The following is a 57,671-nucleotide window of genomic DNA, read 5'->3' as shown; positions in this document are numbered from 1 at the left end:
ATGATGGAATCGAAGTCGCCAAAATCGGATCCGATGGTGGGATCAACGAGCGCGCTGCCGGTCGCGAAGACCTCGGTCGGTTCGTCGTTCAACATGAAACGCGCCACATCAAAATCGTGGATCGTCATGTCACGGAATATACCGCCCGAGACCGCAGTGTAACCTCGCGGTGGCATCCCGGGATCGCGCGACGTGATGACGACTTGCTCAAGTTTCCCGATCTTGCCCGCTGCGCGGGCGTCGTGCGCGGCCCGGTGCCCGGGGTCGAAGCGGCGATTGAAGCCGATCTGAATTGGTACCTTGTAACCTTCAATGGCCTTGCGGCATGCTCGTACCCGATCGAGACTGAGATCAATCGGCTTCTCGCACAAGATCGCCTTGCCGGCCTTTGCAGCGAGCTCTATCAGATCGGCATGCGTGGCAGTCGACGTCGCGATCAGAACCGCGTCGGCCTTATCAACCGCATCTTCCGCACTTGTGCTTACCGTGCAGCCATTCGCTCTGGCGACCGCCTCGGCAGCAGCTCCGTTCGGATCGAATACCGTCTCCAGGCGAGCGCCGTTCGCCTGGGCTAGATTCTGAGCATGCAGGACGCCGATGCGCCCGCATCCGAGCAATGCAAATTTGATCGCCACCGTTCCTCCCGCCGACACATGTTCGATTTACTTGCAAGAGTTATTGCAGATGTGCAAAACTGTCAATAATTGTTCTTTGGCGTCGTCGATGATTCTGCGCCACCACGATGTTAGTGCGAGGCCACGTGAGTCCCTTGGGTCTTAGTCCGTCGTCAACGGTCAGGCTCCGAACGGGAACGACGTTGTCGGCATTCGCGATGAAACCAATAGTGAGAGCACCTTAAATGCAGGACGTGAAGACACCGGAAGACTATGAGGAATTGATCCGTGTCATCCACGATCGCCATGATGACATGAGCAAGTCTTATCAAAAGATTGCCGTTTATCTGACCCAGAACCCGAACGATGTCGCGGTCCTATCGGTAAACGCTATCGCCGATCGCTGCGGCATCCACGCCTCAAGCTTCGTGCGCTTCGCCCAGTCACTCGGCTATGAAGGTTTCAAGGAGCTTCAGGCCTTATTTCAACGGCGCCTGTCAACCGCCGCTCCGGGTTTCGAGGCACGCATCAAAGCTCTCGACATCGAGTTGGGCGCCCGCGCTGATCGCAGCGAAGTTGGTTTCCTGCGCGACCTGGTGGTCCGTGACATCGCCTCCCTTCAGGACATGCTCGCGGACATTTCGCCGAAAGCTCTCTCGGACGCGGTGACCCTCCTTGAAAAGGCCGATTCCGTTTTTCTGATCGGCCAATTGCGTTCGGCGCCCGTCGTCGAATTCCTTCGCTACATATTGACCATGCTGAACAAGCGTTGTGTTTTGCTCGACGCAGGCGGCGGACTCGCGACACATATCGCGCGCACGATCCGCAAGAAGGACGTGCTCTTGGCCGTATCGTTCCGGTTCTACGCAAACGAGGTCGTCAATGTCGTGGACGAAGCCGGGCGCAATGGGATTCCCATCATCGCGATATCGGACAGCACACTGTCTCCGTTGGGAAAGAGCGCCCGCGTCCTGTTCGCGGTCCCAGAGCATGAGTACACGTTTTCGCGTTCCCTTGCCGCTCCGATGTGCCTTGCTCAGGCCTTGACGGTCGCGCTGGCAGCAAGACTGCAGAAGAACGACATCAATCCGCGGATTCCAACAGTTACTGGTCAATAGAACAACGCGAGCCGGCTTGCGGTAGCCCGTCGCGTTCTCGACTTTCGTCATCCGGCAGGGCGCACGCGGCCACGCAGCGCCTCATAAGACCAGTCGTCGATCGGTTGCAGAGATCATTCGCACCATGTCGGGCGTTGGATGGCGGCCACGTGGAGGAGAGGTAACGGATTGTGGCTGTCCGGTCAGGGCGGCTTTTTCAATTGCGACCAGCGCGCGCAAGTCCGCCAGGCCCTCCTCACCATCAGCCTCGGGCGGCGTTCCAGCCTTGATACAATCCGAGAAGTATTCTACCTGCGCACCAAAGTGGTCGATCTGCGGAAAGCTGGTTTCTCGGACATCGCCGTCGCGGCGCAGGCGCAGCTTTGTTGCAGTCTCGAGCCTGAAGCCGGGGTCGAGTTCGAGATCGCCCGACGTTCCGACGACCCGATAAGTGTCGACGGGGGCGGCCCCGAAGCTGGCGACGAATTGCGCCAAACCGCCTGAAGGAAAACGCAGCAAGGCTGCGACAGACGCTTCCACTTCGCGAAAGCGCGGGTCATCGATCGGCCGGTTCACCATCGCCATTGCCTCGATCGGCTCTTCAGCAAAGATGTGACGAGCCGCATTGACGCAATAAACGCCGACGTCCTGGAGCGGGCCACCCCAACTCGCAGCTTTCAGTCTGTGGTTGCCTGCCGCCGCCTGGAAGCTGAACATCGATTGAAAGAACAGCGGTTGGCCGATCGCGCCGCTGCGGATGTGCTCGAGAACCGCGACGGTTCCTGGTTCGTTGTGGAGCCTGTACGCCGTCATCAGAAACACGCCGGCTTCACGCGCAGCGGTGATCATGGCGAGAGCATCATGTTCGCTTGTCGCCAACGGCTTCTCGACCAAGACGTGCTTGCCGGCCCGAGCGGCGCGAATTGCGTAGTCTGCATGCAAGTCGTTGGGCAGAGCAATATACACCGCGTCGATCTCAGAGCTTCTTAGAAGGGCATCGTATCCGTCATAGTCGACGATCCGGCCGACACCATAGAAATCCGCCAACCGGGCGGCCTTGTCCCGATCGCCCGTCACGATCGCGCTGACCTTTGAGTTTCCGGACTGCGCGACCCCTGGCAGAAAGGCTTGTTGCGAGATCCAGCCCGCGCCGACAACTGCATACTTGATCATCGTTTCCTCTCCCGGGTCTCGCGTGCAACGGCGTTCGCTTGCTATCGGTCAGTCATACAAGGGAGGACGCGGTCCATATTTCAGGGTTGCCACACCCCCTCCGGCGAGTGCCCCAGCGATTTGCTCCGCGATGGCCGAGGCGACATAGCCATCCCATGCGCTCGCTCCGACCGAGCCTCCGGCTTTCACTGCACTGACCCAATCAGCCATCTGCCTGCGGTATGCCTCTTCGAACCTGGGGACCCAATTGTCCGGATACGAAAGACCACCAGCTCGGTCTCTGTTCAGCAGCGTCAGCGATGCCGGAGCCAGAGATATCGTGCCTTGCCGACCTACCAACTCGACGTGGACGTGATAGCCGTAGCTGGCGTTTACGAAAACCTCAGTCGAAACAAGCTCGTCCTTGTCGGTTTTCATCGTGATCATGAGGGGTTCGCCGCCCGGCCCCGCCTCCACGTGCGCGGAAACCATCTCCGATCCCAGGAGCCAACGGCTAGCGTCGATCTCGTGGACGAACGAATTCGTGATGGCCATCGGACCGTTGAACCAATCCGGCGCGCGAACGTTGCGGTGCACGTTGTGCAATAGCACGGACCCGCCCAAGGAACCGGCGTCTTTGACGCGCTTGATCTCCCGATAGCCGGGGTCAAACCGGCGCATGTATCCGACCTGAATGAGCTTACGACCCACACCAACTTCCGCCTTCACCACGTCCAGGGCATCAGCTGCCGAAGACGCCAACGGCTTTTCGCAGAGAACCGGCTTGCCCGCCGCGATGCAGGCGCGTGTCAGCGACGCATGTGTCGAATCGGGAGATGCAATCACGATCGCGTCGATCTGATCCGACGCGATCAACGATTGAGGATTTGAAAAGACGGTTGCTCCAGAGGCAACTGCCTGCGCCCGGGCCGCGTCCGCATCAAAAATCCCCGCAAGATGAACACCAGGGGTCTCGTGTCGGAGTATCCGAGCATGCTCGGCGCCCATCACACCTGTTCCAATAACTCCTATCCCGATGCTCATTTCACCTCCACCCCCAACCTCGCGCCAATATTGACCCGCCGATCCACGGCAAGACCTGAGGGGCTCCTGGAATGCGGCGACACCCGATCCGTACGGTTCATGGCACGACCTCATAACCGGCCGACGCCATCAAGCGGATCAGTTCCGCGTGCCCTTTCCTGGCCATTTCCAACGGCGGATTGATCTTCGGATCCTGCTCCGCTTCGACGACGAACCACCCCTCGTACCCATAGGACGCGAGGCGGGCGATGATCGCGACAAAGTCGAGCGAACCGTCGCCTGGTACGGTGAACGCTCCTTTCACCACCGCGTCGAGGAAACTCTCTCGCTTCCGATCGAGCTTTTCGATGACGCTGCCGCGGACGTCCTTGGTATGCACATGGCTGATGCGGGAGTGATGGTTGTCGATGACACGCAAGACGTTGCCGCCGGCAAAAGCCATGTGGCCGGCATCGAACAACAGCGGTAACGCTTCTCCCGAATTGGCCATGAGCAGGTCGAGTTCAGCTTCGGTCTCGATCGCCGCAGCCATGTGGTGATGGTAGGCGATCGGCATTCCCTGCCCCGCACACCATTCCGCGAAATCCGTCATCTTGCGTCCATATACCCTGACTTCCTCCTCAGAAAGCCTGGGTTTGGTATCGAGCGGCGCGGAGCGAACCCCCTGGATCGAACGCGCAGTTTCGCCGTAGACAATGCAGGGCGCCTTCGCCGCAATGAAGAAGTCCATCTGGGCACGAATTCGGTCTTTTTCCCGTTCAATATCGCCGTCGAGCAGAAGACCGGAGAACCAGCCGCCGCATACGGAAATGCCAAATCGGGCGAGTATCGGCCCGAGTTCCTCCATGTTCATGGGGAAGCGCCGACCGGTTTCCATTCCGGTAAAACCGGCGACACTCGCCTGGCGTAGGCACTCCTCCAGACTCACGTCATCGGACAGCTCGGCAAGATCGTCGTTCCACCAGGCAATGGGGGCAATTCCAAGTTTCGCTTTCATGCTCATCACACTCCGATGCGCTGCTTCGCGCGGATAGCTTCTTGCTGCCTGCGCGCACTTCGAACCGCCTCGCGCGAGGATACTTCGGGCACACCGACGTCCCAGTCGGCGTCGCCAGGAACCCACGAATACGCGTCCGAGCCGATCGAAAGCACCGTGGTGCGATCGTTGCCTTTGGCCCATTCAAGTGCTGCGACAAGGTCGGCGAGGCTCTCGCAACGCCGTGCAGCCGCCCCCATGGACTCAGCGTGCTTGGCAAAATCAACGTGAGGAGGATTGTCGCGATTCTGAACTCGACAATCGGTCAACAGATTGTTGAAGCCTGGCACGCCTTTGAATTGTTGTAACCGGTTGATCACCGCAAATCCGCCGTTGTCACAGACCACAACGATCATCTTGTGACCGCTCAGAACCGTCGAGTAGATGTCGGAGTTCATCATCAAATAGGTACCGTCGCCGACCATCACGATGGGCGTGCCGCCGAGCCCGCCGGGCCCGGAATTGGCCATCGCATGGCCCCAACCAGCGGCGATCTCGTAGCCCATGCAAGAGAAGCCGAACTCGAGATCGAAGGTATTCGGCGCCTTGACGCGCCAGCCCTTTGCCACTTCGCCCGGGAGGCCGCCGGCGGCTGAAATCAAGGTATCTTTCTCGCCGGCGGACGCATTCACGGCCTGGACTATCTGCGCGTAGGTCGGCACCGGAGCATTGCTGGCGGTCTGCAATGACTCGAGCAGCGCGTCCCATTCCCTGAAGAGCATCTGGGCACGCGTCATGTGGGCTGGGTCGACGCGCCACGCGCCGAGCTCCGCGTCCAGCTCTGCAACCGTCTCGCGCGCGTCGCCCACCACCGCCAGCGCGCGATGCTTTACCGCATCGAACCTGGCCGCGTTGATCGAGATGAAGCGCGCGTCCGGGCCGAAAGCGGTCCATGAGCCCGTCGTGAAATCCTGAAGACGCGTTCCGATCGCAAGGATCACGTCGGCTTCGGCTGCGAGCGCGTTCGCTGAGGTTGAGCCGATAATTCCGATCGGGCCCGCATGGGCCGGGTGATAGTGGGTCACGGCGCCCTTGCCGGCGACGGTCTCCACAATAGGAATTCCACGGTTAACCGCGAAATCCGCGACGACATCTCCCGCCAGCGAGTAGCGCACGCCGCCGCCGGAGATGATGATGGGCTTCTTCGCGGTCTTGAGCAGCGCGGCTGCTTCCGCGAGCTTCTGACGGTCGGGACGCGCACGCGGAATGGTCCAGGTTCGAGACTCGAAGAAGACCTCGGGGTAGTCGAATGCCACCTCCTGGGTGTCCTGAGGCAGAGCGAGAAAGGCCGGGCCACAGTCGGCCGGATCGAGCATCGCGGCCACGGCCTGCGGAAGCGAAGACATGATCTGCGCGGGATGTGTGATCCGATCCCAGTAGCGTGTAACCGCCTTGAAAGCGTCGTTCACCGTAACGGTCGGGTCACCAAAATGCTCCACCTGCTGCAGAACCGGATCCGGCAGCCGGTTGGTGAACGTATCGCCAGCTATGAGAAGAAGCGGCAAGCGATTGGCGTGAGCTGTTCCCGCCGCCGTCACCATGTTCAGAGCGCCGGGGCCAATGGACGACGTCGCTACCATGATTTGCCGCCGAAGCTTGGCCTTGGCAAAACCAACGGCCGCCAACGCCATCGACTGCTCGTTCTGCCCGCGCCATGTGGGCAGACGATCCTGCACCGCCTCCAGCGCCTCGGACAGGCAGGTTACGTTCCCATGACCAAAAATACCGAACACGCCGGTGAACAGGGGCGCGCGAACACCTTCGATCTCGGTGTACTGCTGAGTCAGCCATCGCACCACGGCCTGGGCCATGGTGAGTCGGATTGTGGCGCCGGTCATGTGGTCTCCTCCCTCGACGATTTTGTGAGGAACATAACCTCTTGCATTGAATATTGACAATCATATTTTTTCGCAACAATTATTGCCAATAGCGGCAACGTCAACGACATTCGCGCTGGACTTTTGCGCTGGTCGCCTCAACTCCGGCCTCATCATGAACAGGGATTTCCGACATGACCAAACCGAAGCTTCGCATCGGTCTTATCGGTAGCGGCTTCATGGGCAAGGCGCACGCTTTCGCTTACTCCATAGCCGCGCGCGTCTTCGACCTGCCTTTCGAGCTGGAACTGCATACGATCGCTGACATCAGCGACGAGGCGGCCGCGAAAGCAGCCTCGGCCCTGGGCTTCGCGTGCGCAACCTCCGACTGGCGCTCGCTCGTGGCGGACCCAGCCATCGACGTCGTGAACATCACCACGCCCAACGTGCTCCACAAGGAAATGGCCCTGGCTGCGATTGCCGGTGGCAAACATGTCTACTGCGAGAAGCCACTGGCTCCGCTTGCGACAGACTCCCGCGAAATGGCCGAGGCCGCTGAAGCGGCCGGTGTAAAGACACAAGTCGGTTTCAATTACCTTTGTAACCCGATGCTGCAACTCGCGCGCGACATGATCGTGGCCGGAGAACTCGGCGAATTACGCGGCTACCGCGGAGTCCACGCCGAAGATTACATGGCAGACAGCGCCGGGCCGTTCACCTTCCGACATGATCCGGCTGGTGGCGGCGCGCTGGCCGACATTGGCAGCCACGCTTTGGCAACGGCCGAGTTCTTGGTGGGTCCGGCCGCTGGACCGATCACCCGGGTCATGGGAGACTGCGTGACGATGATCAAGGAGCGTTCCGACAGCAAAGGCGGCAGAAGGCGCGTCGAAGTCGACGATGTCGGGCGAGCCTTCCTCCGTTTCGCGAACGGCGCCTCCGGCTCGATCGAGGGGAATTGGATTGCGACCGGGCGGAAGATGCAACACGACTTCGAAGTCTATGGAACCAGAGGCGCCCTCGCCTTCAGCCAGGAACGATTCAACGAGTTGCATTTCTTCTCGACCGATGACCGCCGAGGCCGTCAGGGATTCCGCCGGATCGAGGCGAGCCCGGACCATCGGCCATACGGCCTGTTCTGCGTTGCGCCGGGCCACCAGCTTGGCTTCAATGACCTGAAAGCGATCGAAGCTGCAGGGTACCTTGACGCTATCGCTGGGCGTCAGCCGGAGCCATTCAACTTCCGCGCCGGCCTGCGCATCCAAACGCTCGTCGAGACCATTCAGGCCTCGAGCCGCGCGGGAACATGGAAGGACGTTCCTCGACAAATTCCTTATTGAAGGGGAGCGACGCGTAACCCAACTGCAGGCTCCAGAGCAGGGGCGTCAAGGGCCTGTGGCGTCAGTGCTTCAGGTCATCGAATTCATCGTCGGCGTCCCTATGCTGCCCATGTAAGATGACAAACATCTCCCTCTCGAATTCAAATGTCTCATCTACTGCGCAAGCATTTGCCAACGGTGGCGATGGAGGCAGAAGATGATCTACCCGGCTCTGGCAAGAGATCCGAAGAGCCGGCCCGAAAGGCTGCTTTGTCCATGTTCCGGTTCCTCCTGGGGAATGACGGCCCGCGCATGCGATACCGTCCCGAAGCTCACTACATGCGGGGGCCGGGCCCGAAATGGCGGCAGAAGCACGGCCTGGATCGATCCATGAAATCGTGAGCGCTTCATCGCAAATCGTGTTTGCAAACTCTGCCCCGCGACGCTCAGCCTGCCGCCACGACGGCCGGCTTGGCCTTCGGCGCCTTGTCGACGCGCTTCGACCAGGAGCGGTAGTACGCCAGCGCGGTCATCATCAGGATCCCGACAATGCTGACCACGATCTGCATCCAGATCGTGCCGGAGACCTCGACCAGCACGACATGTGCGGCAAAGGACAGGAATATCCCGGCGCAAAACACTTCGAGCGACTGCTGACCGCATTTGATTGCGGGCCGAAAGATCGCCCATTCCAGCGCCGGCCAATCGCGTGGCAGCAGACGAACGACGAAGAACGCGAACACGACGAAGTGCAGCAGGCGATAAGGCGCGAGGTTGGTCTTGTCGTTCGGATTGAAGGCGCCGTAGATCTCCGGCGGGATCAGTGCCCGTAGTCCGTCAAACCGGGCCGCCATCGTCATCACCAGAGCGAACAGAAGATAGCCGATGCCGAGCACCAACGCAGTCCGCGACCGGATGAACGGCATCGCCTGCCCCGATCCGCCAAGCGCAAACCAGGCTCCGAACGTGAACAGAAACTGCCATGCGAATGGATTGAAGTACCAGAGGCCGGTCGGATAGGCCGAAACGTTCCAGCCGAAGTGCCTGGCCGCTAAATAGAGCACCCCCGAAGCGGCCAGGGTCATATTGGGCCTGCGCAGCATCAGCCAGAGTATCGGCGGGAAAACGCCCATCAGCACGATGTAAAGTGGGAGTACATCCATGTTCACCGGCTTGAAGCGAAGGATCAGTCCCTCGAACAGGAACTGTGCGGGATTTGCCAGGAAGCCCCGGATGTTGAAATCGTCGGTGAAACCGGAGTTGCCAGATCTCTGCGCGATATATCCGATTTCGGCGAGATAGAGCACGAAGAGGAAAACGTGGGCGACATAGATCTGCCAGACGCGCTTCAGAAGCCTCGTCGCGCCGATGACAAACCCGCGTTCGAGCATCATCCGCGCGAAGACGAAGGCAACCGTGTAGCCGGAAATGAAGATGAAGAGATCCGCCGCATCGCTGAAACCGTAGTTGCGCGTTGTCACCCAGTTCACGATGTTATTGGGGATATGGTCGAGGAAGATTCCCCAATTTGCCACACCTCGGAACAGGTCGAGCCGGAGATCCCGGCCTTTCGTCGGCAGCGTCGCAAGAATCCTCATCGTCAACGCACCGAAGCTCTGCCCATCTCTTCCACCGACGATTGCCTGCGTGGCGCCCGGATTACGTCATCTAGAGCGTGCCCCCAAAGCATTGCGACTGGTCGCCGTGAGCGTAGCTTCCCTATGACTGCCCGTATTGGACAATCATGCGCATGTGGGATGTGAGGTCGGCAGAACGACAAGGACGAGGCTGGCAGAGCAGCCCGACTTTCAATTTGTCTCTGGAAAATGCCATTCGGTCCATGAGTCACGACGCGCGAGGCGATTGCGCGAGGCAGGTCTCGATGGTGCGCGCCTGTCCATCGGTTCAAACCAGCAGCACGCCTCGGTCGATCCCCGGAGCTCATTGGGACTGCGAACTCTTGCCGCACGAACCAATGGAATTGCCCTGGACCTCCTGTGCCTGGCTCGCACGGGTGGATGCTCGGCAACGACCGGTCGAACATCCGGCTTCGCCGCCGCGTCGACCTGTGGGGCGAGGACAGGTTGATCCGTCCTGTCATCGGGCAGACGCTCGACCAAGTCGCGGACCGGCGCCACATCGATGGATGGGGAAAAAAATGTCGGCTGGCTGGTATCCAGGACGACCTTCTCCGGCCATTTGCGCTCGGATGCAATCCGGATGGCGGCCGCGCCGGTGCTGTTCGGCCGATCGGAAAACCTGTCCGGCAGCTCCGGCAAAGACCAGCCGGCTATCAGCAGAAGAACGGCGAGTGCGCCGCCGACGACCGCAAGATATTTTGCCATGGGCAAAGCCGATGGCTGCGGCGGTTTCGGCAATCTCGATCGACCCATGACGGCAATGCTTGGCCGCTCTCAGCGTCGTGCGGCGAAGCCACACCGCTGCTGAGGGACGGCGACCTCGACTAGAGGAAATTCTCCGTCACCATTTCCCAGACGTCGCCTCCGCGACCGTGCAGGACGGCGCGAGCGGAATAGGCGCCATCCCGATTGCAGGCTCGACCTGCATGAATGGCGGCATGACGAGCTGCATCGGGTTGACGTGCACGTGCAGAAGCGCAGGTCCCGGTTGCGCCAGCCAGTCCTTGACCGCGGTCTCCAGCTCGCTCGCGTTCGAAACGGTCTGGCCCCAGAGCCCCAGCGCACGCGCAACGCCGGCGAAATTCGGATTCTTCAACTTCGTGAAGGTATCGAGCATGCCTTCCGCCTTTTGCTCGATCTCGACAAAGCCAAGCTTACCGTTGTCATAGACGGCGATCTTGATGGGCAATTCCTGTGAGACGACCGTCATCAGGTCTCCGAACAGCACCGAAATTCCACCGTCGCCTGCCATGCATATGACCTGGCGGCCGGGTTCTGCCTTCTGGAGCCCGATGGACGACGGCATGCCGTTGGCCATCGTTCAATGAAGCAGGCTCGCGAACATGCGGCGCTGCCCGTTCGCCTCGATATGGCGATAGGCCCAGGCGGCCGGGGTGCCGTCATCGGCGGTGAACAACGCATCCTTTGCCGCATGGCGACTGATCACCTGAGTCAGATAGCTTCCGGGAATACTGCCATCGTGACCGGCAGCAACCTTGGCCCGTTCGGCTTCCCGATATTTCGCATAGCGCTTCACATACGCGCTTCGGAACGAGGCGTCGCTGCGCTCGACCAGCTTCGGCAGCAAAGCCTCCAGTGTCGCCTTCACATCGCCCACGACGCCCTTCGTGATCGGATGACGCCGTCCCAGATGGGTCGGGTCGATATCGACCTGCACGATCTTGGCCTTGTCCGGGTAGAATTGCCGCCAGGCAAAGTCCGCGCCCAGCATCAGCAACGCGTCGCAGTCCAGCAAGGCGTGGTAGCCGGCCTCGTTGCCGAGCATCCCGGTCATTCCAATGTTATAGGGATTGTCAAACTCGAGAAAATCCTTGGCCCGCGACGTATGCGCAATCGGCGCCTTCAGCCTGTTGGCAACCGCGAGAATCTCCTGATGCGCCCCCTGGCAGCCTGAACCACCGTACAGGACGACGTTTTCGCTCGTGTTGAGGATCTCTGCGATCTCATCAAGATCGGTATCGTTCGGCCTGGTGACGGGCCTGCTACGTGCACCGCATAGGGGATCTTGTCATCAACGCTCGAGGCGGAGATATCCGCCGGCACGATCAGCACGGCAACACCGCGTTTCGCCAGAGCCGTCTGGCAGGCGATCACCGTCTTCCGGCGCGCCTGTTCCGGGGTATGGATCATGTCGCAGAGGACGCTGCAATCCCTGTAGACCTGCTTGAAGTCGACCTCCTGGATGAAATCGAAGCCCAGTTCATCGCGAATGATCTGACTTGCGATCAGGATGACGGGCGCACGATTGCGATTGGCCTCGAAGATCCCGTTGATGAAATGCAGGCTTCCGGGTCCGCAGCTGCCGGCAACTGCCGTCAGGCGATCGGCGAGTTGCGCCTCCGCCTGCGCGGCGAACGCTCCCGCCTCCTCGTGCCTCATCGAGATCCACTCGATCTGGCTTTTCTCGAGTGAGCGGGCGATCAGATTGAGGGTGTCGCCGACGACGCCGTAACAATGCTTGACGCCTGCGCTTTGCAGGTCTCGACAATGATATCCGCGACCAGCTTGCCCATGATATAACCCATGCTGTGACCGTTCCTGCCACAGCGTGCACCCAACTGCGCTGTCGGGGCTTGGATCGGAATGCGAGGACTTGAACCCGCCTGCGCAGACGGCGCATGGCTGCGGTCAGCGCACCGTTCAGCCGACGTCCTCGGTTCCGGATTGGAGCTGGCCGAGCATCTGCACGGCGCGGGTCCGGGCAGGAAAAGAAATTCCGGCCGGCATTCGATCAAGACTCGCGCGGAGACATTCGTAAGCTTCCGGCAAGCGCCCCTGTTTGCGCAACAGCCCGGCGAGGTCTGTCGCGGCCTTCAATTCGAACAGGGTGGCGGACTGGCGTTTGGCCCAGTCGATTGCCGACAGCAGGCTTGCTTCGGCGCGGGAATGATCCTCCGCGGATCGAGACGCCAGGATGAGACCTTTCATCCTGAACAGGGCGGGCATGTGCAAGAATTTGGCGGCGCGCTGCTGTTGCGCGATTGCATCCACCACGAGGGTCAACGCTTCGTCATGCTCACCGAGGTCCACGAGAGCCGCGGCCAGATCGCAGGTGAAATCCATACTCAGCATCTCGTGACGCTGGACGTGGAGGTCTTCCAGGGCTCGCTTCAGCAGTTGGATCGCTTCGATGCGGTTGTCCTGAAGGAGCAGCCATTGCCCCTTCAGGCCGGCCGCTATGGCGCGATACGGCATCAGGGAATGCGCTGCGGAGAGCTCACTCAGCTCACCGATGTACTGGTCCGATTGCCTCAGGTCCGCCATGGCCAGAAACACAGGAAGCACCAACGCCACCGATCGGCAAAACGTGGCGGGGTTGCCTGATCTTTGGCCTTCCTCTCTGGCGCGCCTTGCATAGTCCAGCGATTGGTCGAGCAAGCCCCTGTACAGGAGAGAACGTGCCATGCCGACGAGCAGGAAGCTCGTATAGTGAAAAAGATACAGTTCCGTTCGAGAGCGCGGTCTGGCCGCCAGGTGACGGAGGCCCGATTCGCAATGCAGTTGCGCGGCGAGGTGATTGCCGAGCAGATGTTCGGAGGCCGCCAACATGGCTTCCGCCAGTGCCATGTTGTCGTGATCTCCTGTCTGTAGCGCCAGTGTCTTGCTTCGGACGGCGATGTCGGTCGCGCCCCGAATGTCCATGGTCCAGTGCGAATAGGTGAAAAGCCCGCTCAGAATCCTCAGCTCGTAGCGAAGATCTCCCTGCTCGATTGCGATCTCCAGCGCATTCACAAAGGCGGTCCGGACCCGTTGGTCGTTACCTTCCGTGTGCATCATCGCCAGCGGGATCGATGCAGAGATTTCCATTGCGCGGCGGGAGTCGCGATACGGATGTCCCAGGCTTGCCATCGCGCGCTCCGCCCAAGCCTGGCATTCGATCAGCAGTGACAACTCCAGAAACACCTGTGTGGAAACGGCGGCCAGTCGCGTTGCGATCTCGGCATCGCCCTGCGGCCCAAAGCTCCATTCGAGCGCAGCGCGGACGTTGCTCAATTGGTCGGAATAGGCCGCAACTCTTTCAGAGCCTGGCAGGCCTGACAGCGCCTCCCTCAGCGTTTCGAGATGCCCGGCGAGGAATTCTGCATGCCGGCCGAAGACCATATCGACTTCGCCATGCTCCTCCAGCTTTGCCAGCGCGTAGGCCCGGGTCGTGTTCGACAACCGGTACTGTGCCTGCGCGGCATCGATCCGGGTCGCTATCAATGACTTCTCGACCAACCCCGCGACCGCGTCAAAAATGTCCTCGGCGCCCACACCGGGCTCGCCCGTGACAGACCGCGCGCCATCCAGGGAGAAATGCCCGACGAAGGGAGCGATGCGTCGAAAGACGATTCTCTCCGCGTCGGACAGCAGATCGTAACTCCAATCCAAGGTCGCCCTGAGCGTCCGATGTCTGGCAACTGCCGTCCGGTGGCTCAGCTTCAGCAATTCCAGCCGGGACACCAGAAGATCGGCCGTGTTCTTGAGGCCAAGGGCGGTCACCTGCCCCGCGGCCAGCTCGATCGCCAACGGAATCCCGTCCAGCCTTCGGCATATCTCCGCGACGAATGGCGCCTCCTTGTTGGTGAGAACGACGCGACCTGCTCGCGTGGCCACACGCCGCACGAACAGCTGCACTGCCGGATATCGCAGGACGGCATTTGCCGTTTGCCCCGAGCCGTCCGGCGGAAAATCGAGCGGGGGGACCCGGCAGCAATGCTCACCCTCGACCTTCAACAATTCCCGGCTCGTGGTCAGAACATGGATCGCTTCGGCTTGCTGGTAGAGTTGTTCGGCAAGCGAGGCGACCGCCTCGATCACATGCTCGCAGCTGTCGAGGATGACGAGAAGCTTCCGCGACCGGATCAGATCGAGCAGTTCCAGGCCCGGATCTTTCGATTTGAGTGCAAGCCCCAGCGCGGCCGCAACGGCCGCAGCGACATGGTTCGGATCGGTGAGGCTTTCCAGATCGACAAAATAGATCTCGCTGCCAAACTCCGTGGCGGCGGCGCGGCCGACGGCCAGGGCGATGGTAGTCTTGCCGATGCCGCCGGGGCCGAGCAGCGTCACGAACCGGTCATCTCGGAGCCTGTCGCTGACCTCCCGGACGAACGTCTCGCGCCCGATCATCGTGATCGGTCGCACCGGAAGCCTGCCCTGGCGGCGGGAGCTGGCGTTCCTCCCTGCCGCGGCGCTTCCGACGGGGACCATCGTGCCAACGAACGAGTAGCCCCGTCCCTTGATGTTTGCGATGTAACGGTTGCCGAATTGGCCGTCGCCAAGCGCCTTGCGAATCGCGGCCACGTGGACCCGGATGCTCCCCTCCTCGACCGTCACGTCCGGCCAGACGTGATCGATCAACTCCTGCTTTGCGATCACCTTGCCCGGTCGCTCCGCAAGGTAGATCAGGATCTCGAGGGCCCTGCTGCCGAGAGGCAGCGCGACGCCGTCGCGCTGAAGCGCCCTCTCTTTGCTCGAAAGCTCGAAAGGGCCAAACCGCAAATTTCCACGAGGCTCGTCGTCAGCCATGGCTGTTGGCACGGGCTTGGGGTGCTTTCCTGGATGTTCATTGGTCCGCGCGAAACCCAAGCGTGCGTTCTTGATAGACATCAGCTTGCTTTCGGCTCCACGCGCGGATCTGAAAGGACCAGCACGCGGCGACCGGCATGCGGACTGCACACAACCGACAATGCCCGGCGCTTCCCTCTCGCTGACAGAGATCGTACACTTTCGCCATTGTTTGCATCCCCCGAATGGGGGGAGGACCGACGTGGTTAGGGGGAGCCCTTGATTCAGCCGCACTCCAGCCATCCGGCTCATGGAACGGGCCCCTTGCCCGGCGGGGGACAGCTGCCATTTCTCGCGACCAAGATCTTGCCGGCACGATTCGGCGGGCTGGTCGCGCGCCCTCGGCTCCTCGCCATCTTGTCCGAGCTTCTGGCCAAGCGACTTGGCGTCATCAAGGCTCCGGCCGGCTTCGGCAAGAGCTCACTGGCGGCCACCTGGGCCGAGACGCTCGAGCAAGACGGCAATGCCGTTGCGTGGCTGACGATTGATCCGGACGACGACGAGGCCACGCGGTTTCTGTTTTACGTTTCGCAGGCCCTGCACCACGCCTGCCCGGACGTCGGCGCCGGCGCGATCGGCCTGATTCTCGAGAACAATCTGATCGACCCAACGGCGATCCTGTCGAGCCTGATCAACGATCTCGCCGAGATCGAGGATGATGTTTACTTGTTTCTCGAGGACTATCACTGGGTCAGCGCTTCCCGCATCCATCAGACCGTTGCGTATTTTCTGAAGCACGCACCGTCCAACTGTCACTTGGTGCTGACGACGCGTACCGAACCTCCGCTGCCGCTCGCGACCTTGCGCGCCCAGAACCAACTGATCGAGATCGACGCCGAAGCGCTGCGCTTCGACATGCAGGAGACAAAGGCATTTCTGGACGGTACCAAGCCCGGAGTTCTGGAAATCCCCGACGTCCAACTGCTGCAGCGCAAGACCGAAGGGTGGCCCGCGGCGCTTCGAATTATCTCCTCCATGCCTTCGCAGTCCGGATCGGGTCTGAGAGAGTATGTCCACAATCTCTCGGGTTCGCAGCGTCCAATCGCCGCCTACCTGACCGAGATGCTGGATGGGCTCCCGGTCGAACTGGTCGACTTCATGTTGCGAACGGCCGTTCTTGACAGGCTCTCCGGCCCCCTGTGCGAGGCGGTAACTGGCTCGAGCTCGAGCCGCACAATCCTGGCGTCGCTTGCCCAGCGTCAAATGCTGCTCACGCCACTCGACAATGACGGTGTCTGGTTTCGCTATCACACGCTGCTTGCCGAGTATCTGAGACAGCGGCTGGAGGCGGATCGCGGCCTCGAGATTCCTGAACTGCACGGGCGTGCCGCGCTATGGTATGCTTCTCACGAATTGTGGACCGAGGCGGTTCAGCACGCGATTGCGGCCGGCGCTTCCGATCGTGCGATCGGCTGGATCAACAATTGCGCCATGGCCTTGATCAAGAGAGGCGATCTCTTCACCCTTCTGGAATGGCAGCGCCAATTTCCCGACGAACTCATGCGAGGACAGTGCGAGGTCCGGTTGGCGATCGCCTGGGGATTGGCGCTCGCGCTTCGCTTTGAGGAGGCCCTGAAGCTCGCGGCCGACATCGAAGTCGATATCGCTGCAACGCCACTGCCCGATGGCAACCTGCTGTGCGAATGCCAGGCGATTCGCTCGGTCGCCATCGCGCTGAAGGATGACAGCGAGAGCCCGCTGCCCCTGGCACAGGATTGCGTGAACCGTTCGTCCGATCCCTGGACCGCGAACGTCGCCTCAAACGTCGTTCGCTTCAGTCATATGAAGGCGGGCAACCTCAAGCAATTCCATGCGACACCGTGGATACCCTATTCGGTCGAGGAGGATCGCAGAAACATATTTGCTTCGGTGTACCGACACTGCCTGAACGGGCTCGCAGAAGAGCGGCAGATACGTCTGGCGGCGGCAGACGAGCACTACCGCGAGGGTTTTCGGATCGCCGAGCAGGATGTCGGGCCGAATTCGGTCGCCGCGGCCTTGCCCGCAAGCCTGATCGCGCGAATGAAGTACGAGCAAGGCCTGCTCGATGAGGCGGAAGCCTGGGTAATCGATCGCGTCCCGCTGATCAACTCGGGGACGATGCTCGACTGCGTGTGGAGCACCTATTTCGTGATCTCCCGGGTTGCCGCGGCGCGGATGAACTTCGAGCGGGCGCGCACTCTGTTGGAGCGCGCCGAAAATCTCGGCGCCGCGCGGGATTGGGGGAGGCTCTCGGCCGGCGTGATCGCCGAGCAGGCACGGCTCTATTTGAACGATGGCCGGCTGGATGAAGCCGCCGCCTGCGTCGATCGCCTCGAACGCCTGGCACGGAAATACCCTGCACCGAGGCCTGGCGCCTGGTCGGAGATTGGATGGTACCACAGATTGACCCGCGCTCATTTGCTGGGCCAGCAAGCTCGCCCGGACGAGGCCATTGCAATCCTGCAGCAATTGCAGCACGAAGCCGAAGCCATGGAACACCGTCAGTTCCTGATCTGCATTGCGATTCGTCAGTCGGCGGTTCAGCTCAGTGCGGGCAAGGCCGCGGAGGCTGTGAGCCGGTTTCGTCGCGTGCTTGCCGCGTGTGCGGCGGCCGGTCTCTATCAGACCGTGCTCGACGAAGGATCAGCCATTTCAGAGCTTCTCCGAGCGACCCGGGAGGGAGGAAACCTCAAGGCGGACCTGATCCCCTACGTCGATCGTCTCGCAGCGGGCCTGCAGCGCGCACGACAGGATCGCTCGGCGCCGAGCTCGAGCGCACGGATTATCGGCGCATTGAGCCGTCGCGAGACCGACATTCTCACGCGGATCGCGGATGGATTGTCAAACAAGGAAATCGCCCGCAGCCTCGATATCGGTCCCGAGACCGTGAAGTCGCACCTCAAGAGCGTCTTCAGCAAGCTCGGTGTGGAGAAGCGCGCGCAGGCGGTATCACGCGCGCAGACCCTGGGCATTGTCACCACGCGGTGAGACTTCGCACCTTTCATCCGGCTCGCCGCGTACGAACCCGCGTCTGCTCGAGGAGCCGCCTCGCCGACACGAGATCCGGCGTTTCGAAGCCCTCGGTAAACCGGCCATAAACAGCGCCAACGAGACCGTGGGCTTTTCGGATCTGCCCCCGGTCCATCCAGAGCCGCGCAAGCTCCAATCCCGCCCGCAGTTCGAACGACAGCGCGGATTGCTGCCCTGCCAGCGTCATCGCCTCCTCGAAAGACGCCATAGCCAGATCACGCTGTTGGGGCTCGCCTGACAAAAGGGCCGACCCCTTCGCCAGCAACAGCGCTGGGAGGTGAAGAGGCCGCTTCGATCCGATCTGCGTGGCGATCGAACCGTCGATGAGAGCCAGCGCTTCCGCGGGCTCGTTTTGCTTTGCGAGACTGATCGCCAGCTCGGAGACAAAATCGGTTACAAGCATTTCGTATCGGAGCGCCTGGAGCTTGTCCAAGCTGTTCCGCAAATGACACATGCCGTCCGCCGTCTGACCGACACGGACCAGATAACGTCCGCGAAGTCCCAGGGCGACGGCGCGAAACGGTTCCAATGAATATTTCTCGGAGGTGAGCTCGAGCGCAGAGAGATTCCGCTCGGCCTGGCCCAAATCGTCGACCCAGAAATAGAGCGGCATCGTCAGAATAAGAGCCCGACACAGGGCGATCGGATGATCCGACTTCTCCGCCTCCTCGACCGCTCTTGCAGCATAACTGGAGGCCCTGTCGAGATTGCCCGCGAACCAATGCGATCTGGTAAGGTTGAACAGAGAAGTGGTGCGCAGATCAAACAGATATTGAGTTGCGTTGAACCGCCGGGAAGCCGGGGCCCCGTGCAGGGCTCGCTCGAGGTATTTCGGCGCGCGGACGTGGTCAGCAAGCATGTAGTACGCCGATCCCAGCATCGAATCCACAAGCGCAGCGTCTTCCGGATTTCCGGTCTTACTCGCAACAGACTCCGCGCGTCGCGCAACTTCAAGACTACCCGCCGCATCGATCGTACGATGAAGATACATCGAGAGCCCGCTGAAAAGACGCAGTTGCTGGTAGGCATCCTCGCGCTGCTCAGCGAACACCAGCGCCGAATTGAAGGCATCGCGAACCCGCTCGCTGTTCCCGGCAGTGAACATCAGCGACAAGGCAAGAGAGGCGTGGATTTCCATCTGATCGCGCGGGTCGCAGTCCGTACCAATTCGATCGATCGCCTTCTCCATCCAATCCCGGCACTCCATGAAAAGCGACTTGCCCAGAAGCAATTGCGAGGCGGCGGCCGCCATCCGGATGGCGGCGCCTTCGTTTCCATCGGGACCAAAGGCCCAATCCAGCGCGGCACGGATATCCCCGAGATAGTGCTGGATCGCATCTGCCAGAGATTGTCCGGGTTCCAGATCGAAAAGGTTGCTGCGGGTGCCATCCAGTGATCGGCTCAGATAACTCGCATGACACGCCGCCACCCAATTATGTTCACCGCTTGCGGCGAGTTTCTCCAAGGCATAGGAGCGCGTGGTGTCGAGCAATCGATAAAGCATCCGCCGATAGCTTGGCCACGTCACAACGAGCGATTTGTTGACCAGCTTTTCGATTGCCCCCTCGATCTCGGACCGGCTAATTCCCTCCTGCTCTGCAACCGTACACGCCGCTTCCAGCGAAAAATGCCCGATGAAGATCGCGACACGGCGCAGCACGATTCGTTCGAGCTCGGACAGGTGATCGTGGCTCCAGTCCAGCGTTGCCTTGAGCGTCTGATGCCGCGGAGTTGCCGTCCGGCGACCGGACTTCAACAGATCGAGGCGAGAGCCCAATCTTGCCACGGTGCTTCTGACTCCGAACACAGCTGCCCTTCCAGCGGCGAGTTCGATGGCCAGCGCGATGCCGTCGAGCTTGCGGCAAATCTCGGCAACCATGGGGGCTTCGTCGTCACTGAGCGAAAAGCTGCCGCGGCGAGCACTGACGCGTTCGGCGAATAACCGTGCAGCCGGATAAGCGAGCACTTCTGACGCAGTCGGCCGCGGCTGCTCTGGTGGGCAGTCCAGTGGACAAAGATGAAGTACGCGCTCGCCAGGAACGCGCAAGGTCTCCCTGCTGGTCGCGAGTACGTAGACGTCACTGGTATTCTGGAAAATGTAGTCGGCGATCTCCGCGGTTCTCTCGACAAGATGCTCGCAACTGTCGAGAACGACGAGCGCCCTGCGAGCGCGCAGGAAATTGAGCAACGCCTCTCTCGAATCGACCAGCTGCGGGGCGAGCCCGACCGCGGAAGCGACAGCACCGATGACTTGCTCCTTGTCAGTCACTATCGAAAGATCGACAAAAAATACAGACCCCGGAAAGTCGGCCAGCGCCCCGTGTGCCACAGACAGGGCAACCGTCGTCTTGCCGATGCCCCCTGCACCCAGAATCGTGATCAGGCGATGTTCCGTCTGGAGCAAACGCCGAATCTCGAGGACCACGTTGTTGCGCCCCACCATGCGGCCCAGTGCCGGCGGCAGGTTGGACAATCCCGAGGATGCGTCACCGCTGTCGCAGGCCGCGGGAAGCGGAGTGACCGGCGCGATAAAGCTATAGCCGCGGCCCTGGATGTTCGCGATGTATTTGTTACCGAATTGACCGTCACCCAGTGTCTTGCGCAGCCCCGATAGATGGACGCGAAGACTGCCTTCCTCGACCGTTACGTCAGGCCATGCCCTGGCGATCAGTTCGGACTTCGGGACGACGTCACCGGCATTTTCAAGCAGGGCGAGCAGGATGTCGTAGGCTCTCCCGCCCAAGGGAATGACCCGGTCTGCCTTGCTGAGAGACCGTTCTGCGACATTCAGCTCGAACGGGCCAAACCGAAGCCGGATTGCACTTGGTGAGCCAATTGGCTGGACTGACATGAATAATTCCGCCAAGACCGTCGACGATTTGGTTATCGCACCGTTCGCCGTCAGTCTTGCGCAAACGCACGTCAACCGATCAATTGTTAAACGAAACTCCTTTCAGCAACAAGCCTGTCACGGCACCGAATTTGCGATGCCATCACGCCGGTGTGAACCGTTCAGCACCTGCCTGGCCAGCCGCAGATCGAACGTCTCGAAATCCTCCCGGAACTTCGAGCCAGTCGCTTGCAGCACCTGCCTCGCGGCCTCTTTTCGCCCCGTCGACTCTTCGGCAATCGCGAGGCTCGTCGCCGCCCTGAGCGCCCACGACAAGCTCGCTTGCCTGTTTGCAAGCTCGAACGCGCGGTGGAAGTATTGCCTGCCGACCGCCAATCCCTCGCCGCAGCTCAGCGCCAGCTCGCCTCTGATACGGTGTAGCTCCGGGCCGTACCATCGGCTTTCGTCGAGATCGATCTTCGCCCGTTCGAACACATCAAGCGCTTCCCTCGATCGGCCCGCGAGGGCCATGCACATCGCAAACTCCGCCTGCAAGAACCAGTCGAAAATTCCGTAGCGTGCCGCGGACAGTTTCTCGAGACCCGAGTCAAGCATGGCGGAGGCAGCACTGATTTGCCCTCCTCGCCTGACTTCGTAGAGAGCCTGCATCCCGAGACCGAGCCCCTGATAGTTATGCAGAGCGAATTTCCCGGCATGGGTGACGAGCTCGTCCAGGAGTACCTCGGCTTCGCCGTCATCCGGATTTGTGAAATACGCGATGAGGCCCGCAAAGGTCAGCGCGCCGCAGAGGTTCACGGTCAGATTGGATTGGCGCGCCTCGGCGACCGCCATCTGATTGAATCTGCGGGCCTGGTCCGGAGAGCCGCGCAACCACGCCAGCGTTGCAAGACCTGCCAGATTGTCGACCTTGCGATCATAGCCAAACCGCTTGATCAGCAATTGTCGCGCAGCCTCGTCATCACGATGCAGCGACAATTCCAGCAGGCCATGTGCTTCCGCAATGCGGCCGACATGGTAGTACGCGATGCCCCGCATATAGTTTGCCGTGGCGATGGCGCCGATCCGGCCTGTTCCTTCCGAAAAAGTGCCGCCCCGGTCCGCCAGCGCGATCGCTTGCGAATAGTTCGGAACGCGCAACTCGTGCGCCCACAGCACAAGCACGGCGTCCATCTGATAGTCGACGTCGTTGAGGCCCTCGGCGAGAAGCAGCGCCTTGGCCCATGTCGCGTATGATTTTTCCGTCATACCGCCCGTGAACATCACGCAACTCGCGAGGGCCGACTGGAGGACCATCTCCTGTCGCGTGCCGGAATTCATGTCGTCGAGATGGCCTATCGCCTTTCTCATCCATTCCACGCATTCGGTGAGCAGCGCCATGCCCATCCAGGCGCTTGCCGATGCCGCGGCGAGTTCAACGCCGATCTTCGTATCGCCCTTGGCAGAAAATGCCCAATTCAGGGCGGCTCTGAGATTGTCGACCTCGATCCCGAGCGCTTTAGGCCAACCCGATATGTCCATCGCGGCGCCCTGCCTGAACAGGTCAGTGAAATAGAGAGCGTGACGGCGGCGAAAAAGGTCCTGCTCCTCGCTCCTGGCCAGTCGTAGCAAGGCAAACGCGCGGGTAGGGTCGAGCAAGCGCAGCCGCCCGTCCTGTCCCTGAGCGGCTATCATCGATTTCGAACGAAGCTCCCAAATGCAATCCGATACGTTGGCTTCATCCACCACCTCGTCGGCGACAACGGCGACCGCCGCTTCGAACGTGAATCCGCCGGCAAACACGCTGAGCCGATTCAAGATGCGCCTCTCGGCCTCGCCGAGCAGATCGTAGCTCCACTCCAACGTGGCGTTCAACGTCTGATGCCTGGACGGGGCGGTTCGGCGCCCCACCCACGACAGGTTCAGTCGTTCGTCGAGCAGGCTTGCCGTCTTGCCAAGGCCAAATATATCGACCCGGCAGGCCGTTAGTTCGACGGCCAAAGGTATACCGTCAAGCCGCCGGCAGATTCTCGCCGCAATCGGCGCGTCCGCATCCGTCAGCTCGAAGTCACTTCGCACGGCCCGCACACGATCGATCAGCAGCTGAACGGATGGATATCGCAGCACGTCCCGCGCCAGCAGGTTGCTGTCGTCCGGGGGGCATTCAAGCCCACCGAGTTCGTAGACATGCTCGCCCTCGACGCGCATGGCCTCCCGGCTGGTCGCGAGCAAATGCAATATCGGGACACGGCGAACCAGTTCCTCCGCGACGGCCGCGGCTCCGGCAATCAGATGCTCGCAACAATCGAGCACGACGAGCATTGGCCTTTCCCGCAAACGATCGATCAAGGCAGGTACGACATTGGCTGTCTGCACCGACATGCCGAGTGACGTGGCGATGGCTGGCGCGACGAGTGAAGACTCGCCGAGCGCACTGAGGTCAATGAAAAGAACCTGGCCATCGAAAGCTGCGCTCATCTCATGGACAACTGCGACGGCCACCGTGGTCTTGCCGACGCCGCCAGGTCCAACGATCGTGACAAATTTCTGCTCGGCCAGCTTCGCCTGGATCTCGGCCACGGCGTCTTCTCGCCCAAGCATCCGCATCAAGCGCGCAGGCACTCGGGCCCTCGAAGGCCCCTTGGGATTCTCCGATGCTTGTGAGTCACGTGAAGTGACCGGCACGACAAAACTGTACCCTCGCCCGGGTACGTTGGCGATATATCGCCTGCCGGGGTCGCTTTGATCGAGCGCCTTCCGCAGCGCCGAGATATGGACACGCAAACTGGCTTGCTCAGCGCCCCTTTCCGGCCAAACACGTTCGATCAGCGTCCTCCTGCCGACAACCTTGGTTGCCTGGTCCACCAGGACGATGAGGAGATCCATGGCACGCGCGCCCAGCGGCACGACTTTCGCGTCCTTCGTCAAAAGTCTGTTTGCGATCGACAGTTCAAAGGGGCCGAAGCTGAAGACCGTCCCCTGCCGACCGCTCATGCGGCATTCTCGTCCATGTCGGTTCTTGGGCTAGGCTCGAAGGGGATTCCGCGCTCGCGTCGCCAGTTGGCCGGGCTCTGACCAAAGGCTTGTCGGAAGAGCCTGCATAGATGCGCCTGATCGGAAAAGCCTACGCTCAGGGCAATTTCACTCAGCGATGCCGCACTGGTCATCATGAGGTGGCAGGCTCTCTCCAGGCGTCTTCTCACCACGTAAGCATGCGGCGACTCCCCGACAGCCAGTTTGAACTTCCGGGAAAAATGCGCCGGGCTTCGACGTGCGACTGCACTGAGATCCCTAATGTGAATGGTACGGTGCAGATTGCCGTCAATGTAGGCTCGCACGCGCAGGATCTGCCAGGCAGCCAGACCGCCCCTTGCGGTACCGTTGGCACCCGAATGTCGCTCGATCTCCGCTTGCAGGATGTGAGATGCCGTGGCCAGCGACAACCTGGCCGCATCTCGATCACGTTCCAGCTCCCGTCTTGCCGTCTCAAGCAGCGTGGCCAGGCTGTTCGCAACCAGGTTGAACTGCTGGTCAGATGCCGAGGATGGTTCTAGTGCGGTAGCCGGAAGTCCTGCCATAGTCATGTCCTCGACGATCAGGCCGCCAGCCCCGGATCGGCGAGAGAGTGCAGCAAGGGGACCCTCATGGCTTGTTAAGTAGTGTTCTGAACAGTTAAATGAACAAATGCTCGTTTGTTGGGCAAACGTTCGAAAACGAGAAAACCCCTCTGTTTCCAAATAGATCGACGTCTAGAACCGGGAGTAGGCCGCTTACGAGCCCCGGTCTTCAAGGACCTTCAGATCACTGGTTGAGTAGGAAAGTGAATAGCGGAATCCCGCCTCGATCCGCCTCGGTGCGAGCGCATGGAGTTCTTCGCCGTTCGTTTCCGGAAAATTGAGTTCGCCGGTCCCGATCCATGCACCGGCAACGGTGAGATTGTCGGTGACCGACATCGCAAGCTCGTCGACCGCAGGGTTGTCCTGGCGTCCAGCCGCCAGTCTCGGGAAGTATCTCAGCAACACCGTGGGGCGGGCGAGCAGAGACAGCCCGTCTTCGACCGGCTTGCGCAAGGTCACGCACGCTTCCGCAAGACGCTGGCCATGCACCGAGAGGCTGGCACCAAACCGGCCGCCGGGCGCAATCGGCGCCGCGGCGGGCCCTGAGGCCGCAAATGAGCGCGTCTGACAGATGCTGCCCATCTTCTTCGGAAATCCCTGCGTCCAACCGCGCGCCAATGCAGCGTCATTGTCGACATAGATGTATGGACACCACATGACCGCGACGTCGGCATACATCGCATCGACCAGGACAAACGCCTCGCGATATTGATAACGGGCCGGCTCGAGGTATTCGTCGTCCTGGGCGGTGAATTGCCAATCCAGGAACAGCATGACGGCGTGACCGTTCGATTCCGGATCCGGGGAAAGGCCACGCGGCAATGTCGCTGCTGTCGCTTCGGGGTCGGTCCAGAACTCGACCCCGACAGCATCGCCAGCATAGTGCCAGGGTGGCGGCGGAGTGAGAGCGGCTTGACCGAATGGCGACTTCGGAACTGTAAAGCCCTTCAGCATTCCCGTGTCCTGGTGCGTTGCTTTCGGCACCGATGCTACCGGAACCAGCCCCGCTTGATTTGATTGAAATGCGGCGGTTTGTTGATTCCTGTCGCAATCCGGAACACGCCGGCTGCTACGCCGTCAGGTCTGCCAGAACCTCGATGTCCATGACGGAATAAGAGAACGAGAACCGATATGCACGTCCCACCTTGAGCGGACCCAGCATCTCCAATTCCTCTCCGTAGGCCTCCGGAAATTCGAGCTCACCCTCGCCGATCCAGATGTTTGTGATCAGAGAATGATCCGAGACACATCGAACGAGTTCATCCACGGCCGGTTTGTCGTGCATGCCGGCGGAAAGCCGCGGAAAATACCGCCGCCCCACAATCCGGCGGTCGAGAAACCCGACAAGGCGCTCGACCTTTTCGCGCAAGGTGACGCTCGCCTGCACCAGCAAGCGGCCGTGAGCGGACATGCAGGCCGAAAATCTGCCATCATTGACGAGTGGTGCCGAAGCCATGCTCGCCGCGGCAAAGGTGCGGGTCAGGTGCACAGTGCCGAACTTTCTCGGATAGCCCTGAATCCAGCCTCTCATCAATGCAGCGTCGTTGTCCACATAGCAGTAAGGGCACCACGCTATTGGGGTCCCCTTCCATACCGCGTCGAGGAGAACGCTGAACCCGCGGCACTGATATCTGGCCGGGTCCAGGTACTCCTCGTTCTCCGCCGTGAACTGATAGTCCGTGAAGAGTGCGACCGAGTGGCCTCGGCCTCGCTCATCAAGCTCCACACCCGATGGGAGGATCTGCACTGATACATCGGGATCATTCCAGAATTCCACCGCGAGCACGTCACCAGCGAAGTGCCAGGGTGGCGGCGGGACCAGTGCAGCAATCCCCCGAGGCGACCGAGGAGCCGTAAATCCCTTGAGCATGTCTTCGCCCCGCCAGCAGTCGGTGTCAGGCGCATCATTCCAAGATCCAACACTAGCGTCTGCATCACACTCGACGCTTGGATGAACGTGTGATGACTTGGCAGTTCGTGCGGCTCGCCGTTGATACAAACCGGCTCGAACCGAGCAGCTCCATATTGCCCACCCCCACAGGTCCGCTCCCGGTCGCGGTGCGCCGCGGCAGGGTCGAAAGCTACAAATGCTGACGTTTTGCGACAAGCCCGTGCTCGGACCAGCGCGTATCGATGTCTGCTTGACGAGGCCTGGTATCGGCCTCGATTAATCAGCGCGAGACTCCTGATGAAAACGAAAAGCTCAGATAGACGGATGCCACGGTGGTCGAGATCCCTGGCACGGGGTACGTCCCTGTGCCTGCTGCTCGCCACGATCTGGCCCGCGCCCTCGTTCTCGCAAGGGACACCGGAACAGCGCGCGGCATGCACGCCCGACGCGTTCAGACTTTGCAGTGCGTTCATCCCAAATGCGGACGACATAGCGATTTGTCTCAGAGAACGGCGCTCCGAGCTCAGCGATGCTTGCAGGTGATCCAGGCAGAAATCACCCAAATGCCTGGCGCCAGGGATGCCAATAGCACCCGCAAACGCACCACAAGATAGTCAGCTCGTAAGACGTCCATCCCTCAGCGTTGTTCGACAGTGCGTGGGGGCAAATGCCTCTTGATCGACGAAGTCCCGAGCACCGTCAAAATAGATTGCGCGGGGACGGGCATGATCGATCGACAGCGCCCGTCCCTGCGATGCTCCTCAATGTTGCATCCTTATACTCATCGGCGCGCCCGACGGCATCATCATGTTCGTATTCATATCAGCCACGATCCACATCGTGCCGGCGATCACGACGAATACGATGAGAACGCCAAAGGCGAGCGCGAGCACGTTGTTGGTGCTTTCCGGCCCGCTGCTGATGTGCAGGAAAAACACCAGGTGAATGCCCATCTGCGCAATGGCGAGGACCGCGAGCCCGAGGACTACGCCGCCCGGCCAGAGCAGCGTCGTGTTTGCAGCCCAGAACGACGTGGCCGTGAGAAGAACCGCCACAACCAGACCGATCGTGTAGACGAGAAGCTCGGATGGAGCCGATTCGTTCATCTCGCGGCTCGGCCGGTCTCCCGGTGCGCGTTCGTGTCGAACCTCGGTCATGAACTCACTCCCATCAGATAAACCACCGTCAAGACCCCGACCCAGACGATATCGAGCGCGTGCCAGAACAGCGAGAAGCAGAGCAGGCGATGCTGCACCCTCGCGGCGAATCCAAATACCGCAACCTGCACCATCATCACGGTCAGCCAGATCAGTCCGAGCGCAACGTGCAGGCCGTGGCATCCGACAAGCGTGAAGAATGCGGACAGAAACGCACTCCGCTGCGGGGCCGCGCCAATGGCTATCATGCTCAGGAATTCGCGGATCTCGAGACCAAGAAATATGGCTCCGAGTGCGAACGTGATCAGCGCACCCAAATAGGTCCTGAAATACCGGCGCGAATTCACCGCCAACGACATCAGCCCGCAAGTGTAGCTCGAAAAGAGCAGGCAGGCCGTCTCGATCGCGACCGTCGTCTGATTGAACAGCTGGGCGCCGGTCGGGCCGCCGGCCGTGGAGCGCACGAGGACCGCGTAGCTCGCGAACAGCGCGGCGAACATGACGATGTCACTCAGCAGGAAGATCCAGAAGCCAAAGGCGACCACGATCCTCTTTGGAGCAGGTCCCGCTTCACTGGCGCTTGGCAGTGCCTCCTGCGGAATCTGATCAATTGCTACGGCGATATTCATGCTGCAACTCCAGCCTGATGGGCCCGTACGAACCGGGCGATCTCCTCGGCCGGCACCTCAATTTCGTTGTGTCGGCGGAATGAGAAGGCAAGTAGCGTCACGAATGCGCCGAACATCCCCACGCCGGCCAGCCACCAGATGTGCCAGATCAGCGCAAAGCCGATGACGACGGCGAAGAACGCAGTGACAAAGCCCGTTGCGCTGTTCTTCGGCATTTCGACGGGCTCGTAATTGCGCGTCGGCGCTGGCTCCTCCCTCGCCGCTTGGGCGCGGCTCTTGCTGCTCCAGAACGCGTCCAGTCCGGCGACCTTGGGCTGGAATGCAAAATTCCATGCCGGCGGCGGTGACGCCGTCGCCCATTCGAGAGTGCGGGCGTTCCAGGGGTCACCGGTCACGTCCCGCAATTCCTCACGATGACGGATCGACACCACGAGTTGCACGATCTGGCATACGACGCCGACCAGGATGATGGCGGTGCCGAATGCCGCCGCGATCAACCACGGTTGCCACGACAGATTGTCGTAATGTTGCATGCGCCGGGACATGCCCATCAGGCCGAGCACGTAGAGCGGCATGAAGGCAACATAGAAGCCGACGAACCAGCACCAGAACGAAGCTCTGCCCCAGCGTTCGTCGAGCTTGAATCCGAACGCCTTGGGGAACCAATAATTGTACCCCGCCATCACACCGAACACGACACCGCCGATGGCGACGTTGTGGAAGTGCGCGACCAGGAACACACTGTTGTGCAGCTGGAAGTCAGCCGGAGGCACTGCCATGAGCACGCCGGTCATGCCGCCGATGACGAAAGTCACCATGAAGCCGATCGACCACAGCACCGGCACCGAGAACCGAACCCGACCGCCGTACATCGTGAACAGCCAGTTGAAGACCTTCGCGCCCGTCGGCAAGGCGATGATCATGCTCATGACGCCGAAGAAGCCGTTGACGTTCGCACTTGCGCCCATCGTGAAGAAGTGGTGCAGCCAGACCAGGAAGGAGAGGACACAGATCGTCATCGTCGCGGCGACCATCGAGCGATAGCCGAACAGCGGCTTGCCGGAGAAGGTCGCCATCACCTCCGAAAATACGCCGAACGCCGGCAGGATCAGGATGTAGACTTCGGGGTGCCCCCATACCCAGAAAAGGTTGGAGTACAGCATCTGATTGCCCTGGCCTTCGAGCGAGAAGAAGTGAAAGCCGAGATAGCGATCGAGCGCCAGCATCGCGAGCGTGGCGGTCAGGACCGGAAACGCCGCGACAATGAGCAGGTTAGCGGCAAGCGCGGTCCAGCAGAAAACCGGCATGCGCATATAGCTCATCCCTGGCGCGCGCAGCTTGAGGATTGTTGTGACGAAATTTATTCCCGCCAACAAGGTGCCAATACCGGAGATTTGCAGCGACCAAAGATAGTAGTCGACGCCGACGCCGGGCGAATATTGCATTTCGCTCAAGGGAGGATAGCCCCACCAGGTGGCTTTTGAAAACTCCCCGACCGCCAGCGAAATGTTGACCAACAACGCGCCCGAGGCAGTCAGCCAGAAGCTGACGGAATTGAGGGTCGGGAATGCGACATCGCGAACACCAAGTTGCAGCGGCACTGCGAAGTTCATGAGCCCGACCACGAACGGCATGGCCATGAACAGGATCATGATCGTGCCGTGCGCCGAGAATATCTGATTGAAATGCTCGGGCGGCAGATAGCCTTGGGCACCGCCGGCCGCGAGCGCCTGTTGGGCACGGATCATGATCGCGTCGCTGAAGCCGCGCAGCATCATGACGAGCGCCAGGATGCAATACATGGCGCCTATCCGCTTGTGATCGACCGAGGTGAGCCACTCGCGCCATAGATAGGGCCAGGCCCCCTTCGCCGTGACGAAACCGAGAACAACCAGCACGACCAGGACCATGAATCCCGTTGCACCCATGATGATCGGCTCATGCAGGGGAATCGCGTTCCAATCGAGCTTTCCAAGGAGATTCATCGCTCGGCCCTCTGCGAGGTTGTACAAACCGATAGAGAAGCGTCTTGATGGGAGTCTTGGGTACCCATGCCGGCGTTTACGATACTGCCGAACAGATCGGGGGCGACGCCGCGATAGGTGAACGGCGCGACCGCCTTGCTCGGCTTGACCAGATCGGCGTAACCCTGCTTATCGAGGACCGAACCGGTTTCGCGCGTCTGCCGAACCCATTGCGCAAATCTGTCGTCTGTCACTGCGTCGACCGTGAAGTGCATGTCGGGAAAGCCGTCGCCGCTGAACATGGCGGAGATCCCTGGATAGGTTCCGAGATGGTCCGCCTGCAGGTGGAGGCGGGTCGCCATTCCCGACATGGTGTAGATCTGGCTCCCGAGCTGAGGCACGAAGAAGCTGTTCATGACGCTCGATGATGTCAGTTCGAAGCTGATCGGCGTCCCAACCGGCACAACCAGCTTGTTGACGCTCGCGATCCCCTCGTCCGGATAGATGAAGAGCCATTTCCAGTCGAGCGAGACGACCTGAACGTTGACGGGCTTGACCGTCGAGCTGATCGGCTTGCCCGGATCGAGATCGTGCGCACCGATCCATGCGACGCCGCCGACCAGCAGCACCGTCATCCCGGGGATGGACCAAACCAGCAACTCGAGACGCCCGGAGTATGTGAAATCCGGCCGATAGCGCGCGCGCTCGTTCGATGCACGAAACCAGAAGGCAAAGCCAAGTGTCGCAAGGATCACCGGGATCACGATCGCCAGCATGATGCCGAGCGCGTTGATCAGAATTTGCCGCTCGGCCAGCGCAATCGGCCCTTTCGGATCGAGCACGCCTTCGCAGCCGCCGAGGGTCGCGGCACTGATCAGGACGACAGCAAATAAACCATAGCGCATGTCAGACCTCGCTGAAGTTGACGATGCCATCCTGCGACGCGCGCATGAATGACGACGGCTCGCCTCGATGGTCGATCAGGAGAGCCGCGAACAGCACGAACAAATGGGCGATGGAGAATACAAATAGCCGTTGAGCGGTGCGGCGATCGGCCTCGACACTCCGGTTCAAGCGAGCCGCGAGCAGAACGAAGATCGCTCCGCCGATGGAGGCGATCGCGCCATACATCGTGCCTGCGAACCCGATCAACCATGGCAGCTCCGAGGCGAGAGCCAGCAGGCCGCTGTAGATCAATATCTGCCGCGTCGTGACCGTGCGTCCCGCGACAACCGGCAGCATCGGTACGCCCGCGCGGGCGTAATCCTCGGTGCGGTTGAGCGCCAGCGCCCAGAAATGGGGCGGCGTCCAGAGAAAGATGATGAGGAACAGCGCGAGCGGCTCCAGCCCGATGTCCCCGGTTGCCGCGGCCCATCCGATCACGGGCGGCAGCGCACCGGCGGCGCCGCCGATGACGATGTTCTGCCGTGTCGACCGCTTCAGCCACGCCGTATACACGACAACATAGAAGAGGATCGTTCCCGTCAACAACGCGGCTGCGATGAGGTTCGTCGCCAGGGCGAGAGCCACGACGGAGAAACCGCCAAGCAAAAGCCCAAGGACAAGCGCCTCGAACCGGGAGACCTTGCCGCGGGGAATTGGCCGCATGGCAGTGCGGCTCATGATCGCATCGATGTCCGCGTCGTACCACATATTGAGCACGCCGGCGGCTCCCGCTCCCGCCGCAATTGCAAGAACCGCCATAACGGTCGTTAGCGAATCAAGTCGAACCGGAGCGCAGCTCAATCCGACAAGCGCCGTGAAGAGCGCCAGCATCATCACGCGCGGCTTTGTGAGAGCGACGAAGTCAGAGACACTCCGATGGGCAGCGAGCCGATGGTCAGGTCGAGATCGTCTTTCCCCAAGCTGGCCAGCAATGGACTTGACGTTCATCTCGCGGCTCCAGGTTCATTCCGAATGCGACCTGTCGTGTTCCGTTCGAACAGCGACAGTGCGTGCGTTCAGTATGTCTGCCCAGTGGTGGCTGCGATTGAATATGGCTGCTCGATTGGTGCCAATCCTGCTCAAAATAATTGGCTGTCGCGCCTGGTCACGCCAGCATCTTTTCGTGAACGCACGATTCAAAGCGGTCCGAGCACTTTTCAACAAGCGCTTTACGCCAATCTTTCCTAGAGCAGATCATCGCCCGATGTCTGTGACGCTTGGATTCCTGGTTGGAACATCGGCGAGATTCGTTCCGTTTGTGCGGAAACGGACGCCGAGCCTACGGAGAACTATCAATGAAGACGCATTTGCTCTGGACGATTGCAGCTCTTTGCCTGGTGGCCCCAGCCGCGCAGGCGCGATCGGCCTATGACGGCTCGTGGGATCTCGTCTTCGTCACGCAAGGGGGCGCGTGCGATCCCAGCTACAACTTCACGGTCAATATCTCCGATGGAGTCGTTACCCATCCCAACCTCGTGAAATTCAGGGGATATGTCGCGAGATCCGGTTCGGTTCGCGCCTCGGTGACGGTCCAAGATAAATTTGCGTCAGGCACCGGAAGACTTTCGGGAAGCTCGGGTCGCGGAAGGTGGAGCGGCTATTCGGGAAGTTCACGATGCTCGGGTTACTGGACCGCGCAACGCAATTGAGCGGGCGGCAGGAGAGCTCGCGCGCCGAGCCGCCGTCGAGCGAGATGGCGCTGAGCACCACCGCGCTGGCGGCGGCTCTTCTGTTTGCTCACGGTCAGACCACTGAACGGACGGTTGTCGCTGCCACGCGCCTTGGGCGCGCGCTCGGCGTTGCAGTGAAGGTGCTTCCGCAATGGGACGAGCTCGTCGTCGAACTCGACGGCTCGCTCGTCTCACAAACGGCGCCCGCCAGGCCGCTCGGCGTCGACATGGGCAGGGTCCTCGCCGTTACGACGGTGATAGACCGGATCTGTGACGGCACGTTGCCGAGCGCGGCCGCGAAATCCGCGCTGGAATCAGCTGGCAGTCTGGCGCCCGCTTCCACGCCGCGCTTCGTCTTGTTCGTGGCGGTTGGCGCGGCTTCGCTGGGCGTCATCTTCGGCACACTCGATGCGGTGAACCTTCTGCTGATCGCGGCGAGCGCCGCCATCGGAGCGCTCGTCAGGCGCCGGCTGTCTGGCTTCAGCCATAACCCGCTGGTTCAGCCGCTTTGCGCCGCGCTAGTCGCCGGTGCCGTGGCGGCTGCCGCCGGCCATTTCCGCCTATCAAATGCAACAGCGCTGATCGCCTTCTGTCCCTGCATGGTGCTGGTCCCCGGTCCGCATATCCTCAACGGTGCCATCGACCTCGCTCGTACGCGTATCGCGCTTGGCATCACACGCCTGGCCTACGCCGGCGTCATAGTGTTGCTGATCTGCGCCGGCGGCCTGTTCGGGTTCACGGCCGCCGGCGGGACACTCGCGATGGCCGGATCATCTCCGCCCGTGCCCCTGATCGTCGACGTGATTGCGGCAGGATCGGCAGTCGCTTCCTTCGGCACGTTCTTCTCGATCCCGTGGCGTCTGCTGCCTTTCCCGATCGCGGTCGGCATGCTGGCGCATGCCGCACGCTGGGCGGCGATCTCCGCGGGCGCTGGTGCTCCCATCGGGGCACTCGTTGCCTGCCTGTTGGCCAGCGTCCTCACGGCGCCCGTCGTCGATCGGCTGCATCTGCCCTTCGCGGCCGTCGCCTTCTCCGCCGTTGTCTCATTGATGCCGGGCTTCTTCCTGTTCAACGCCGCGACGGGCCTTGTCGAATTGCTCTCAATCGGCCCGGGTGCACCGGTCGCTCTGCTGACCAGTATCGCCGTGAGCGGCACCACGGCACTGTCGATCATCATAGCCATGGCTTTCGGGCTGATCCTCCCGCGCTTGCTGTACGAGCGCCTCAGACCCTTCGCCGGATGATCAGGCACGGTCGTTCAATGCGCCGCAGCGCCATCCAAGATTAATCCGGGGCCCCGCTGTAGTTGATCCTGACGGGGGTGGTTGGCCCTGGAGAGTCGGTGTACCCATGACGACAATTCTCACCAAATCGTTCCCGCAAGATGAGAAGCCATTGGCAAAGCCGGCCCCGGGCAAAAAGCACGTCCTGATCGTTGGCGGCGGCTTTGCCGGTATCGCGGCGGCACGGGCCCTGAAGCGGGCCGATGTCGACATCACGCTGATCGACCGACGCAATCACCACATCTTTCAGCCGCTGCTGTACCAGGTCGCCACCGCTGTTCTGTCGCCATCCGAGATCGCGGCGCCGATCCGGCAGCTCGAGGCGAAGCAGAAAAATCTCAGCGTGTTGCTGGCCGAGGTCAAGGGTATCAACCCGGGAGCGCGTACCGTCGAGGCCATCTGTCCGGAGATCGGCAGTCGAAAGCTCGCGTACGACTTCCTGGTGATCGCGACTGGAATGCGTCCGAGCTATTTCGGTCATGACGAGTTCGCGCAGTTCGCACCGGGCCTCAAGAGCCTGAACGACGCGGAAACGATCCGGACCAGGATCCTGAGTGCGTTTGAATTGGCGGAAGCAACCGATGACGAGCAGGAACGCGCTCGACAAATGACTTTCCTCTTGGTGGGCGCCGGCCCGACCGGCGTCGAGCTTGCCGCTTCGATCGCTCAACTGGTCTCGGTGACCCTGCGCAATAATTTCCGCAAGATCGACCCGGCAAAGAGCCGCATTGTCTTGCTGGATGGCGGCACGCGCATTCTGCCGACCTTCGCAGAATCGCTGTCGCGAAAGGCCGTCAACCGACTCGCGAAACTCGGCGTCGAAGTTTCGACGGGCGTGAAGGTCGAGAAGGTCGACGATCAGGGCGTGATCGCAGCCGGCGTCCGCATTCCCAGCGCCACCGTGCTGTGGACAGCCGGCGTCAGCGCCTCGCCGGTCGTGAAAATGCTCGGGACCCAAACGGACCGCGCCGGGCGCGCATTCGTCGGCGCCTTCATGGACGTTCCCGAGGCGCCCAACGTCTTTGTAGCTGGAGATGCTGCCACGATGACCCAGGATGGCCATCCCGTCCCCGGCGTGGCCCAGGCGGCCATTCAGCAGGGACGATTCGTCGGACAAGTCATCGCCAACCGTGTCAGGGGACACAAGGATGGTCGTCCGTTTCGGTACCGCAACAAGGGCAATATGGCGGTGGTCGGCAAGAACTTCGCCATCCTAGAGACCCGCCATTTGCGCAGCAGCGGCTTTGTGACCTGGCTGATATGGGCTGCGCTGCACGTGCTCGCGCTGCCGCAGCTTCAGAACAGGTTTCGAGTCCAGACGCAGTGGCTCTGGTCGTATCTGTCGGGGCAACGGAGCTCACGGCTGATATCCGAACGGCCGCGGCCGCCCGCGTCATAGTCGAAAGTCAGGCCCGATACCCGTTACCGCCGGCTTCTCCGGCCGGTTGGAGATAACACCTGTGGACGCCTCCATCATCTCCGCGCTCGCCGCTCTCACGGGAGCGGCCGTGGGCGGTCTGACAAGCGGAATAGCGAATTGGCGGAGCCAGCGAAGCCAGGTCCGCGCCCAGTGGGTTCTTCACGAGGAGACTCGCCGGCAGACCCTGTACAGGGACTTCATCGAAGACGCCGCCAAATGTTACATCGATGCGCTCCAGCACGATAAGGCCGACATTCCGAGCCTGGTCAGCCTTTACGCCAAAATGAGCGCGATGCGGGCAATATCTTCGAAGCCGGTGGTCCATCATGCCGAGGACGTCACCCGCAAAATCCTGGACACCTATCTCGAGCCGGACAAGAGCTTCGTCGAGCTACGCGAGATGGCCATCGACGGCACGATCGATCTGTTGCGTGACTTCAGCGGGGCGTGCCGTGACGAATTCGAGCAAATGCGGCCGATCCATTTTTGAACGTCACGCTGCGGTTTCAGCTCGCGTCAGGCGCGCTGCCCCTGCGAGCGCATCGTCTCGGCCCAATTGACGAACGCCTGCATGAACCCTTCAAGGAATTTGTGGATGCCGTCGCCGGCGAGCTTGCCGCGCTCGTCGAACAACTTGTCGACGTGACCAAGATAGGCCTCGGGCTGCTGTAAGGTCGGCACGTTCAGAAACACGAGCGACTGCCTGAGATGATGATTGGCGCCGAAGCCTCCGATCGCTCCGGGCGAGCCGCTGACGATTGCACCCGGCTTGCGGTCCCAGACGCTATGTCCATACGGTCTGGAACCGACATCCAGTGCATTCTTGAGCACGGCCGGCACCGACCGGTTATACTCCGGCGTGACGAACAGAACTGCATCTGCGGCCGTGATACGCTGCCGGAATGCGGTCCATTGCGGGGGCGGAGCGGCAGTATCGAGATCCTCATTGTAAAACGGCAGCCCTCCGATCTCGACGACGTCGAATTTCATCGAGGACGGCGCCAGCGAGATCAGTGCATTCGCCAGCATTCCGTTGAACGACGCCTTCCGCAGGCTTCCAACCAACACGCACACATTCATCGGCTTATCCATGGTCATGCCGTCGCTTGAGACTTGATGTTTCGCGTGAAGTCGGGCTTGCGCTTTTCCACGAAGGCCGTGAACGCCTCTCTTGCGTCATCGGAGCGGACTTGCGAACTGAACTCCTCGTTCTCGGCCTTCATCGCCGCCCTGATCTGCTCGCGAAATGGCTGCTTCATGAGCCTCTTGCTGGCCTGCATCGCCGCGGCCGGCTTCGCGGCCAATTTTCGGGCCGTGTCGGTTGCCTTTGCCCGGAGATCGCTATCGGGAACGACTTCGGTGACCAGACCCAGCTCCGCAGCGCGCTTGGCATCAAAGGGAGATCCCATCAAAATCAGTTCGGCTGCACGGACGTGACCAATCCGCGCCGGCACGGACCAACTCGATCCGAACTCCGGAACAAGCGCCAGATTGATGAAGGGCATCTGGAATTTTGCGCTCTCGCCCGCGTAGATGAAATCGCAATGCGTCAGCATGGTCGTGCCGCCGCCGATCGCGGCGCCGTGGACTGCCGCGACCAGCGGCTTGTCAAAGCCGAGCAGCGCGTCCATCAGCCGGAACTGTGGCGACTCTCCAGGCCCCGGCGGATTTTTGAGAAAGTCCTCGATATCGTTGCCGGCGCAGAACGAATCTCCCGCGCCATGCCAGAGGACGGCGCGTGTGCTCGCGTCATTCGCAGCCGCGTTGAAAATGTCCGCAAGAGCCACGTACATGGCTGACGTCATCGCGTTCCGCTTTGTCGGCCGGTTCAACTGGATGCGCAGGATACCTGCGGCCTGTTCGGTGACGATCTCATCCATTGGCGAACTCCTGGTCCCTTTGGTGATTTTCACTGCGAGCGCGGGGTCGCGGCGGCCTGCCGCCGCGCCCCCGCCGCCGCACTAGGCCGCGTGTTCCTTCGCCTTCGGAACGGTGCCGCTCGCATGCAGACCATCGATTTCCGCGGCGCTGAATCCCAGCTGCCGAAGGACTTCGTCGTTGTGTTCTCCAATCTTCGGGGCGCGTTTCGCGGACACCTTGGCGACGCCGTGCACCTGAAGCGGGCTCGAGATCGTGGACGTCAGCTTGCCCCCGGCACCCTCGAGCGGAACGATGATGTCGTTCGCCCGGAGCTGGGGATCGTTGATCACCTCCTGCGGACCGCGTACCGCTCCGAACGTCACGTGGACGCCGTTGAACACCTCGTACCAATGTGACATCGGCTCGGAACAGAAGGTCTGGTCGAGAATCGCCGTAAGCTCCGCCATGTTCGCCATCAGCTTGGCCGGGTCGGAGAACCGCGGATCGGTCAGGAGATCGGGCCGGCCGATCGCCTTCGCCACGGCCTCCATCTTGTCGGGCGTGATGATGAGGACGAACCAGGTATCATCCTTGGCGCGATAGACGTTCATGGCCGCATTTGCGGGGTGCATACGATCGTGCAGCCCGAAGAATTTCGCATCGCAGAGTGCTGCCTGGATCGAGACGCTGGCGGACCACACGCCCTCGGCGAGTAGCGAGGTCGTGACATGGGCCCCCGCCCCCGTGCGCTCGCGACGATACAGTGCGGTGACGATCGCCGAATAGAGCCCGACCGCGGTGGCATTGTCGCCGCTCCCGGCCACGGGCCAGGTCGGCGGCGCACCGGCATCGCGGGTCATCGACAGCAAACCGCTGCGAGCCCAGTATGACGTGATATCAAAGCCGGGGAGATTTGCATCCGGACCCTTGTCGCCGAAGCCCGTGAGGTCTGCGTAGATCAGCCGCGGATTCCACCCCACCACATCTTCATATTCGAGCTTCAGTTTCTTGCGCGCGGGATGCGGCGTGTTGACGATGAGCACGTCGGCCCATTTGACGAGCTTCTCGAGAACCTGATGCGCGCTCGGGGATTTCAGATCGAGCGCCATGCCGCGCTTGTTGCGATTGGCCAGATGCCAGGGATAGGCATCGTCGGCGACCGGCTGCGGCGGGAGATGGTTTGCATGCCGCCACAGCTCGCCGCTCGGCGGCTCCACCTTGATCACGTCGGCCCCGAAATCGGACAAGATTACGGCCGCGCTGGGGCCCGCGATGAAACTCGCGAGGTCCACCACCTTCAGTCCGGAGAAAATGTTGTCGTTTGCCATGGGTGGTCCTTTCCAGATCCTCGTAGAGGGCGGCCTTGCTTCAGCGTCCGCGAAACTGCGGCGCCCGTTTCTCGAGGAAGGCAGCGGTGCCTTCCTTCTTGTCTTCGGTGGCGGCGCAAATGCCGAAGAAGGAGGCTTCCAGCGCGAAGCCTTCGGCTTGGCTCGTGTCCATGCCTTTGTTGGCGGCATCCAGCGAGAACTTCACCGCGATCGGCGCGTTAGCCATGATCTGCTTCAGAATCGCTTCGGCACGATCAATCAGGCTGCCCGCGGCAACGACTTCGTTGACGAGCCCGATGCGATAAGCCTCCTGCGCGGAAATCGTCTCGCCCGTGAGGATCAGCTGGAGCGCACGCCCCTTTCCCACCAGGCGCGGCAAGCGCTGCGTGCCACCACCGCCGGGCAGCAGACCCAGCTTGACCTCGGGTTGACCGAATTTGGCGTGCTCCGCGGCGATCCTGATGGTGCAGGCCATCGCGGTCTCGCAGCCGCCGCCGAGCGCGAAGCCGTTGATCGCACCGATCACCGGCTTGCCGAGATTTTCGATGAGGTCCAGCACGCCCTGCCCGAACCGGCTGGACTCCTCGGCATCGTAGGCGTCGACATGCGCGAGCTCACTGATGTCGGCGCCTGCGATGAACGCCTTGTCGCCGGCGCCGGTGAGGATCACACCGCGCACGGACGCGTCTGCTTTGGCGTCCTCGAACGCGGCATGCAGATCGGTCCAGGTCGGCGTATTGAGCGCGTTGAGCACCTTGGGGCGATTGACGGTCATATAGGCGATCGCGCCCTTTTTCTCGTACAGGACGTTCGCAAGCGCCAGCGCCGCTCTGGAGGCTGAGGCTGGTGCTGTTGCAGGCGAAGGGGTGAACGGTGCAGTTCCCGAAACCATAGTAATGTCTCCTGGTAGGGCGGCCGGCGCGGGTGCGCCGGCGCCGCTGAGAGGTCAGAGGAAAGCGCCGTGACCGGTGATGGCCTTGCCGACGATCAGATTCTGCATCTGATACGTGCCTTCGTAGGAATACAGCGCCTCGGCGTCGGCGAAGAAGCGCGCGACGTTGTAGTCGGCGACGATGCCGTTGCCGCCCAGCACCTCGCGGCCCCAGGAGACCGTCTCGCGCGATTTCGAAGTGCAGAACGCCTTCGCCAGTGCCGCGTGATGGTCGCCGAGCTTGCCTTCGTCATCGAGTTGCGCCAGGCGGAGCATCAGGCACTGGCACGCGGTCAGATTGCCGAGCATCTTGGCGAGCAGATCCTGGATCAGCTGGAACGAGGCGATCGGCTTGCCGAATTGCAGTCGCTCCTGGGCGTATTTGAGGGTGGCCTCGTATGCGCCCATCTGGATGCCGGTTGACGCCCAGCCCACCATGTACCGCGTCATCCGCAGCACGCGCGCGGTGTCGCGGAACGAATTGCCGCCCTGGAGGCGGTTTGCTTCAGGCACCCGCACGTCCTTCAGCGTGATCTGGCCGTTCTGGACCACCTTGAGCGCGATCTTGTGCTCGATCTTCTCGACGCTGAAACCGGGCGTCGACTTGTTCTCGACGATGAAGCCTTTAACCTGATTGTCGGCAAGATCGCGCGCCCAGATGATCGAAATGTCGCACCACGGCGCGTTGCCGATCCACCGCTTCTGCCCATTGAGAACCCAGGTGTCGCCCTCACGCTTGGCCGTCGTGGTCAGACCGCCGCTCGTTCCGGAGCCGACCAGCGGCTCGGTGAGGCCGAAGCAGCCGATCTTTTCCCAACGCGCCATCGCCGGCAACCATTTCTGCTTCTGCTCCTCGGAGCCGTCGAGATAGATCGAGCCCATGGCGAGGCCGCTATGCACGCCGAAGAACGTGCAGAACGAGGCGTCGGTGCGCGCCAGCTCCATCGCGACGAAGCCGAACAGCTTCTGGCTCCCGCCGGCGCAGCCATACCCCTCGAAGCCGAGCCCGCCGAGGCCGAGCTCCTTGAACGACGGCAGCAGCTCGAACGGAAACGCATCGTCGGACCAGTACTTGTTGATGACCGGCTGAACCTTGGTCTCCATGTAGGTCCGCACCTTCTTGACGAGCGCCTTTTCGTCCGGGGTGAGAAGGTCGACCAGTTGATAGAAGTCGCCATCGGGTGCGGGCGCCGGCTTCGGCGCGGCGGTCTTGCCTGCTGTGGTTGCGGTGGGCATTTGCGATCTCTCCTCGCTGCGGCTCGGAAGCCGAAAAAGTGAAGGACGGGTTGAAGCTGTGATTGATCTCGTCGGCGCAGGCGGTTTCGTCAGCCCGGCTTGCCCGCTTTCTTGCGCAGCTCGATCAGGCCGAGCAGAATTTCGTCGCGCTCCGCCTCCAGCTGCTCGATGGTGCGCGACCCGGCCTCGGCATGGACGCTGTCGATGAGCTTCTTCTGCACGTCCGGCGTCAGCACCGGCGAGCCGAGCGTCTTCCACCAGGCCGTCATCGGGCCAGTGAACTGCTGGAAGAAGTGCTCGATGCCGCCCGGACCGCCGCCGAGATGATTGAGCATCAGGCTGCCCATGACGCCCCAGCGCAGGCCAGGACCCCAGCTCAGGGCGGTGTCGACGTCGGCGGCGCTCACCACACCCTCGGCGACGAGGTAATAGACCTCGCGGCTCAGCGCGGCCTGCAGGCGGTTGGCGACATGGCCCGGCATTTCCTTGTTGAGGCGCACCGTCCGCTGCCCGATCGACGTGTAGAATTCTGCGGCGCGCCGGATCGTGGCTTCCGAGGTCTTTGCCCCGCCGACGATCTCCGTCAGCGGAATCAAGTGGGGCGGATTGAATGGATGGGCGATGACGCAGCGCTCGGGATGGGACGCGGCGCCCTTCTGGATTTCGCTCATGGTGAGCCCCGACGAGCTCGATGCGATGATCACGTCGGGCGGCAACAGCTCGTCGAGTTGGCCATAGAGCTTCTGCTTGAACTCGATGCGCTCCGGCCCGTTCTCCTGGACAAGGTCGGCGCCGGCGAGCGCCTGCGCGATATCGGGCGTGAAGGTGAGATTCGACTGCGACGCTCCGGGCGACAGGCCCAATCGCTTGAGCGCCGGCCAGGCCGTTTCGACGAACTTCCTCAGAGCTGCCTCTGCGTTCGGCGCGATATCGGTCGCGACGACCTGAAGTCCTTTGGCGAGAAACAGCGAGCTCCAGCTCGCACCGATCACGCCGGTACCGATGATGGCGATGCGGCGAATGGGCTTGGTGTCGGTCATGTCATTCTCTCCAATGCGTTGTCAGACTTCGGCGTAGGCGATGCCGGTGAGGTTGCCCTGGGCGAAGAGGAAGTTGCGCTCGCCGGATCCGTCGAGCCGTGCGGAGTAGATCGAGCCGGCGAAATCGGTCACGAACATGCGATCGTTCGGGACGTCGAGCGCGATGCCGATCCCCTCCATGAGATGGGTCACCACGATCTCGGACTCGGCAGGCTTGTTGTCGATCGACGCCCGGTTCACCGTGTTGCCGCGCGGTGGATCACCGCGATCGGTCCAGTAGAGAACGCGGTTCTTGTGGTCGATCTCCAGATCGATCGGCTCCGGCAAGCCGTCGTAGAAGATCTCGATGTCGGATCTCGTGGCCGCGGTCTGGCCGGCGGGTATTTCGACATTGGCGCGGAAGATGCGGCCGAGCCCGGCATTGTCGGGGCCCTTTTGCGTCCAGTAGATCCGTCCGAATTTCGGATCGATCGCCAGCCCGACGCACCACCGGGTCTGATCCTTGCTATCGGCCTCGCCGCGCCCGGCCTCGATGAGCGTCTCCAGCCGCGAGCCGTCGAGGTTGCAGCGCATGAGGCGCATTCCCTCGCGGTCGCACCAATAGAGCTTGCCACTCTTCTTATCGAGAATGATCTGCTTGGGCGTGTGGGTGTGTCCCTGCGGGACGATGGTCTTGCGGTTCTTGCCGTCGATGTCGGCGCGCTCGATGGACCCGTCATCCAGGCTCGGGATGCCCATGTTGGTCCAGTAGATATGGCCAGCCTCGACATCCACGACGATGCCGTCCGGAAGGTGGCAGCCGGTCACGATGGTCGTGCGTTCGGAGCCATCTGTTTTCATGGCGTGAATGCAGCCTGCATTCAGTTCGAGGACGAAGAGACGAGGGATCGCGGGGGTTGATGTCGTGACGGCGTTTGGCATGTCGCACCTGCATCCTGGCCCGACCACGGACCGGGTCAGGTGACGCGACTATGACGCGATCGCCGTCATTCATCTTGGACAGGAATGTCATCGCTGGGATGGGTTTGCTGCTTGATCCCCTGCCCCCTCCGTGGGCATCGGGACAACGAACGAAGCGAGAGCAGCAGCTTTCAACAAGTCGGACATCAAACGTCCAAGCGTGGGCAACGGGCAGGCTACATGGTCGGTTCTGACTCAAAAAATTCATCGCCTCGCGATTGCAGCCGGGCCTGACAACCGAATAAAGTAAATGGCCATCCGGCCATCAGAAAGGGAGTCAGGCATGGACGTGCCGAGCTCTGACAAGGACATTCAAAGCAAGCCCGACGCGCCGGGTAACGGACAGGTGAAAGCCGCGCGCAACCCGACACGCACACCCTCCATCATCGTCGGTGTCGTTGCGGCTGCCGTGGTTGGGCTTTCCGTCTTCTATCTGTTGCGGCCTCAACCCTTGCTGGTCCAGGGCGAGGTCGATGCAACGCGGCTCGATATCGCGGCGCGCGTGGACGGACGGGTCGGCAAGATTCCCGTCGAGCGCGGCCAGAACGTTGCTGCGGGCGCAGTGCTCGTCCAGATCGACAATCCCGAGACACTGGCCAAGCACGAACAGATGAAGGCGGCCAAGGCTGTTGCGGATGCGCAGCTTGCCAATGTGCTGGTCGGAACGCGGGCGGAGGTGATCGCGGCACGGACGGCGGAAATGGAGCGGGCGCAGGCGGCGCTCGTGCTGGCGCAGAAGACGTACGACCGCACGCACACTTTGACCGATCAGGGCAACGCGCCGCAGGCCCGCCTCGACCAGGCGACCGATGCGCTGCATGAAAGCGAGCGCGCGGTCGATCAGGCCAAATCGGCCTATGAGCAGGCGGTCAACGGCTACACCAAGGAGGAGCGGGCCATTGCCGGGAGCAATGTCGAAAAGGCCAGCGCCGACATCCAGAGTGTCCAGTCGATTATCGATCAGCTGGTGGTCTACGCGCCCATAGCTTCCCAAGTCTACCAGCGCAACGTGGAGCCTGGCGAATACGTGTCACCGGGCGTCCCGCTCGTCACCTTGATCAATCTGGCCGACCTCTGGGTCCACTTCGATCTTCGCGAGGATCTCGTCAAAGGCCTGAAGGTCGGCGATCGCTTCGATGTCCGCATTCCGGCGCTGGGCGACCGCTCCGTCACAGTCGAGGTCAAGCTCATCGCCACCAAGGGCGAATATGCGAGCTGGCGGGCGACGCGTGCGACCGGTGATTTCGACCTGCGGACGTTTTCGATCCGCGCCTATCCGGTGCAGCCGGTGCCCGAGCTGCGACCGGGAATGAGCGCCTATCTCGACTGGAAGTCGCGGCCATGAGGCCGGCGCCAAAGCCCGGATTTCTGCTGGTCGCGCGACGCGAATGCCGCTGGCTGTTTCATGATCGCGTGGCACTGCTCCTGATCTTCGGCGTGCCTCTGTTTGCGTTCGTGGTGCTCACCACGGTCTTTAGCCAGCCGGTCATCCGCGGGCTCGGCGTGACTGTCGTCGACGAGGACAAGTCGGACGCCTCGCGTGCGCTGGTGGAATACGTCGCGGCGTCGCCGAGCCTGAACATCGTCGACCGTTCCGGGACATTGTCCACGGCGGTGCAGGACATCCGGTCGGGCAAGGCGATCTCGGCGATCCATATCCCGCCGGATTTCGAGCGCGACCTGCAGGCGCAACGCCGCCCGCAGGTGGTCGCCTTCTATAACCAGCAGTTCCTGACGGCGGCGGGCATCGCCTCCTCGGGTCTGAGCGATGCGCTGTCCGCCGCGGCGGCCGTGGCCGCTCCCGCCAGGAGCGCCGCGCCCGCGGCGGCTTCGATCGGGACGATCTCGACCGAGACGATCGCGCTGGTCAATCCGCAGAAAAACTATGCCCAGTTCCTGCTGCGCGCGCTGCTGCCGACGATCATCCACGTAGTGATGACGCTCGCTGCGGGCTACTCGGTCGGCTCCGAATTCCGCCGCCGCGATGCGCGGGCGTGGCTCGCAAGCGCCGGAGGTGATCCGGTGACAGCGCTGGCCGGCAAGCTCGCACCGCTGTTTTGCATCTTCCTCGTGATCATGCTGGCCGAGCCGCTGGTGCTCGAAGGCGTGCTCGAAGTCCCCTTCAAGGGCGACCTGCCGCTGATGATTGCCGCCGGCTCGCTCCTGATCATTGCCTACCTGTCGCTGGGCGCCCTGCTCCAGCTGCTGGTCCGCGACCTCGCGACCGGGCTCGGGCTTGCGGGCCTGTTTGCCTCTCCCGCATTCGGCTATGCTGGCGTCGGATTTCCCACCGTCGGCATGAACGCCTTTGCGCATGTGTGGAGCGCGATCCTGCCGCTACGCTGGTACATGGCGGTCCTGCTGGGACAGGCGGCGCGCGGGTTGCCGATCGCGGAATCCGCCGTCCCCTTTGCGGCGCTCGCGGGCCTCGCGCTGCTGTTTGCCGGCCTGGCCTGGCTGCGCATGGCGAACCTGACGCGCAGCGGCTGGTTCGAGGCGGCGCGCCCCGAAGAGCCCCCCGCAATCGAGCCCGCGCCGCGCGGCATCGGCGGCGCCTTCACGGCGGAGTGGCGGCGCGTGCTGGGAACGCGGAGCGCCTTCAGCGTGCTGTTCCTGGCGCCGCTGGTTTACGGCGTCTATTACCCGCAGCCCTATCTGAACCAGATCCTGCGCAAGCTTCCGATCGCGGTCGTCGACAACGATCTCAGCGATCTCAGCCGCCGGATGGTCGAGACGCTGGATGCGAGCGGCGCATTAAGCGTTGCGGTTCGTGCCCGCACGCTTGCGGAGGCACACACCGCAATCGATCGCGGAGAGGCCTTTGCCGCCGTCGACATTCCGGCAGGCACCGAGCGCGACGTGCTCAAGGGCATCACCGCACACATCCCGGTCTACGCGGATGCCACCTACCTCTTCGTCTTCAGATCAACTGCAAGTGGCGTCGCCACCGCGCTCGGCGCCCTGTCGTCCGAGCTGGTGTCACGCGGCGGACGCTCGGATGGCAGCCTGGTCAAGGCGAAGCTCGCAAGCGCGAGCCCGGCCGACGTTCTGCTGCAACCGATCTTCAACCCGGTCGGCGGCTATGCGAGCTATGTCGTTCCAGCCGCGTTCGTCCTGATCCTCCAGCAGACCCTGCTGATCGGCGCGGCGATGCTGACCGGCTCGGCGCTGGCGGGCGGCGGCGGCGCGTTCACCGGGGTGCTCGGCCGCGGCGTCGCGCATCTGACCATCTACCTGCCGGCCGTCACGCTCTATCTCATCGTGCTGCCGCGGATCTACGGTTTCTCGACACTCGGCCATCTGCCGCAGATCTTCGCGCTCGCGACCATCTTCCTGCTGGCGACGAGTTTTATGGGCCAGGCGGTCGGAGCCTGGTTCACGCGGCCGGAGAACGCGACCATCCTGCTGCTGGCGACCAGCCTGCCGCAGTTCTTCATGGCCGGCTTTGCATGGCCGCGCGAGGCGATTCCCGATGTGGCCCTCGCCTTCGGCCGGATTTTCCCCGCCGATTCCGCGATCGACGGTCTCGTGCGCATCAACCAGCTCGGCGCCGGTATCTGGGAGGTCACCCATGACTGGCTCGGGCTCTGGTTGCTGGCGCTGGTCTATTTCGCGCTTGCGGTGATCTCGGCATTCGTCGTCAAGAGAGGACAGCGACATGCGCAAGGCTAGGGTTGCGGCCATCATTGCGCTCGCGCTCGTCGCGGGCATCCTGATCATATCCGCAAATCGTTCCGGATCACCGCCTGCACTCGTCGGTGTCGTGCGCACGACCGAAGTGAGAGTGGAGCCGGAGGTGACCGGACAGCTCCAGTCGATTGCGGTCGAGAAGGGCGCCACTGTGCGCGCGGGCGATATTCTGGCACGGCTCTCCGCAGTGGAGTTGACGGCCCAGGCGGACCAGGCCCGCGCTGCACTGGCATCAGTAACCGCCAACCGCAACAACGTCTATGCCGGTGTTCGCCGTGAACAGGTCGACTCGCTGAAAGCCGCCATCGCCAAGGCCAGCGCGCGCCTCGACTATGTGCAGGCCCAACTCACCAGGACCAGCACGCTGGCGCGCCAGAGCTTCGAATCCCAGCAGTCGCTCGACCAGGCCGAAAACGACGTTGCCAGCGCGCGTGCCGATGTCGCCGAGGCCCAGGCCAACTACGATGCCGCCGTGGCGGGACCGACCCGGGAAGAGCGCGCGATCGCCGACACGCAGGTGCAAGCCGCGGCCGCCGCGGTCACCGTGCTCGAGCGCCGCCTGGACAAGATGGTGTTGCGCGCACCGGCCGACGGCGTGGTCAGCGTCATCGCCGCCGAGGTCGGCGAAAACGTTCGCGCGGGCCAGCCGATCCTGGTGGTCGAGGCGGCGGGCAAGCAATGGCTATCATTCAACGTGCGCGAGGATCACCTCGATCGTCTCGCGATGGGAGAGACGGCGAACGTGATGCGGCGCGGCGCCGACGCCGCAACCAAGGCGGTCGTCACCGAGCTGCGGCCACTCGGCGTGTTCGCCACATGGCAGGCCGAGCGAGTGATCGGCGATCATGACCGCAACACGCTGCGCCTGCGCCTTGACCCAGCGGGAGAGTTGACAGGCCTTGAGCCGGGCATGACGGTTTGGATCGACCGTTAGCACCCGGCGATTGAAATCACAGAGCTATATTTCTGCTCTAATCGACCCTTTGCGCCCTCATCAGCGCGGGACGACGGCCGTCGCTTCGATCTCGACACGCGAGGACGGCTCGACGAGACGCACGATCTGCACCAGCGCCATGCTGGGGTAATGGGTGCCAATCACCTCGCGGTAGACTTTGCCGAGCGCCTTCAGGTTCGACACGTATTCGTCCATGTCCACGACGTACCAGGTCAGCCGCACAAGATGGTCCGGCCGCGCGCCCCCCTCTGCCAGGATCGCGACGATGTTTTCGAGCGCCTGCCGGACCTGCGCAACAAACCCGTCGGCAAATCGGCCAGCAACGTCCCAGCCGACGACACCACCCGTCACGACAAGGCGTCCCTCGGCCATGATGCCGTTAGAATAGCCCTTCGGCTGCGGCCAGCCGCTGGGCTGAAGCACTTGCAGACCACTGGTGGCGCCGGCTTCCGGCTTTCTCATCGTACTCATGCGGAGTTCTCAATCCTGTCAGCGCGGCTTCAAGAGGTCGCGGGCAACAATCAGTTTCTGGACCTCGGTCGCGCCCTCGTAGATGCGCAGCGCGCGGATTTCGCGGTAGAGGCTTTCAACGATCTCACCCTTGCGCACACCGCGACCGCCGAACATCTGCACGGCCCGGTCGATGACGCGCTGCGCGGTCTCGGTGGCGGTCAGCTTCGCCATCGCCGCTTCGCGCGTCGTCGGTAGCTTCTGGACATCGCGACGCCAGGCCGCGCGGTAGGTCAGCAGCGCGGCGGCGTCGGTGTCGGTCGCCATGTCCCCGAGCGCGGCCTGGGTCAGCTGAAGATCTCCCAATGTCGCGCCGAACATGTGCCGGCTGCGCGCATGCGACAGCGCTTCGTCGAGCGCGCGCCGGGCAAAGCCGAGGGCTGCGGCTGCGACCGACGCACGGAAAATATCCAGCGTCTGCATCGCGAGCTTGAAGCCGCCGCCCGGCGCGCCGAGGCGACGGCTCGCCGGAATCCGGCAATTGCTAAAGCGCAACGTCGCCAGCGGATGCGGCGCGATGACGTCGATGCGCTCGGCGATGCCAAAGCCGGGATCATCGGGAAAGACGACAAAGGCCGAGATGCCGCGCGCGCCCGGCGCCTCACCGGTTCGCGCAAACAGCGTGTAGACGTCGGCAATGCCGCCGTTTGAAATCCAGGTCTTCTCGCCATCGATGACGTAGTCGTTGCCGTCAGCCAGCGCCGTGCATGACATCGCCGCAACGTCAGATCCGGCTTCCTTCTCGGACAGCGCGAAGGCCGCGAGCCATTCGCCTGAACGAACCTTTGGCAGCACGGCCTTGCGCAGCTCGGCCGAACCGCCGAGCGCGATCGCGCCTGAACCGAGCCCCTGCATGGCGAAGGCAAAATCGGCCAGGCCATCGGCATAAGCGAGCGACTCGCGCGACAGGCAGATCGAACGAGAATCGATTGTCGTGGCATCGCCATCGGGAGCCGCGACCGCGCAATCGAGCAACCCCGCCTCACCCATCGCGCGCACGAGCCTGCGGCAGGCGCCATCGACGTCGCTGTGGTCGATCTTGTCGAGGGCCCCCGACTGCACGAAGCGGTCGAGTGCATCGCCAATCGCATGATGACGCGGCTCGAAAAACGGCCAGTCCAGCCATTCGCGCCTGATGACTTTTGCAACGGAGCTCATCTGATCCCTCCTCCGCTCACGGTGCGGCCTCGCTTTCGCGGGGGCACGCCCTGTGCTGAACCTTCACCTGAATTATTTTAAGCCTAAAATATTTCGCTGATGCGCGCCTTGTCAAGGTGGGTTCTGCAAAGACCTTGGCGACAGGGTCGGCTCCCAAGCGTCGATCTTGAGATACAGTGCAAATTGGATACAGAGCAGCGCCGGTTCCGAGACGCCAGGGCTCAGCCTTGAATTTACTTTTGGCACGAACTATCTTGCTATCGACCATGAGAGCTGCGCCAGCTTTCAACAAGCTACGAAGCCCGGGAGATTCGATTGGCACTCGCGAAAGAGTCCACGCCTGTATCAGCCAGGAATGGGGCGGATCAGGAGGCCGAGTACAGGGCTCAAACGCGAGTTTGGCTCCGGCTGCTCGCCTGCACGACCCTGATCGAAGGCGAGCTGCGGCGCCGGTTTCGCGATGAGTTCGATTTCACGATGCCCCGCTTCGATGTTCTGGCTCAGCTCGACCGCGAACCGAGCGGGCTTGTGCTGGGAGAGCTGCCCAAGCGCCTGATGGTCTCGGCCGGGAACCTCACGCCGATCGTGGACCGCCTGGTCGCAGACGGATACATCACCCGCACACCGTCGAACCTCGACCGCCGCGTGCAGATTGTCTGCATGACGGTCGAAGGCCGCAAGACCTTCAGGCGAATGGCCAAGAGCCACGGCGCATGGCTTGCCGAACTATTGGCGGATTTCCCGGCGGACCGGTTCGACGGCTTGATCGGCGAGCTCGACGAGCTCAAGGGCGCTGTCAGGGACGCTCTGCAAAAACCCTGAACGGCGCAACGGTCAGCGTCTAACCTTCACTCCGGCTGCCTCGCGATCCCATGTATCCGCAGTGACGCCCGCGTCGCGCAGCACGCCCTTCTTGATCTTGCCGTTCTCCGTCAGCGGCATCTGGCTCAGGATGCGCACATAGCGCGGGATGGCGAAATAAGCGATCTGTCCTTCGCAATGCCTGACGATGTCGACGGGCTCCAGCGATTGGCCTGGTTCCAGCAGGATCGCCGCCGCGACCTCGTCCTCTCCTAATTCGGACGGCAGCGGATAGATCGCGCAGGCGGCGACCGCCGGATGGGACTGGATGGCCTGCTCGACCTCCCAGGAGGATACGTTCTCGCCACGCCTGCGGATCGAATCCTTCATGCGGTCGATGAAACGATAGTATCCGTCGGGATCGCGAACGACCCGATCACCCGAGTGAAACCACAGATTTCGCCAGGCCTCGACCGTCTTCTCTGGCATGCCGAAATAACCGGTGGCGAATGCAAAGGGCTCTTGGGCCCGAAGCACGAGCTCGCCGGCCTGTCCGTCAGGAAGCGCTGAATCATTCTCGTCGACGATCCGCGCCTCGATGCCTTCGGCCAGATAGCCCATCGTTCCCGGACGATCGGACGGAATCGTGCCGGCGAACACGAAGTTCGTTTCGGTCGACCCGTAGCCGTCGACCAGCGGTACGCCAAAGCGTTCGCGGAACGGACCGTGGATCTGCGGCGGCACGCCGCCGCCAAGCGCGACGCGAAGGCGATGCGTTGAATCGTCTGCGCTCTTCGGCTGCGCCAGAAGCATCGACGCCATCGCGCCGAGCAGATAGCCGACCGTCGCATTGTGCCGTTGAGCGGCGGCCCAAAAGCCCGAGGCGGAGAATTTCGGCTCCAGCACGTAGGTGCATCCGTTCAGGAGCGCCTGATAGAACGCATTCAGCGCGTTGGTGTGGAACAGGGGCAGCGTCGTGAACAGCACATCGCCCTCGCGGATTCCGAGCGCACGCGCCGAATAGATGCCCCACCAGAACAGTTGCGCCTGCGGACAACACACGCCCTTTGCCGGCCCGGTCGTCCCCGATGTGTAGAGGATCGCGACGGTGTCGCCGGGACGCACGGCCCCCGCCGGGGCCGCGGCGCCGAGAGCCGGCAACGGTAACGCGGAAAGCCTGGCATCGATGGCCCCGGCGGCCGCTCCGATGATCCAGGTCCGAGGCGGCAGCTCGACACCCGCCTCGACACTCTCGATCGCGCTGGCGAACTGAGCCTCGACGACAAGGAGCGCGGGACGCGAGTTCCGGAAGATGTGGGAGAGCTGGAAGCCGCGCAGCGCGGTATTGATCGGGACCGCGATGGCACCAAGCCACGCGCAGCCGAGATAGACCTGCAAGAACTCCGAACGGTTCGAGCACATCAGCGCGACCCGATCGCCCGGCTTGATTCCGGCATCGACGAGCGCCTGGGCCGACGCAGCCGCAATCGCCGCGGTCTGAGCAAAGCTCCACCGCGTCTCACCGGCGACAAGCAAGACGCGATCGCCATAGCGCTCGGCCTGCCGCGTGAGGATCGTCGAGAGAACGCGGTCCGACGGCGGAAACGACGTCACCGCGCACACCCAGGCCGGCGTCATGTTCTCGCGGCCGACCGCGTCACCAATATTCGCCCGCGCGTTGTTTTCCGTTACGCTCATGCTCCCGCCTCAGGGCAACAGCTTGTATTTGCCGTCCTCGATCTGGACCATGATGCGTGAGCGATCGTCGACGCCATGCCGATCCGCCGGCGTATAGGTGTAGACGCCCTGTGTTCCCACGACCTCCTTGGTCGTGAACAGCGCTTGACGAAGCGCGGTGCGGAATTCCGGCGAACCCGGCTTGGCGCCGGTTGCCATCGCGCGCTTGGCGGCATCGGCAAAGACTAGCCAGCCGTCGAAGGAATAGGACGAGAAAGAATCCGTCGGTGCCTCACCGTTCGCCTTCTCGAAGGCCGCACGGAAATCCAGGGCAACCTTCTGGATCGGATTGTTGGCCGGAAGCTGCTCCGCCGCGGTCACAGGTCCGGTCGGGCAGATGATGCCGTTAGCGGCCTTGCCGGCAAGACGGAGGAAATCGGCGCTGATCAGCCCGTGATTGCCGTACAGCGGCCCCTTGTACCCGCGCTCGGACAAGGCGATGACCGGCAACGCGCCGGGCGTCCCGGTGCCGCCGAGCATGATCGCGTTGGGACGTGCAGCGAGAGCGCGCAGCACCTGGGCCGTGACCGAGGAGTCCGATCTGGCGTAGCGTTCGTTGGCGATCACCTTAATATCCGCCGACTTGGCGGCCTGCACCAGGGAATCGTAGAAGAGGTCACCTAACGCGTCGGAGAAGCCGATGAACGCGACGCTCTTCAATCCCTTCGCCTTCATGTTGTCGACGATGCCCTGCAACAGCAGCGGCGTCGGTTGCGGCGTCTGCACGACCCAGGGGCCGCCATCGCCTGCCGGCACCGGCGCGATCGGCGACACCGCGATCATCGGAATCTTCATCTCGATGGCCGCCGTCGCCATCGCGAGCGTCTGCGGCGCCCCGGACGTGCCGATGAGAACGTCGACCTTCTCCTGTTCGACGAGTTTGCGAGCGTTGCGCGCAGACGCCGTCGGATCGGAGCCGTCATCAAGCTGGATGACCCGAATCTTCTCGCCGCCGATCTCGCCGATATAGGCTTGGCCCGCTGCGATCCCCTTCGCGTTCGGAATTCCAATCGACGACACCGGCCCACTGAGGCCAGTGACAAATCCAACGAGGACCTCGGCCTGCGCCGCCTGTGGGACGGCGAGAAGCAATGCAGTGGAGACCATCAGGCTCTTGATCAAGTTCATGGCACCTGTCTTTCGGGAGTATTTCTTGTTCTGATTGGCAAGCGCCATGGATTCACTTCAGGTTGACGAGACCAGCGCGATGACACGAAGCGGACTGCCGGAGCCGTTCTGGATCTTCAGCGGCGAGGCGACGATGATGGCGCCGGTGGCCGGAAGCTGATCCAGGTTGCACAGGCATTGCAGGCCGTAGCGGCCCGCGCCGTGCAGGAAGTGATGCGCCGGATAAGGTGGCTCGAAATGCCCGGCCTGCCCCGCATCCGTACCGATGGTCTCGTTGCCGAACCCGATGATGCCGCGCTCCTCCACCAGCCACTTCATGACCGCCGGGTTCGGGCCCGGCGTGTGCGCGCCGTCATCGGCGAGATTGGCGTAGTCGCGCCAGCCCTTCTTCGACCAGTCGGTCCGCAGCAGCACCCAGTTCCGCTCCGGAATCCGGCCGTGCGTTGCTTCCCAGGCTTCGACCAGCGGGACCGTGAGCAGAAAGTCGGGATCCTGAGCCGCCTGCGCGGAGCAGTCGATGATACAGGCCGGCGCGATCATGTCCTTGGCCGGCATGGTGTCGACGGCATTGTTCGGCAGGTTCTTACCGGTGAACCAGTGAATCGGCGCGTCGAAATGCGTGCCGGTGTGTTCACCGAACGTGACATTGTTCCAGTACCAGGCCGGGCCGCGACCGTCGTATCGCGAGATTTCCTGGATGCGGACCGGCGCTGCCTGGCCGAACTCCGGCGGCAACACGATGACCGGAAAGTCCGGACTGAGCGTAAAGGTCAGATCGACCACGCGCACCGCGCCGGAGGAAATCGCACCCGCCAGCTCCAGGAGATTGTTGCTCTGCATCGTCACGTCCTGCGGCTTGCTTGAAATCTGCATCTCACCTGTCGAACTCGCGCTCGAGCGCTTTCGGATTGGCCGCCAGGCGTTGCCGGATCTCTTCGGCGACATCTCCGACATACAACTCCTCGAGCCCGCCTCTCAGCCCCGACACGATCGCCTGCGCGATCGCGCGTGGCGCGACCTTCGGCGGCGGCACGGTCTGGAACCATTCGGTGTCGACAGGCCCGGCGAACAGGTTCATCACCCTGACGCCACCGGGCCTGAGCTCGGCGCGGAGGCAGTGCGAGAGCGACAGGCACGCGGCTTGCGAGGCCGAGTAAGCACCAAAGGCAGGCCAGTTCGCCAGCGCATAGACCGAGAGAATGTTGACCCACGCGGCACTGTTGTTGATGCCATCGGCGCCGCGCATCCGCATGGCAGGTCCAAACGCCTGCGCGAGGTTGATGAAGCCAAGATAGGCCTGGTCGATCTCATCCCGCGCGATGCTCGTGCCCCTGCGGTCGAGCAGGCCGCCCGCCCGTACATATTCCGTCGTATTGACGAGGATATCGACCTTGCCGCCGATGTCGGCCGCAAGATCTGTGGCCGATTTTTCGTCGGCCGCATCGAGAGTCACGATCTCGATCCCGTCCTGATCGCGCAGCAGCCTCTCGCCGGCGAAAGGCCGCCATGGTTCGGCGACGCCGACGAACACCGTCTTGGCACCTGCGGCCTTCAAGGCAGCGACAGCTTCCTGGCCGATCACACTGCGGCCATTGGTCACGAGCACGCGCCGGAATTTCGGATCAGCCGTCATTTCCCGCCACTGCTTGTCGTCTGCCATGTTGGGAGTCTCCCCCTCGGGATGGGCAAAGGCCACCGCCTGGCCGCTCTTGTCGAGTTGAAACGACATGCGGACGGCTGCGCCCTCCGCGCAGTCGGCATGGAGATGCGTCACGATCGTCGGACCGCAATCCATCTTGACGAGGCCGATCCGCCACGGCGCCCGTTCGCGGAAATAGACGTCGCTCGGTACGCGTGCCGTCGTCTCGGCGAGCAGCGTGCCCCGGCGCGGTGCGTCGACGTAGGCAAGGCCGGCCGACAGGCAAGACGGACATGCCTCACGCGCCGGATAAGCAAAAGAGCCGCAAGCTTCGCAGCGTTGCAGCATGAAGCGGCCTTCCGCGGCCGCGCGCGTAAAACCGTGCGACGTCCTGCTGCGCGGTCGCGGTGGCGAGGCAGGCAGCCGCGTCCGCAGCAGCGGGTTCTTGCGCCGGGGCGGCTTGATCGGCTCTATCATCGCGAAGGCCCTGCAAGGATCGCGGCGCCCGAGGCCAGACCGCGGTCATAGTTGATCATACCGAACCCGGAGGCCAAGGCGAGGCTTGCATTCCTGACCTGGGTGGGGCCTGCAGTCCCCAGAACCTGCCGCAATCCCTCGACGAGACCGAGATAGGCGCCGGCGGCACCGGCCTGCCCGACCGAAAGCTGTCCGCCCGACGTGTTGTGCGGAAAGTCACCATCGATGGTGAGATCATACTGGCGCACGAACTCGGCCCCCTCCCCCTTCTTGCAGAAGCCGAGATCCTCGAACTGCATCATCGTGATGACGGGATAGTCGTCATAGGTCTGCACGACGTCGAGATCATCGGGCTTCACACCGGCCATCGTATAGAGCTCGCCGATGTCCATCGCCCAACCGCCCCGCACCTGCATCGGATCGTCGGCGAAGGCGTTGTGCCGCTCGATCGTCGACAGAAGTCGTGCGGCCGGCAGGTCCAACGATGCCGCCGTCTCTTCGCGCATGACGAGGAACGCTTCCGCGCCGGCGCAGGGCATCACGCAATCGAACAGGTGGATCGGATCAGAAATCGGCCGGGCCGCGAGATATTGCTCCATCGTCAGCGGCGCCTTCATCAGCGCGTGCGGGTTGCGCAGGGCATTGGCGCGCTGGGCAACGGCGATCCTGCCGACATCTTCACGCGTGACGCCGAAGGTCCGCATGTAGTTGCGCGCAATGAGCGCGAAGCTCGCATTGGCGCCGCCGGCTCCGTAAGGATAGACGGCGTCCTGGTTGAACCGCGAAAAATTCTCCAGCGTCAGCCGGAAGGAATCGACGTGGTTGGTGTCGCCCGCCACGCAGGCCACGATATCGGCGTCATGGGCCTGAACCGCGCGCGCCGCCTTTCGCAAGCCTGCGATAGCGCTGGCGCCACCGAGCGGGATCGTATCCAGCCATCGCACGCAGAGCCCGAAATGCTGCGTCAGTCCGACACCGCTGTCAGTGCCCATGGTGAAGCTGGAGACACACAGGCCGTCGATGTCGGAGGCCTTGATGCCGGCCTGCGCAACGAGCGCGCTCAGCGCCCGCCCGATCCACCACTGCGCGCTCTCGATGGAGTAGCGCACATAAGGAATGGTGACGGGAGCCGCAATCACGACGCCATCGTACGGTGTGCGTAAGGTATTGGTCACCGACCGCCCTCGTTCATCCGCCTCAAACCACCGTCAGTTTCACGTCAATATTGCCACGGGTTGCGTTCGAATAGGGGCAGCGTTCATGTGCGCCGGCAACGACCTCTTCGGCCACTGCCTTCTCGACACCAGGCAGATTGACCTTCAGCTCGACAGCCAGCGCATATCCAACGGGAACCGGCCCCATCGCGACCTTCGCGGTCACGGAAGGCTCGGCAGAGGGCACGACCTTCCGCGTCCGCGCGACGAGCTTGACCGCACCGAGAAAGCACGCGGCGTAGCCGGCCGCAAAGAGCTGCTCGGGATTGGTGCCCTCGCCGCCGGGGCCACCCATCGATTTCGGCAAGGACAGCGACACCGACAAAAGACCGTCGGCGCTGGCGGCCTTGCCATCCCGACCTCCGGTCGCCGTCACTTCGGTCTCGTACAGGATCTTTTCGGGAGTCATCATGACTTGTTCTCCAGGAATGGTTCGCGAGGACTAACGGCTGTTACGGGCGAGCAACGCGCGGAAATCAGCGCGGGCCTGGGGATTGGCCCGCTTGAAGCTCGGCCCGCGGCTTGGTTCGGTGCCGTTGAGCTGCCGGAGCTGCACCCACATCTCGGCGCTCTTCAGCGCCACGGCCGCGCAGTTGACCACCGGCGCGTGGCCGACCTTCAGGCCATGCTCCTTCCCGATCAGGAGGCCAGGCAATACGCCGGCGGGGATCACGACATCCGCGCCGCGCTCGACCAGCGGAAGCGCGCAGGCGACAAAATCCTCGATCATGCGGGCTTGCGCAGCATTGTCGCCGGCGAACGCATCGGCGAAATCCTCCGGCTTGCAGCCAAGACCGGTCACGTGGACCACGCGATCACGGAGGCCGTAGCGCTCGGCCTGCTCGTAGTGCCAGACCTCGAAGACGGGATCGAGCGTGACAAGGCCAAGTCGGCGGCCGAGCTGTGAGGCCGCCAGCAACGTCGCCTCGCCGGTCCCGATCACGGGAATGTCGAGCGCCGAACGCAGCTCATAGAGGCCGGGATCCTGAAAATGCCCCATGACAAAGGCATCGAACCCGCCCTCCTCCGCCGCGATGCCGTTGTCGATGGCCTGGACGGCGCAGCGCAATTCCGCAAGCCGTCCGAACTCGCGGTCCGGCGGACTGATGCCCTCGACGTGAACCGTCGTGCCGGGTGCAGCGATGTTGTTGAGGTATTCCGACAGCCGCGCCATGTAGGGCGCGTTGACGCTCGCATCAACGAAGCTCTGCCAGAAGATGCGCATCGTCCTGCTCCTCAAGCGGTGGTCGGAGGATCGGTCGTCGGCTGCCGATGAATATATTTCAACCATAAACTAATTCACGC

General features: G+C 62.3%; 49 protein-coding genes (1 of these 49 running past the window's edge). 12 read left to right on the top strand and 37 right to left on the bottom strand.

What is annotated here, in order from left to right:
- Positions 1–635 carry the 5' portion of an inositol 2-dehydrogenase gene (gene iolG, locus V1280_RS45800; RefSeq protein WP_334537874.1) on the bottom strand. 370 nt of this gene lie to the left of the window's left edge, so 635 of the gene's 1,005 nt are visible here — the first part of the coding sequence; the start codon lies at positions 633–635; its stop codon lies off the left edge, out of view.
- A gap of 224 nt (positions 636–859) precedes the next feature.
- Between iolG and V1280_RS45795 the strand changes: the two genes are divergently transcribed.
- Positions 860–1,732 (top strand): MurR/RpiR family transcriptional regulator, encoded by an 873-nt coding sequence (locus tag V1280_RS45795; RefSeq protein WP_334537872.1) that lies wholly within the window; start codon positions 860–862, stop codon positions 1,730–1,732.
- 81 nt (positions 1,733–1,813) lie between these two features.
- On the opposite strand, the gene V1280_RS45790 is transcribed toward V1280_RS45795, so the two are convergent.
- From V1280_RS45790 to iolD, 4 genes are all read right to left on the bottom strand, one after another.
- Entirely contained in the window at positions 1,814–2,884 is a 1,071-nt protein-coding gene (locus tag V1280_RS45790) for a Gfo/Idh/MocA family protein (protein WP_334537870.1), read from the bottom strand.
- Positions 2,885–2,932: 48 nt separating this feature from the next.
- Positions 2,933–3,907 carry a Gfo/Idh/MocA family oxidoreductase gene (locus V1280_RS45785; RefSeq protein WP_334537867.1) on the bottom strand — a complete coding sequence of 325 codons (975 nt, stop codon included), beginning with the start codon at positions 3,905–3,907 and terminating at the stop codon, positions 2,933–2,935.
- 97 nt (positions 3,908–4,004) lie between these two features.
- The gene (gene iolE, locus V1280_RS45780; protein ID WP_334537865.1) at positions 4,005–4,904 is read right to left on the bottom strand and encodes a myo-inosose-2 dehydratase; all 900 of its coding nucleotides are present in this window, start codon (positions 4,902–4,904) and stop codon (positions 4,005–4,007) included.
- A gap of 5 nt (positions 4,905–4,909) precedes the next feature.
- On the bottom strand, positions 4,910–6,781 hold the full coding sequence (gene iolD / locus V1280_RS45775) for a 3D-(3,5/4)-trihydroxycyclohexane-1,2-dione acylhydrolase (decyclizing) (protein ID WP_334537863.1): 1,872 nt from the start codon (positions 6,779–6,781) through the stop codon (positions 4,910–4,912).
- Positions 6,782–6,954: 173 nt separating this feature from the next.
- Here iolD and V1280_RS45770 point away from each other — a divergent pair, with 173 nt between their 5' ends.
- On the top strand, positions 6,955–8,100 hold the full coding sequence (locus V1280_RS45770; protein ID WP_334537860.1) for a Gfo/Idh/MocA family protein: 1,146 nt from the start codon (positions 6,955–6,957) through the stop codon (positions 8,098–8,100).
- Positions 8,101–8,525: 425 nt separating this feature from the next.
- Here V1280_RS45770 and V1280_RS45765 read toward each other — a convergent pair whose 3' ends face one another.
- The 6 genes from V1280_RS45765 to V1280_RS45740 form a co-directional block, all read right to left on the bottom strand.
- Entirely contained in the window at positions 8,526–9,677 is a 1,152-nt protein-coding gene (locus V1280_RS45765; RefSeq protein WP_334537858.1) for an OpgC domain-containing protein, read from the bottom strand.
- 210 nt (positions 9,678–9,887) lie between these two features.
- Positions 9,888–10,424 (bottom strand): hypothetical protein, encoded by a 537-nt coding sequence (locus V1280_RS45760; protein WP_334537856.1) that lies wholly within the window; start codon positions 10,422–10,424, stop codon positions 9,888–9,890.
- Positions 10,425–10,560: 136 nt separating this feature from the next.
- On the bottom strand, positions 10,561–11,025 hold the full coding sequence (locus V1280_RS45755; protein WP_334537854.1) for a thiamine pyrophosphate-dependent enzyme: 465 nt from the start codon (positions 11,023–11,025) through the stop codon (positions 10,561–10,563).
- Positions 11,026–11,040: 15 nt separating this feature from the next.
- The gene (locus V1280_RS45750) at positions 11,041–11,646 is read right to left on the bottom strand and encodes a hypothetical protein (protein ID WP_334538620.1); all 606 of its coding nucleotides are present in this window, start codon (positions 11,644–11,646) and stop codon (positions 11,041–11,043) included.
- A complete protein-coding gene (locus tag V1280_RS45745) occupies positions 11,583–12,161 on the bottom strand; it encodes a thiamine pyrophosphate-binding protein (RefSeq protein WP_334538618.1) in 579 nt (192 codons plus the stop codon). Before V1280_RS45745 ends, V1280_RS45750 begins: the two co-directional genes overlap by 64 nt.
- A gap of 219 nt (positions 12,162–12,380) precedes the next feature.
- A complete protein-coding gene (locus tag V1280_RS45740) occupies positions 12,381–15,329 on the bottom strand; it encodes an ATP-binding protein (protein WP_334537852.1) in 2,949 nt (982 codons plus the stop codon).
- Between the two features lie 315 nt (positions 15,330–15,644).
- Between V1280_RS45740 and V1280_RS45735 the strand changes: the two genes are divergently transcribed.
- Entirely contained in the window at positions 15,645–18,257 is a 2,613-nt protein-coding gene (locus V1280_RS45735) for a LuxR C-terminal-related transcriptional regulator (protein ID WP_334537850.1), read from the top strand.
- 13 nt (positions 18,258–18,270) lie between these two features.
- Here V1280_RS45735 and V1280_RS45730 read toward each other — a convergent pair whose 3' ends face one another.
- From V1280_RS45730 to V1280_RS45685, 10 genes are all read right to left on the bottom strand, one after another.
- Positions 18,271–21,150, bottom strand: a complete 2,880-nt coding sequence (locus tag V1280_RS45730; protein ID WP_334537848.1) for an ATP-binding protein — start codon at positions 21,148–21,150, stop codon at positions 18,271–18,273.
- A gap of 117 nt (positions 21,151–21,267) precedes the next feature.
- Complete coding sequence (locus V1280_RS45725; protein WP_334537846.1) at positions 21,268–24,120, bottom strand: ATP-binding protein; 2,853 nt, start codon at positions 24,118–24,120, stop codon at positions 21,268–21,270.
- A complete protein-coding gene (locus V1280_RS45720; RefSeq protein WP_334537844.1) occupies positions 24,117–24,704 on the bottom strand; it encodes an AraC family transcriptional regulator in 588 nt (195 codons plus the stop codon). Before V1280_RS45720 ends, V1280_RS45725 begins: the two co-directional genes overlap by 4 nt.
- Positions 24,705–24,896: 192 nt before the next feature.
- Positions 24,897–25,697, bottom strand: a complete 801-nt coding sequence (locus V1280_RS45715; protein WP_334537842.1) for an acetoacetate decarboxylase family protein — start codon at positions 25,695–25,697, stop codon at positions 24,897–24,899.
- Between the two features lie 115 nt (positions 25,698–25,812).
- Positions 25,813–26,613, bottom strand: a complete 801-nt coding sequence (locus tag V1280_RS45710; protein ID WP_334537840.1) for an acetoacetate decarboxylase family protein — start codon at positions 26,611–26,613, stop codon at positions 25,813–25,815.
- A gap of 782 nt (positions 26,614–27,395) precedes the next feature.
- Complete coding sequence (gene cyoD / locus V1280_RS45705; protein WP_334537839.1) at positions 27,396–27,791, bottom strand: cytochrome o ubiquinol oxidase subunit IV; 396 nt, start codon at positions 27,789–27,791, stop codon at positions 27,396–27,398.
- Positions 27,788–28,420, bottom strand: a complete 633-nt coding sequence (locus V1280_RS45700; RefSeq protein WP_334537838.1) for a cytochrome (ubi)quinol oxidase subunit III — start codon at positions 28,418–28,420, stop codon at positions 27,788–27,790. Before V1280_RS45700 ends, cyoD begins: the two co-directional genes overlap by 4 nt.
- Entirely contained in the window at positions 28,417–30,405 is a 1,989-nt protein-coding gene (gene cyoB / locus V1280_RS45695) for a cytochrome o ubiquinol oxidase subunit I (RefSeq protein ID WP_334537836.1), read from the bottom strand. The genes V1280_RS45700 and cyoB overlap by 4 nt, the downstream gene beginning before the upstream one ends.
- A complete protein-coding gene (gene cyoA / locus V1280_RS45690) occupies positions 30,402–31,289 on the bottom strand; it encodes a ubiquinol oxidase subunit II (protein WP_334537834.1) in 888 nt (295 codons plus the stop codon). The genes cyoB and cyoA overlap by 4 nt, the downstream gene beginning before the upstream one ends.
- Position 31,290: 1 nt before the next feature.
- Positions 31,291–32,277: a heme o synthase gene (locus V1280_RS45685; RefSeq protein ID WP_334537832.1), complete on the bottom strand. Its 987-nt coding sequence runs from the start codon at positions 32,275–32,277 to the stop codon at positions 31,291–31,293.
- Between V1280_RS45685 and V1280_RS45680 the strand changes: the two genes are divergently transcribed.
- The 5 genes from V1280_RS45680 to V1280_RS45660 all read left to right on the top strand — a co-directional run bounded on the left by V1280_RS45680 (position 32,206) and on the right by V1280_RS45660 (position 36,192).
- Positions 32,206–32,517 (top strand): hypothetical protein, encoded by a 312-nt coding sequence (locus V1280_RS45680; protein ID WP_334538674.1) that lies wholly within the window; start codon positions 32,206–32,208, stop codon positions 32,515–32,517. The two genes, V1280_RS45685 and V1280_RS45680, sit on opposite strands and share 72 nt — an antisense overlap.
- 107 nt (positions 32,518–32,624) lie before the next feature.
- Positions 32,625–32,978 carry a hypothetical protein gene (locus V1280_RS45675; RefSeq protein WP_334537830.1) on the top strand — a complete coding sequence of 118 codons (354 nt, stop codon included), beginning with the start codon at positions 32,625–32,627 and terminating at the stop codon, positions 32,976–32,978.
- Positions 32,945–34,243: a threonine/serine exporter family protein gene (locus tag V1280_RS45670; RefSeq protein WP_334537828.1), complete on the top strand. Its 1,299-nt coding sequence runs from the start codon at positions 32,945–32,947 to the stop codon at positions 34,241–34,243. Before V1280_RS45675 ends, V1280_RS45670 begins: the two co-directional genes overlap by 34 nt.
- Positions 34,244–34,349: 106 nt before the next feature.
- Positions 34,350–35,681 carry an NAD(P)/FAD-dependent oxidoreductase gene (locus tag V1280_RS45665; protein ID WP_334537826.1) on the top strand — a complete coding sequence of 444 codons (1,332 nt, stop codon included), beginning with the start codon at positions 34,350–34,352 and terminating at the stop codon, positions 35,679–35,681.
- Positions 35,682–35,742: 61 nt separating this feature from the next.
- Complete coding sequence (locus tag V1280_RS45660) at positions 35,743–36,192, top strand: hypothetical protein (RefSeq protein ID WP_334537824.1); 450 nt, start codon at positions 35,743–35,745, stop codon at positions 36,190–36,192.
- A gap of 26 nt (positions 36,193–36,218) precedes the next feature.
- On the opposite strand, the gene V1280_RS45655 is transcribed toward V1280_RS45660, so the two are convergent.
- The 7 genes from V1280_RS45655 to V1280_RS45625 form a co-directional block, all read right to left on the bottom strand.
- Complete coding sequence (locus V1280_RS45655; RefSeq protein ID WP_334538616.1) at positions 36,219–36,794, bottom strand: NADPH-dependent FMN reductase; 576 nt, start codon at positions 36,792–36,794, stop codon at positions 36,219–36,221.
- Positions 36,795–36,796: 2 nt separating this feature from the next.
- Positions 36,797–37,582, bottom strand: coding sequence for an enoyl-CoA hydratase (locus V1280_RS45650; protein WP_334537822.1), 786 nt, complete (start codon positions 37,580–37,582; stop codon positions 36,797–36,799).
- Between the two features lie 81 nt (positions 37,583–37,663).
- Positions 37,664–38,890: a CaiB/BaiF CoA transferase family protein gene (locus V1280_RS45645; RefSeq protein WP_334537820.1), complete on the bottom strand. Its 1,227-nt coding sequence runs from the start codon at positions 38,888–38,890 to the stop codon at positions 37,664–37,666.
- 40 nt (positions 38,891–38,930) lie between these two features.
- On the bottom strand, positions 38,931–39,782 hold the full coding sequence (locus tag V1280_RS45640) for an enoyl-CoA hydratase-related protein (protein ID WP_334537818.1): 852 nt from the start codon (positions 39,780–39,782) through the stop codon (positions 38,931–38,933).
- Positions 39,783–39,836: 54 nt separating this feature from the next.
- Positions 39,837–41,057: an acyl-CoA dehydrogenase family protein gene (locus V1280_RS45635; RefSeq protein ID WP_148771546.1), complete on the bottom strand. Its 1,221-nt coding sequence runs from the start codon at positions 41,055–41,057 to the stop codon at positions 39,837–39,839.
- Between the two features lie 89 nt (positions 41,058–41,146).
- Positions 41,147–42,097 (bottom strand): 3-hydroxyacyl-CoA dehydrogenase NAD-binding domain-containing protein, encoded by a 951-nt coding sequence (locus tag V1280_RS45630; RefSeq protein ID WP_334537814.1) that lies wholly within the window; start codon positions 42,095–42,097, stop codon positions 41,147–41,149.
- Positions 42,098–42,118: 21 nt separating this feature from the next.
- Positions 42,119–42,937: a 3-hydroxyacyl-CoA dehydrogenase gene (locus V1280_RS45625; protein ID WP_334537812.1), complete on the bottom strand. Its 819-nt coding sequence runs from the start codon at positions 42,935–42,937 to the stop codon at positions 42,119–42,121.
- Between the two features lie 403 nt (positions 42,938–43,340).
- Between V1280_RS45625 and V1280_RS45620 the strand changes: the two genes are divergently transcribed.
- Genes V1280_RS45620 through V1280_RS45610 form a run of 3 tightly spaced genes read left to right on the top strand, consistent with a single transcriptional unit; the run spans position 43,341 to position 47,681 of the window.
- Positions 43,341–44,402 (top strand): HlyD family secretion protein, encoded by a 1,062-nt coding sequence (locus tag V1280_RS45620; RefSeq protein WP_334537810.1) that lies wholly within the window; start codon positions 43,341–43,343, stop codon positions 44,400–44,402.
- Positions 44,399–46,729, top strand: coding sequence for an ABC transporter permease (locus tag V1280_RS45615; protein ID WP_334537808.1), 2,331 nt, complete (start codon positions 44,399–44,401; stop codon positions 46,727–46,729). The genes V1280_RS45620 and V1280_RS45615 overlap by 4 nt, the downstream gene beginning before the upstream one ends.
- Positions 46,716–47,681, top strand: coding sequence for an HlyD family secretion protein (locus tag V1280_RS45610; protein ID WP_334537806.1), 966 nt, complete (start codon positions 46,716–46,718; stop codon positions 47,679–47,681). Before V1280_RS45615 ends, V1280_RS45610 begins: the two co-directional genes overlap by 14 nt.
- Before the next feature lie 60 nt (positions 47,682–47,741).
- Here the strand turns inward: V1280_RS45610 and V1280_RS45605 are convergent, their stop codons facing one another.
- Positions 47,742–48,173, bottom strand: a complete 432-nt coding sequence (locus tag V1280_RS45605) for a RidA family protein (RefSeq protein ID WP_334537804.1) — start codon at positions 48,171–48,173, stop codon at positions 47,742–47,744.
- Positions 48,174–48,191: 18 nt separating this feature from the next.
- The gene (locus V1280_RS45600) at positions 48,192–49,370 is read right to left on the bottom strand and encodes an acyl-CoA dehydrogenase family protein (RefSeq protein WP_334537802.1); all 1,179 of its coding nucleotides are present in this window, start codon (positions 49,368–49,370) and stop codon (positions 48,192–48,194) included.
- A gap of 315 nt (positions 49,371–49,685) precedes the next feature.
- Between V1280_RS45600 and V1280_RS45595 the strand changes: the two genes are divergently transcribed.
- Entirely contained in the window at positions 49,686–50,192 is a 507-nt protein-coding gene (locus tag V1280_RS45595; protein ID WP_334537800.1) for a MarR family winged helix-turn-helix transcriptional regulator, read from the top strand.
- Between the two features lie 12 nt (positions 50,193–50,204).
- On the opposite strand, the gene V1280_RS45590 is transcribed toward V1280_RS45595, so the two are convergent.
- From V1280_RS45590 to V1280_RS45560, 7 genes are read right to left on the bottom strand one after another with little or no spacing between them, the layout of a single operon-like run.
- Complete coding sequence (locus V1280_RS45590) at positions 50,205–51,869, bottom strand: ATP-dependent acyl-CoA ligase (RefSeq protein WP_334537798.1); 1,665 nt, start codon at positions 51,867–51,869, stop codon at positions 50,205–50,207.
- Positions 51,870–51,878: 9 nt separating this feature from the next.
- Positions 51,879–53,036: an ABC transporter substrate-binding protein gene (locus tag V1280_RS45585; RefSeq protein WP_334538614.1), complete on the bottom strand. Its 1,158-nt coding sequence runs from the start codon at positions 53,034–53,036 to the stop codon at positions 51,879–51,881.
- Positions 53,037–53,093: 57 nt separating this feature from the next.
- Positions 53,094–53,876: a cyclase family protein gene (locus tag V1280_RS45580; RefSeq protein WP_334538612.1), complete on the bottom strand. Its 783-nt coding sequence runs from the start codon at positions 53,874–53,876 to the stop codon at positions 53,094–53,096.
- A gap of 34 nt (positions 53,877–53,910) precedes the next feature.
- Positions 53,911–55,152, bottom strand: coding sequence for an SDR family NAD(P)-dependent oxidoreductase (locus tag V1280_RS45575; protein WP_334537796.1), 1,242 nt, complete (start codon positions 55,150–55,152; stop codon positions 53,911–53,913).
- Positions 55,149–56,327 (bottom strand): thiolase family protein, encoded by a 1,179-nt coding sequence (locus V1280_RS45570; protein WP_334537793.1) that lies wholly within the window; start codon positions 56,325–56,327, stop codon positions 55,149–55,151. The genes V1280_RS45575 and V1280_RS45570 overlap by 4 nt, the downstream gene beginning before the upstream one ends.
- 22 nt (positions 56,328–56,349) lie before the next feature.
- The gene (locus V1280_RS45565; protein WP_081493654.1) at positions 56,350–56,778 is read right to left on the bottom strand and encodes an organic hydroperoxide resistance protein; all 429 of its coding nucleotides are present in this window, start codon (positions 56,776–56,778) and stop codon (positions 56,350–56,352) included.
- A 30-nt stretch (positions 56,779–56,808) separates the two neighbouring features.
- Positions 56,809–57,591 (bottom strand): aspartate/glutamate racemase family protein, encoded by a 783-nt coding sequence (locus V1280_RS45560; protein WP_334537788.1) that lies wholly within the window; start codon positions 57,589–57,591, stop codon positions 56,809–56,811.
- Positions 57,592–57,671 lie beyond the last annotated feature (80 nt).

This window comes from Bradyrhizobium sp. AZCC 2230, assembly GCF_036924495.1.
Classification (GTDB): domain Bacteria; phylum Pseudomonadota; class Alphaproteobacteria; order Rhizobiales; family Xanthobacteraceae; genus Bradyrhizobium; species Bradyrhizobium rifense.
The sequence above is the reverse complement of the archived record's forward strand: the minus strand, read 5'-3'. Positions and strand labels throughout refer to the sequence as shown.

Coding starts and splice junctions, on each gene's coding strand:
- V1280_RS45665 (WP_334537826.1), top strand. CDS start 34,350: ATGACGACAATTCTCACCAAATCGTTCCCGCAAGATGAGAAGCCATTG.
- V1280_RS45765 (WP_334537858.1), bottom strand. CDS start 9,677: ATGAGGATTCTTGCGACGCTGCCGACGAAAGGCCGGGATCTCCGGCTC.
- V1280_RS45620 (WP_334537810.1), top strand. CDS start 43,341: ATGGACGTGCCGAGCTCTGACAAGGACATTCAAAGCAAGCCCGACGCG.
- V1280_RS45755 (WP_334537854.1), bottom strand. CDS start 11,025: ATGCCGTCGTCCATCGGGCTCCAGAAGGCAGAACCCGGCCGCCAGGTC.
- V1280_RS45715 (WP_334537842.1), bottom strand. CDS start 25,697: ATGCTGAAGGGCTTTACAGTTCCGAAGTCGCCATTCGGTCAAGCCGCT.
- cyoB (WP_334537836.1), bottom strand. CDS start 30,405: ATGAATCTCCTTGGAAAGCTCGATTGGAACGCGATTCCCCTGCATGAG.
- V1280_RS45650 (WP_334537822.1), bottom strand. CDS start 37,582: ATGGATGAGATCGTCACCGAACAGGCCGCAGGTATCCTGCGCATCCAG.
- V1280_RS45655 (WP_334538616.1), bottom strand. CDS start 36,794: ATGGATAAGCCGATGAATGTGTGCGTGTTGGTTGGAAGCCTGCGGAAG.
- V1280_RS45725 (WP_334537846.1), bottom strand. CDS start 24,120: ATGAGCGGTCGGCAGGGGACGGTCTTCAGCTTCGGCCCCTTTGAACTG.
- V1280_RS45790 (WP_334537870.1), bottom strand. CDS start 2,884: ATGATCAAGTATGCAGTTGTCGGCGCGGGCTGGATCTCGCAACAAGCC.
- V1280_RS45760 (WP_334537856.1), bottom strand. CDS start 10,424: ATGGCAAAATATCTTGCGGTCGTCGGCGGCGCACTCGCCGTTCTTCTG.
- V1280_RS45605 (WP_334537804.1), bottom strand. CDS start 48,173: ATGAGTACGATGAGAAAGCCGGAAGCCGGCGCCACCAGTGGTCTGCAA.
- V1280_RS45575 (WP_334537796.1), bottom strand. CDS start 55,152: ATGATAGAGCCGATCAAGCCGCCCCGGCGCAAGAACCCGCTGCTGCGG.
- V1280_RS45730 (WP_334537848.1), bottom strand. CDS start 21,150: ATGTCAGTCCAGCCAATTGGCTCACCAAGTGCAATCCGGCTTCGGTTT.
- V1280_RS45740 (WP_334537852.1), bottom strand. CDS start 15,329: ATGTCTATCAAGAACGCACGCTTGGGTTTCGCGCGGACCAATGAACAT.
- V1280_RS45700 (WP_334537838.1), bottom strand. CDS start 28,420: ATGAATATCGCCGTAGCAATTGATCAGATTCCGCAGGAGGCACTGCCA.
- iolD (WP_334537863.1), bottom strand. CDS start 6,781: ATGACCGGCGCCACAATCCGACTCACCATGGCCCAGGCCGTGGTGCGA.
- V1280_RS45670 (WP_334537828.1), top strand. CDS start 32,945: ATGCTCGGGTTACTGGACCGCGCAACGCAATTGAGCGGGCGGCAGGAG.
- V1280_RS45785 (WP_334537867.1), bottom strand. CDS start 3,907: ATGAGCATCGGGATAGGAGTTATTGGAACAGGTGTGATGGGCGCCGAG.
- V1280_RS45560 (WP_334537788.1), bottom strand. CDS start 57,591: ATGCGCATCTTCTGGCAGAGCTTCGTTGATGCGAGCGTCAACGCGCCC.
- V1280_RS45565 (WP_081493654.1), bottom strand. CDS start 56,778: ATGATGACTCCCGAAAAGATCCTGTACGAGACCGAAGTGACGGCGACC.
- V1280_RS45640 (WP_334537818.1), bottom strand. CDS start 39,782: ATGGTTTCGGGAACTGCACCGTTCACCCCTTCGCCTGCAACAGCACCA.
- V1280_RS45590 (WP_334537798.1), bottom strand. CDS start 51,869: ATGAGCGTAACGGAAAACAACGCGCGGGCGAATATTGGTGACGCGGTC.
- V1280_RS45685 (WP_334537832.1), bottom strand. CDS start 32,277: ATGAACGTCAAGTCCATTGCTGGCCAGCTTGGGGAAAGACGATCTCGA.
- V1280_RS45720 (WP_334537844.1), bottom strand. CDS start 24,704: ATGGCAGGACTTCCGGCTACCGCACTAGAACCATCCTCGGCATCTGAC.
- V1280_RS45630 (WP_334537814.1), bottom strand. CDS start 42,097: ATGACCGACACCAAGCCCATTCGCCGCATCGCCATCATCGGTACCGGC.
- V1280_RS45680 (WP_334538674.1), top strand. CDS start 32,206: ATGGGCAGCGAGCCGATGGTCAGGTCGAGATCGTCTTTCCCCAAGCTG.
- V1280_RS45795 (WP_334537872.1), top strand. CDS start 860: ATGCAGGACGTGAAGACACCGGAAGACTATGAGGAATTGATCCGTGTC.
- V1280_RS45770 (WP_334537860.1), top strand. CDS start 6,955: ATGACCAAACCGAAGCTTCGCATCGGTCTTATCGGTAGCGGCTTCATG.
- V1280_RS45645 (WP_334537820.1), bottom strand. CDS start 38,890: ATGGCAAACGACAACATTTTCTCCGGACTGAAGGTGGTGGACCTCGCG.
- V1280_RS45600 (WP_334537802.1), bottom strand. CDS start 49,370: ATGAGCTCCGTTGCAAAAGTCATCAGGCGCGAATGGCTGGACTGGCCG.
- V1280_RS45585 (WP_334538614.1), bottom strand. CDS start 53,036: ATGAACTTGATCAAGAGCCTGATGGTCTCCACTGCATTGCTTCTCGCC.
- V1280_RS45675 (WP_334537830.1), top strand. CDS start 32,625: ATGAAGACGCATTTGCTCTGGACGATTGCAGCTCTTTGCCTGGTGGCC.
- V1280_RS45610 (WP_334537806.1), top strand. CDS start 46,716: ATGCGCAAGGCTAGGGTTGCGGCCATCATTGCGCTCGCGCTCGTCGCG.
- V1280_RS45635 (WP_148771546.1), bottom strand. CDS start 41,057: ATGCCCACCGCAACCACAGCAGGCAAGACCGCCGCGCCGAAGCCGGCG.
- cyoA (WP_334537834.1), bottom strand. CDS start 31,289: ATGCGCTATGGTTTATTTGCTGTCGTCCTGATCAGTGCCGCGACCCTC.
- V1280_RS45625 (WP_334537812.1), bottom strand. CDS start 42,937: ATGAAAACAGATGGCTCCGAACGCACGACCATCGTGACCGGCTGCCAC.
- iolE (WP_334537865.1), bottom strand. CDS start 4,904: ATGAAAGCGAAACTTGGAATTGCCCCCATTGCCTGGTGGAACGACGAT.
- V1280_RS45615 (WP_334537808.1), top strand. CDS start 44,399: ATGAGGCCGGCGCCAAAGCCCGGATTTCTGCTGGTCGCGCGACGCGAA.
- cyoD (WP_334537839.1), bottom strand. CDS start 27,791: ATGACCGAGGTTCGACACGAACGCGCACCGGGAGACCGGCCGAGCCGC.
- V1280_RS45580 (WP_334538612.1), bottom strand. CDS start 53,876: ATGCAGAGCAACAATCTCCTGGAGCTGGCGGGTGCGATTTCCTCCGGC.
- V1280_RS45710 (WP_334537840.1), bottom strand. CDS start 26,613: ATGCTCAAGGGATTTACGGCTCCTCGGTCGCCTCGGGGGATTGCTGCA.